The 49,356-nt window shown below is 68.7% G+C and carries 48 protein-coding genes and 4 pseudogenes; 39 read left to right on the top strand and 13 right to left on the bottom strand.

Annotated elements, in window-relative coordinates; all coding sequences use genetic code 11:
- Window positions 1–91 precede the first annotated feature (91 nt).
- Complete coding sequence (locus ACZ44S_RS36905) at window positions 92–940, bottom strand: IS630 family transposase (protein WP_466937365.1); 849 nt, start codon at window positions 938–940, stop codon at window positions 92–94.
- 37 nt (window positions 941–977) lie between these two features.
- Window positions 978–1,022, bottom strand: a pseudogene (locus ACZ44S_RS36900) (hypothetical protein); the annotation flags it as partial.
- A gap of 257 nt (window positions 1,023–1,279) precedes the next feature.
- On the opposite strand from ACZ44S_RS36900, the pseudogene ACZ44S_RS36895 reads away from it, so the two are divergent.
- Window positions 1,280–1,489: pseudogene (locus tag ACZ44S_RS36895) on the top strand (transposase); the annotation flags it as partial.
- Window positions 1,490–1,693: 204 nt separating this feature from the next.
- Here the strand turns inward: ACZ44S_RS36895 and ACZ44S_RS36890 are convergent.
- Both ACZ44S_RS36890 and ACZ44S_RS36885 read right to left on the bottom strand, forming a co-directional pair.
- Window positions 1,694–2,266 (bottom strand): hypothetical protein, encoded by a 573-nt coding sequence (locus ACZ44S_RS36890; protein WP_466937363.1) that lies wholly within the window; start codon window positions 2,264–2,266, stop codon window positions 1,694–1,696.
- Window positions 2,266–4,827: a DnaB-like helicase C-terminal domain-containing protein gene (locus ACZ44S_RS36885; protein ID WP_466937361.1), complete on the bottom strand. Its 2,562-nt coding sequence runs from the start codon at window positions 4,825–4,827 to the stop codon at window positions 2,266–2,268. Before ACZ44S_RS36885 ends, ACZ44S_RS36890 begins: the two co-directional genes overlap by 1 nt.
- Window positions 4,828–5,212: 385 nt before the next feature.
- Between ACZ44S_RS36885 and ACZ44S_RS36880 the strand changes: the two genes are divergently transcribed.
- The 4 genes from ACZ44S_RS36880 to ACZ44S_RS36865 all read left to right on the top strand — a co-directional run bounded on the left by ACZ44S_RS36880 (window position 5,213) and on the right by ACZ44S_RS36865 (window position 7,182).
- The gene (locus tag ACZ44S_RS36880) at window positions 5,213–5,431 is read left to right on the top strand and encodes a hypothetical protein (protein WP_466937358.1); all 219 of its coding nucleotides are present in this window, start codon (window positions 5,213–5,215) and stop codon (window positions 5,429–5,431) included.
- Complete coding sequence (locus ACZ44S_RS36875) at window positions 5,428–6,153, top strand: hypothetical protein (protein WP_466937354.1); 726 nt, start codon at window positions 5,428–5,430, stop codon at window positions 6,151–6,153. Before ACZ44S_RS36880 ends, ACZ44S_RS36875 begins: the two co-directional genes overlap by 4 nt.
- A gap of 405 nt (window positions 6,154–6,558) precedes the next feature.
- Entirely contained in the window at window positions 6,559–6,798 is a 240-nt protein-coding gene (locus tag ACZ44S_RS36870) for an antitoxin MazE7 (protein WP_388731907.1), read from the top strand.
- Between the two features lie 3 nt (window positions 6,799–6,801).
- Entirely contained in the window at window positions 6,802–7,182 is a 381-nt protein-coding gene (locus ACZ44S_RS36865) for a toxin Doc (protein ID WP_466937351.1), read from the top strand.
- Window position 7,183: 1 nt separating this feature from the next.
- On the opposite strand, the gene ACZ44S_RS36860 is transcribed toward ACZ44S_RS36865, so the two are convergent.
- Complete coding sequence (locus ACZ44S_RS36860) at window positions 7,184–7,816, bottom strand: HAD-IA family hydrolase (RefSeq protein ID WP_466937348.1); 633 nt, start codon at window positions 7,814–7,816, stop codon at window positions 7,184–7,186.
- Between the two features lie 189 nt (window positions 7,817–8,005).
- Between ACZ44S_RS36860 and ACZ44S_RS36855 the strand changes: the two genes are divergently transcribed.
- The 13 genes from ACZ44S_RS36855 to ACZ44S_RS36795 all read left to right on the top strand — a co-directional run bounded on the left by ACZ44S_RS36855 (window position 8,006) and on the right by ACZ44S_RS36795 (window position 16,733).
- The gene (locus ACZ44S_RS36855; protein ID WP_466937346.1) at window positions 8,006–9,211 is read left to right on the top strand and encodes a helix-turn-helix transcriptional regulator; all 1,206 of its coding nucleotides are present in this window, start codon (window positions 8,006–8,008) and stop codon (window positions 9,209–9,211) included.
- Between the two features lie 90 nt (window positions 9,212–9,301).
- On the top strand, window positions 9,302–9,568 hold the full coding sequence (locus ACZ44S_RS36850) for a hypothetical protein (RefSeq protein ID WP_466937343.1): 267 nt from the start codon (window positions 9,302–9,304) through the stop codon (window positions 9,566–9,568).
- Window positions 9,569–9,740: 172 nt separating this feature from the next.
- Window positions 9,741–10,283, top strand: coding sequence for a hypothetical protein (locus tag ACZ44S_RS36845; RefSeq protein ID WP_466937341.1), 543 nt, complete (start codon window positions 9,741–9,743; stop codon window positions 10,281–10,283).
- Window positions 10,284–10,315: 32 nt separating this feature from the next.
- Window positions 10,316–10,786, top strand: coding sequence for a DUF6415 family natural product biosynthesis protein (locus ACZ44S_RS36840; protein WP_466937339.1), 471 nt, complete (start codon window positions 10,316–10,318; stop codon window positions 10,784–10,786).
- Window positions 10,774–11,145, top strand: a complete 372-nt coding sequence (locus ACZ44S_RS36835) for a DUF6302 family protein (protein ID WP_466937337.1) — start codon at window positions 10,774–10,776, stop codon at window positions 11,143–11,145. Before ACZ44S_RS36840 ends, ACZ44S_RS36835 begins: the two co-directional genes overlap by 13 nt.
- Window positions 11,146–11,269: 124 nt before the next feature.
- Window positions 11,270–11,467, top strand: a complete 198-nt coding sequence (locus tag ACZ44S_RS36830; protein WP_466937335.1) for a DUF5999 family protein — start codon at window positions 11,270–11,272, stop codon at window positions 11,465–11,467.
- On the top strand, window positions 11,464–12,126 hold the full coding sequence (locus tag ACZ44S_RS36825; protein WP_466937333.1) for a hypothetical protein: 663 nt from the start codon (window positions 11,464–11,466) through the stop codon (window positions 12,124–12,126). Before ACZ44S_RS36830 ends, ACZ44S_RS36825 begins: the two co-directional genes overlap by 4 nt.
- A gap of 83 nt (window positions 12,127–12,209) precedes the next feature.
- Window positions 12,210–12,674: a DUF6082 family protein gene (locus tag ACZ44S_RS36820; protein ID WP_466937331.1), complete on the top strand. Its 465-nt coding sequence runs from the start codon at window positions 12,210–12,212 to the stop codon at window positions 12,672–12,674.
- 89 nt (window positions 12,675–12,763) lie between these two features.
- Complete coding sequence (locus tag ACZ44S_RS36815; RefSeq protein WP_466937329.1) at window positions 12,764–13,786, top strand: thymidylate synthase; 1,023 nt, start codon at window positions 12,764–12,766, stop codon at window positions 13,784–13,786.
- A complete protein-coding gene (locus tag ACZ44S_RS36810; RefSeq protein ID WP_466937327.1) occupies window positions 13,783–14,937 on the top strand; it encodes a nucleoside-diphosphate kinase in 1,155 nt (384 codons plus the stop codon). Before ACZ44S_RS36815 ends, ACZ44S_RS36810 begins: the two co-directional genes overlap by 4 nt.
- Window positions 14,849–15,328, top strand: a complete 480-nt coding sequence (locus ACZ44S_RS36805) for a lanthionine synthetase LanC family protein (protein ID WP_466937370.1) — start codon at window positions 14,849–14,851, stop codon at window positions 15,326–15,328. Before ACZ44S_RS36810 ends, ACZ44S_RS36805 begins: the two co-directional genes overlap by 89 nt.
- Window positions 15,214–15,633, top strand: a complete 420-nt coding sequence (locus ACZ44S_RS36800; RefSeq protein WP_466937325.1) for a hypothetical protein — start codon at window positions 15,214–15,216, stop codon at window positions 15,631–15,633. Before ACZ44S_RS36805 ends, ACZ44S_RS36800 begins: the two co-directional genes overlap by 115 nt.
- Before the next feature lie 938 nt (window positions 15,634–16,571).
- A complete protein-coding gene (locus ACZ44S_RS36795) occupies window positions 16,572–16,733 on the top strand; it encodes a hypothetical protein (RefSeq protein WP_466937323.1) in 162 nt (53 codons plus the stop codon).
- 136 nt (window positions 16,734–16,869) lie between these two features.
- On the opposite strand, the gene ACZ44S_RS36790 is transcribed toward ACZ44S_RS36795, so the two are convergent.
- On the bottom strand, window positions 16,870–18,336 hold the full coding sequence (locus tag ACZ44S_RS36790) for a peptide deformylase (protein ID WP_466937321.1): 1,467 nt from the start codon (window positions 18,334–18,336) through the stop codon (window positions 16,870–16,872).
- A 528-nt stretch (window positions 18,337–18,864) separates the two neighbouring features.
- Here ACZ44S_RS36790 and ACZ44S_RS36785 point away from each other — a divergent pair.
- From ACZ44S_RS36785 to ACZ44S_RS36695, 19 genes are all read left to right on the top strand, one after another.
- Entirely contained in the window at window positions 18,865–20,034 is a 1,170-nt protein-coding gene (locus tag ACZ44S_RS36785; protein WP_466937319.1) for a hypothetical protein, read from the top strand.
- Between the two features lie 96 nt (window positions 20,035–20,130).
- On the top strand, window positions 20,131–20,820 hold the full coding sequence (locus ACZ44S_RS36780) for an HAD family hydrolase (protein WP_466937317.1): 690 nt from the start codon (window positions 20,131–20,133) through the stop codon (window positions 20,818–20,820).
- A gap of 372 nt (window positions 20,821–21,192) precedes the next feature.
- A complete protein-coding gene (locus ACZ44S_RS36775) occupies window positions 21,193–21,777 on the top strand; it encodes an HAD-IA family hydrolase (RefSeq protein ID WP_466937315.1) in 585 nt (194 codons plus the stop codon).
- Complete coding sequence (locus ACZ44S_RS36770; RefSeq protein WP_466937313.1) at window positions 21,774–22,757, top strand: glycosyltransferase family 2 protein; 984 nt, start codon at window positions 21,774–21,776, stop codon at window positions 22,755–22,757. The genes ACZ44S_RS36775 and ACZ44S_RS36770 overlap by 4 nt, the downstream gene beginning before the upstream one ends.
- Before the next feature lie 76 nt (window positions 22,758–22,833).
- Window positions 22,834–23,991: a hypothetical protein gene (locus ACZ44S_RS36765; RefSeq protein ID WP_466937311.1), complete on the top strand. Its 1,158-nt coding sequence runs from the start codon at window positions 22,834–22,836 to the stop codon at window positions 23,989–23,991.
- Between the two features lie 22 nt (window positions 23,992–24,013).
- The gene (locus ACZ44S_RS36760) at window positions 24,014–25,006 is read left to right on the top strand and encodes a phosphotransferase enzyme family protein (protein ID WP_466937309.1); all 993 of its coding nucleotides are present in this window, start codon (window positions 24,014–24,016) and stop codon (window positions 25,004–25,006) included.
- Window positions 25,007–25,128: 122 nt separating this feature from the next.
- Complete coding sequence (locus ACZ44S_RS36755) at window positions 25,129–26,118, top strand: Gfo/Idh/MocA family protein (protein WP_466937307.1); 990 nt, start codon at window positions 25,129–25,131, stop codon at window positions 26,116–26,118.
- Window positions 26,106–27,179, top strand: a complete 1,074-nt coding sequence (locus ACZ44S_RS36750) for a DegT/DnrJ/EryC1/StrS family aminotransferase (RefSeq protein WP_466937305.1) — start codon at window positions 26,106–26,108, stop codon at window positions 27,177–27,179. Before ACZ44S_RS36755 ends, ACZ44S_RS36750 begins: the two co-directional genes overlap by 13 nt.
- 1 nt (window position 27,180) lies before the next feature.
- Window positions 27,181–27,960, top strand: coding sequence for a Rossmann-fold NAD(P)-binding domain-containing protein (locus tag ACZ44S_RS36745; protein ID WP_466937303.1), 780 nt, complete (start codon window positions 27,181–27,183; stop codon window positions 27,958–27,960).
- Window positions 27,961–28,015: 55 nt separating this feature from the next.
- Window positions 28,016–29,923, top strand: a complete 1,908-nt coding sequence (locus tag ACZ44S_RS36740) for a polysaccharide deacetylase family protein (protein WP_466937301.1) — start codon at window positions 28,016–28,018, stop codon at window positions 29,921–29,923.
- 11 nt (window positions 29,924–29,934) lie between these two features.
- Window positions 29,935–31,458 (top strand): AMP-binding protein, encoded by a 1,524-nt coding sequence (locus ACZ44S_RS36735; RefSeq protein WP_466937299.1) that lies wholly within the window; start codon window positions 29,935–29,937, stop codon window positions 31,456–31,458.
- On the top strand, window positions 31,455–32,609 hold the full coding sequence (locus ACZ44S_RS36730; protein WP_466937297.1) for an aminotransferase class I/II-fold pyridoxal phosphate-dependent enzyme: 1,155 nt from the start codon (window positions 31,455–31,457) through the stop codon (window positions 32,607–32,609). Before ACZ44S_RS36735 ends, ACZ44S_RS36730 begins: the two co-directional genes overlap by 4 nt.
- 73 nt (window positions 32,610–32,682) lie before the next feature.
- Window positions 32,683–33,888 carry an asparagine synthase C-terminal domain-containing protein gene (locus tag ACZ44S_RS36725; RefSeq protein WP_466937295.1) on the top strand — a complete coding sequence of 402 codons (1,206 nt, stop codon included), beginning with the start codon at window positions 32,683–32,685 and terminating at the stop codon, window positions 33,886–33,888.
- Window positions 33,889–33,931: 43 nt separating this feature from the next.
- Window positions 33,932–34,168 (top strand): acyl carrier protein, encoded by a 237-nt coding sequence (locus ACZ44S_RS36720; RefSeq protein ID WP_466937293.1) that lies wholly within the window; start codon window positions 33,932–33,934, stop codon window positions 34,166–34,168.
- 359 nt (window positions 34,169–34,527) lie between these two features.
- Window positions 34,528–35,706 carry a protein-L-isoaspartate O-methyltransferase family protein gene (locus ACZ44S_RS36715; RefSeq protein WP_466937291.1) on the top strand — a complete coding sequence of 393 codons (1,179 nt, stop codon included), beginning with the start codon at window positions 34,528–34,530 and terminating at the stop codon, window positions 35,704–35,706.
- 202 nt (window positions 35,707–35,908) lie between these two features.
- Window positions 35,909–36,994: an NUDIX hydrolase gene (locus tag ACZ44S_RS36710; RefSeq protein ID WP_466937290.1), complete on the top strand. Its 1,086-nt coding sequence runs from the start codon at window positions 35,909–35,911 to the stop codon at window positions 36,992–36,994.
- 63 nt (window positions 36,995–37,057) lie between these two features.
- Window positions 37,058–37,474, top strand: a complete 417-nt coding sequence (locus ACZ44S_RS36705; protein ID WP_466937288.1) for a GNAT family N-acetyltransferase — start codon at window positions 37,058–37,060, stop codon at window positions 37,472–37,474.
- Between the two features lie 65 nt (window positions 37,475–37,539).
- Window positions 37,540–39,897 (top strand): methyltransferase, FxLD system, encoded by a 2,358-nt coding sequence (fxlM, locus tag ACZ44S_RS36700; RefSeq protein WP_466937286.1) that lies wholly within the window; start codon window positions 37,540–37,542, stop codon window positions 39,895–39,897.
- A 152-nt stretch (window positions 39,898–40,049) separates the two neighbouring features.
- Window positions 40,050–40,412, top strand: a complete 363-nt coding sequence (locus tag ACZ44S_RS36695) for a MazG-like family protein (RefSeq protein WP_466937284.1) — start codon at window positions 40,050–40,052, stop codon at window positions 40,410–40,412.
- Between the two features lie 308 nt (window positions 40,413–40,720).
- Here the strand turns inward: ACZ44S_RS36695 and ACZ44S_RS36690 are convergent.
- From ACZ44S_RS36690 to ACZ44S_RS36680, 3 genes and pseudogenes are all read right to left on the bottom strand, one after another.
- A pseudogene (locus ACZ44S_RS36690) lies at window positions 40,721–41,792 on the bottom strand (IS30 family transposase); the annotation flags it as partial.
- Window positions 41,770–42,549, bottom strand: a complete 780-nt coding sequence (locus tag ACZ44S_RS36685) for an IS3 family transposase (RefSeq protein ID WP_466937282.1) — start codon at window positions 42,547–42,549, stop codon at window positions 41,770–41,772. The gene ACZ44S_RS36685 and the pseudogene ACZ44S_RS36690, both read right to left, overlap by 23 nt.
- 5 nt (window positions 42,550–42,554) lie before the next feature.
- On the bottom strand, window positions 42,555–42,860 hold the full coding sequence (locus ACZ44S_RS36680) for a transposase (protein ID WP_361497581.1): 306 nt from the start codon (window positions 42,858–42,860) through the stop codon (window positions 42,555–42,557).
- Window positions 42,861–42,936: 76 nt separating this feature from the next.
- On the opposite strand from ACZ44S_RS36680, the pseudogene ACZ44S_RS36675 reads away from it, so the two are divergent.
- Window positions 42,937–43,136, top strand: a pseudogene (locus tag ACZ44S_RS36675) (SpoIIE family protein phosphatase); the annotation flags it as partial.
- 9 nt (window positions 43,137–43,145) lie between these two features.
- On the opposite strand, the gene afsR reads toward ACZ44S_RS36675, so the two are convergent.
- The 3 genes from afsR to ACZ44S_RS36660 all read right to left on the bottom strand — a co-directional run bounded on the left by afsR (window position 43,146) and on the right by ACZ44S_RS36660 (window position 48,225).
- Window positions 43,146–46,112, bottom strand: a complete 2,967-nt coding sequence (gene afsR / locus ACZ44S_RS36670) for an SARP-family global regulator AfsR (RefSeq protein WP_466937367.1) — start codon at window positions 46,110–46,112, stop codon at window positions 43,146–43,148.
- A 983-nt stretch (window positions 46,113–47,095) separates the two neighbouring features.
- Window positions 47,096–47,917: a S1 family peptidase gene (locus tag ACZ44S_RS36665; RefSeq protein WP_466937279.1), complete on the bottom strand. Its 822-nt coding sequence runs from the start codon at window positions 47,915–47,917 to the stop codon at window positions 47,096–47,098.
- The gene (locus ACZ44S_RS36660) at window positions 47,914–48,225 is read right to left on the bottom strand and encodes a CU044_2847 family protein (RefSeq protein WP_466937277.1); all 312 of its coding nucleotides are present in this window, start codon (window positions 48,223–48,225) and stop codon (window positions 47,914–47,916) included. The genes ACZ44S_RS36665 and ACZ44S_RS36660 overlap by 4 nt, the downstream gene beginning before the upstream one ends.
- 101 nt (window positions 48,226–48,326) lie before the next feature.
- On the opposite strand from ACZ44S_RS36660, the gene ACZ44S_RS36655 reads away from it, so the two are divergent.
- Window positions 48,327–48,569: a hypothetical protein gene (locus ACZ44S_RS36655; protein ID WP_466937275.1), complete on the top strand. Its 243-nt coding sequence runs from the start codon at window positions 48,327–48,329 to the stop codon at window positions 48,567–48,569.
- Window positions 48,570–48,690: 121 nt separating this feature from the next.
- On the opposite strand, the gene ACZ44S_RS36650 is transcribed toward ACZ44S_RS36655, so the two are convergent.
- Entirely contained in the window at window positions 48,691–48,969 is a 279-nt protein-coding gene (locus tag ACZ44S_RS36650) for a class I SAM-dependent methyltransferase (RefSeq protein ID WP_466937273.1), read from the bottom strand.
- Window positions 48,970–49,356 lie beyond the last annotated feature (387 nt).

The raw sequence follows: 49,356 nt of genomic DNA, 5'->3' as shown, positions 1-49,356 counted from the left end.
ACCAGCTCGGCCTTCGGCCGTCCCGTCCTCGCCACCCGGCCATCATGCCGAACCAGCACTGACTTACGAAGCGAATTCCCGACTCAGGACACTAGTCTTCCGAGTCAAAAATTCTATTCAGATAGCCGGCGAGGCGTTCAAGGATCTCGTCTGCGGTCTTCGTCCAGACGTAAGGCTTGGGGTCGGTGTTCCATGCGGCGATCCAGGCGCGGATGTCCTTCTCCAGCGCCTGGACGCTCTTGTGGACCCCGCGTCGTATCTGCTTGCTCGTCAGCTCTGCAAACCAGCGTTCCACCAGATTGAGCCAGGACGATCCGGTGGGCGTGAAGTGCAGGTAGAAGCGGGGATGAGCTACCAGCCAGGTCTTGATCGCCGGGGTCTTGTGGGTGGCGTAGTTGTCCAGCACCAGGTGCACGTCCAGGTCTGCCGGTATCTCCTGGTCGAGTTTGATCAGGAACTTCTTGAACTCCTCGGCCCGGTGCCGGCGGTGCAAGGAGCCGATCACCTTGCCGGTGGTCACCTCGAGAGCGGCGAACAGCGTGGTGGTGCCCGCGCGCACGTAGTCGTAGGTGAGGCGCTGCGGGACGCCGGGCATCATCGGCAGCACCGGCTGGGAGCGGTCCAGAGCCTGGATCTGCGACTTTTCGTCGACGCAGAACACCAGAGCGCGTTCGGGCGGGTCCAGATACAGGCCGACGACGTCGTGGACCTCGTCGACGAAGTAAGGGTCCGTGGACAGCTTGAAGGTCTCTGTGCGGTGCGGCTGCAGGCCGAAGGCCCGCCAGATCCGTGACACGGTCGACTGCGACAGGCCCATCTCCTGGGCCATGGCCCGCGTCGACCAGTGCGTGGGGTTCTTCGGCGTCGACTCCAGCGTCCGCTTCACCACCGCAGCGACCTGCTCGTCGGTGACCATCCGGGGGCCGCCCGGGCGCGTCACCCAGGCCGGCGATCCGGTGCTCGACGAACCGCTTCCGCCAGCGGTCCACCGCATGCGGCGTGGAGCCCAACTGCGCGGCCACGTCTTTGTTCGACGCGCCTGTAACGCAGGCCAGGATGATCCGACACCGCAAAGCCCACGCCTGCGGGGTGGAACGGCGCCGCACCCATCCCGCCAGCGCAGCCCGTTCCGCATCCGACAGGATCAACTCGGCCTTCGGCTGCCCAGTACGTGCCACCAGGCAACCCTACACATCTGAACAGGATTCCTGACTCAGAAGACTAGTAGGACTCCGATAGGTCTTCGGGTTCGGCCTGTTCCTGGGCATGTTGGGGGGGGATGGACGCACATGAAGTGAACCGTGCCCGGGCGAAGTTGGCGTTGTACGTGGCGGATGTGTTCGCGTCGGTGCCGCGCAAGGACCAGCGGGCCAAGGGTGACTGTTACCTGCGGGGCTTAATGCTGGACGGCCGCCGCAAGTCGATCCAGGCCATGGCCTCGAGGCTGCCGGACGGCAACGAGCAGAACCTGCAGCAGTTCGTGAACCAGCGCGGGCCTGGATGGCCACGATGAGGGTGTGTACCTCAGCCGGGCTCGTGCCCGCGGCGCCGAGAAGCTCGGTCACACGCTGCTCGGCGTTCGCGGCCGTCTCTGGGTACACGGCGATCAGCGGTGAGTTCCGCCATTGAGGAGGTGGTTCATTCTGTGGATTCCCGCGCTGCGACGGCTGGTTCGACTGCTGCGTGCCTGCTACTACCGGACTTCGACGGAGTACGACGCGCCGGGGAACTCCCATCCGTCGGTGCCTTCGCCGATGTCCTCGACGATGACGTCGTCGATGAAGTGGTACTCGAACTCGTCGTCGGTGAGTTCGCCAGCGAGCCAGAGTTCGTCGATCGCGTCCCAGTTGCCCCGGCTGCCGTCGATACGCAGAGGCGCGGCGTTCGGGGTGCCGCGCGTACGTTCGTCGTCCCCGGTTTTGACGATGCCGCTGATAGCGTACTGGCCGTCCGTGATGTGGTCGGGGATCGGTTCGGCGGGAACGATGGCGGCGTTCTCGTACGCGGTGTGGATGATGTCCAGGTAGCTGCGGCGGACGTTGTACTCGGAGTCGGACAGCCAGTTGACCAGAGTCTTGGTCGTCACGTGGAGACCGGCGTCCTCCAGGACCTGCTGCCCGCGGTGGGTCGCGGTGAGCTGGCTGAGCTGGGCGTGCCAGTGCTTGGCGTTGTACGACGACAGCCGGTGGTGGGGGGTGGCTTGGGAGCGCAGGAGGTCGTTGAGGGCTGCGCCCAGAGAGTCGCCGCGTCCGGTGGGGCCAGCCATCAGTCGTCACCTTCGGGGATGATCTCGCCGGGCTGGACGAACTTGGCCTTCACTTCGCCGAAGCCGGTCCCGATCCGGTAGGTGGCGGGCGCGGTGCCGTCGGAAGCCCAGAAGACGGCCGCGTCGACGTTGCGAAGCGCGAGGAGCTGGTGGCCTTCCTGGACAGCCCTGAAGGCCACGCTCCAGTGCCGGACGGATGCCTCGGCGACCATGCTCATGCGCCAGTCCGGCCGCCAGAACGGGGACCTCTGTGCGGGACGCTTGGGCCACAGCAGGCGCAGCGCGATGGACAGCCGGGTCTTGTACGCCTTGTAGGGGGCGCCGCCGACCTGGACGAGCTCGGTGCGTGCCTTGCGGGTGGCCTCGTAGAAGGGCTTGAAGAGAGACTCATTGGCCTTCCCGGTCCAAGAGTCGTGAATCGTCGGCATGGCGGCGAGGTGGCCCGCCCGGACGAGTTTCTCCAGCTGCTTGATGTGGGGGGTGGTGACCCAGACGCGGCCGTTCTCGTCGGGTCGGTCGATGATCCGCCCCAGGGGGTGCGGCATGTCGGTGCGGTTCCACTCCGGGATGTCGATGAGGTAGATGCCGGCTCCGGCTTTGTCGTACGCGTCGAGCGAGCCGGTGTGCAGGAGCTTGTTCGGGGCAAGGGGGACGGCCGAACAGGCGGAGGGGAAGCTGCCGTTGCGGTCGATCAGGCACAGCACGCCGTCTCCGAAGGAGTCGGGCACGTCGAGTTGGTCGCGCCGGGCGCGCTTTCCGCTCGCCCGGATGTGGGGAACACGGGTGGCGGTGACGTCGGGGTGAACCCAGCGGGGCTCTCCGTCCATGTGCTCACTGATCAGAGTCCACGGGGCGCTGTCGCGGGCCTCGGTGCGGATGACGGGGATCGGGTGCATCTTCGAGCGGCCGACCGAGTCTTTGAGGATCTTCAAGGCGGGGAAGACGTGGCCCTCGGGCTCGTCCTCCTCGTCCCCCGGCGCCAGACCGTCCTCGCCGTCTTCCGTTACGTCATCCTGTCCCTGGCCGCTGTCTGCCGGAGCGTGCACAGGGGCACCGGCAGCAGTGGCCTGACCGGCGCTTCCGGCAGTGTCGGCGGACATGGGCGTGGTGAAGAGCCGCAGTGCGGCGGCGAGGCGGTGCCCTTCGTGAGTATCCGGCATCTCCGATACCGCTGTGGCGGCCTGGAGCAGCGACGGCAGGATCTCCTTGAGGGCGTCCTGGTCGCCGACTGCGACTGCCGTGCGCCATGCCGCCAGCTCGTGGGTGAGGGCGGCGGGGATCCCCTGGTGTCCGCCGGATGTGTAGGGAAGGGCGGCTTCTGCCAGTTCCAGCGCCGCGGTTCCCGTTCCGCCGGTGCCGGGCGCGAGACCTGGGCCTGCCGGGCTGTGGGCGCGGTCGGTGGGTCCGGTTCCTGCGTCGAGGAAGCGGGCGTGGAGCAGGTCGGGCTGCAGGTATGCCGAGCCGATCGTACCGAAGTCGCGTTCAATGACCGTCACTTGGACCTTGCCCAGGTCGGCGGCCGCGGTAAGCGTCAAGACGACGTCGGCGTCCAGGAGTGCCAGGATCGCGGGGTCGTCGCTGTCCACGACGGCGATGACCGGTACATGCAGGGTGCGTGCGAGGCCGGTCAGGACCTGGGAGGCATCGGGGAGACGCTCTCCGGACAGCGGGAGGCGGGCGCTGTGGGCGGCCTGGAGGCGGTCCACGATCACGAGGGCCAGGCCCTCCATATGCGGCGCGGTTTCCGCGATGTCCTCGGCGCTCAGGTTGGTGCCGTCATCGATCATCAGCAGATCGCCCGCCTGGACCAACTGCCGGGCGACCTGCTGCTCCTGCTCGGTGAGGCGGCCCTGCTTCAGGCGCGGGTAGTCGCCGCCGGTCTCGGCGGAGATGATCCGGCGGAAGATGTCGTCCCTGTTGGGTCCGGACGCCGCGTAAAGGACCGTATGGCGGTCGACGAGCGCGGTCTGCCGTGCGGCGGCAAGGCCCAGCAGGCTCCCGCCGACGTTCGGGGCGGCCGCCACGAGCGTCAGCCGGCCCGGCTGCAGACCGCCCGTCGCGGCGTCCAGGCCGGGCAGCCCGAACCGGGCTCCGCCGACCGGGCCGTCGGTGAGTACGGAACCGATGGCGTCGCCCAGCGTGGCGAGCCTGCGCGGCGCCCTGCTGCGGTCTTGGTTGCCTTGGCTGTTCACCGCACCTCCTGCGGTCGCCGCGCCGGGGTGCGCGGCCGTGTCGGATGAGAGGGCACCTGAAGCAGGGTCGGCGGGGAGCAGCACCGCAACCGGCGTGGTGTTGCGAAGGAGGACCTGCGGTTTGCCCTGCGCTGCCAGCGTCACGAGGTCACCGAGGTCTTTCTGTGCCGAGCTCAGCACGTGGGCCGGGAAGACATCGGCCTTCCGGGCTGCCGGGAACCGGTCCAGCGGAGCAAGCAGAGCGCGCACCTTGTGCTTGGTGATCACCGTGGCGCGCCCCTCCTCTTCGACGAGCTTGACCAGCGAGTACAGGCTGTTCCGCGCTGCGGTCGCGCTGATCGCCCGCTCTCCCTGCGGCGACTGACTCACTCACCCTCCCAAAACACACACCTCCCCAGCATGATATCAGGAATCCATCATTTAGTCGGCAAAAGTCACTATGTTCTTCGAAAACATCACTCATTATTTGGCGGCCTTGTGGGTGTGAGTTAACTGGCCGGGTTGCCGCAGGGGCAATCGGCAGCCGACAGCACGGAGGCCGGGACCCGGGACCCGGCTTCCGCTCCACACCGTCCGCAGACGATCGCACCCGCCGAACCGGCGGGCCTTGTACGCAAGGTCAGCGAGTTACTTGCTCCCCGGTGTCCGAGCTAGGACTACAGGGCCGATCCGGAAGGCGCCAGGCGACAGCTCGGGCTCGATGGCGCATGACACCGGGTAGTTACCCTCGGACACCAAACAGGAGCAGGCGGGCGTGACGACAGCGACGGAAGCGACCGACCCGGACGACGTCATCTACGACGCCGAGATCGTCGACGACGGCGAACGGCTCCTGCCCGCGGCCCCGGCCAGCACCCCGGTCGCCTACCGCATCACCCGGCACACGATTCTCGCAGGGGGGGAGGCACCTCCGCGCGCCGACGAGGAACCGCCTTTCACCGAGAAGGACTTTTCACCGTCCCGCCACGCGTGAAGAAGCGGATCGCCGAACGTGGCGCCCGCAACACCCGGGTCAACCGCGACTCCACGCGCACACGCTTCGAGCAGTGGTGCGTGAAGGAAGGACGGATCGCCCAGCCCACAATCACCACGGCGAACGTCGCCACCTACTTCGGCTACCTCATGGAGACGGGGAAGCCGGACGGCAGCAAGTACAGCCCAGAGAGTCTGCTCGCCTGCTGCTCCCGGATCGTCTCCTGGTACGCGAAGAGACCGGCCACACGTCTCCCTCGTCCGCGAGATGATCGAGGACTACCCCCTGGAGGACTTCATCCCGGCCGGAGGAGAGAAGGAGCAGTCCGCCGGCCTCACCTTGAAGTACCTGGTCAAGATGCCGCCAAGATCGACGAGAGCACCCGGATCGGGCGCCGCGACGCCGCCACGCTCGTCCTGCAATACGGGATGCTCTACCGCTACATCGAGGTCACGAACCTGCTGATCAAGCAGATCCGCGTGGACACCGACGGCGTATGGGTGTGGACCGCGAAGAGCAAGACCAGGCGCAAGGGAAAGGGCCGGTGGCGCTTCATCCGCGACCGGGCCGACCTGCAGATCGTTGCCCGCGTCCGGGCCTGGCTCGCTGATCTTCGCGAGCTGCGCGAGCCCACCGAGCACGGCCAGAATCCCGTCGACGGCGAGTCCGCTACCTGCCAGCCAAGCCGCTCTTCCGGGCCCTGGCCACCACCGGCAACCTGAAGCAGAGGAAGAACGCGACCGTGCGGGGCCTCTTCCTCACCGGCCCGGCCGTCAACGAGATGGTCAAGGCCCGCGCCGAGATCGTCGGCGTCGCGCTGATCAATGGCCTCAAGGTCACCTCCCACAGCTTGCGCGCGGGCCCGAACACCGACATGGCCGAGGCCCTGGTCCCGCTCGCCGACCGCACACCGCCGGCGCCTGGACCGCGGACTCCACCCTCGCCGACGACGTATACAACCGGCCCGACGGCACCATCGACACCAGCAAGGACGACCCACTGGACGCCGTGCCGCTCTGGGGCGCTTTCGAGGACCAGGCCGCGTTGGATAAACCATAAACGCGCAGGTCAGCGCCATATTTTCAGGTCGCTGGCCCTAGTGCGGTCTCAGGCGGCATACTCGATGCATGGCTGGCATCGAGATCGACGACACCACTGTGGCCACACTGCAGGCTCTGGCGGACGACGCTGGGCTCCCCCTGGAGACCTACCTCACCCGGGTAGCCGAGGAGAAGCAGCGCGAGCGCGCGCTGGCCAAGGGCGCCGAAGCATTCCGCCGGGTGATCTCCGACCCGGAGACCGTCGCCGCGTTCGACGCCGAGTACGGCGGTCCCGCGCAGGTCGCGCACACCCCCCGGGCGGCCTGACCTGTGCCTGCCGAGTACTACGTCGACTACCGGTGGTTCCTGGAGCGTCAAGAAGAACTGCTGGATGACCTCGCGGTCAACGACTACTCCGTGTTCGTCGGCTTGGCGGCCCGCCACAAGGTCGACCCGCCCCGACACGACCAGCACCGCCCTGACGCGTTCTGGCGGGCGGCGGTGATGCTGGAGGAGTGCGTGATGCTGCGGCCGCTGCCGACCCGCAACGAGCTGTACGGGTACACCGTGGCTCTCGCCTACCTGTCCATGCACGACGAGCAGGTGAACACGAAGTTCGAAGTGTGGCGCGAGCTGATCGCCGACATCCGCGCGCTGCGCCTCGACTCGTACGGCATCGCCGAGCGGCTGCGCTCCCTGCGGCTGTCGTAGATCAGGCGGCCGCCGCGCGCTCCAGCAGCGCGTCGAGCTGCGCGGCCGTCCCTTCGGGGTCCGTCGTGTGGTGGATGGTCCGGATTCCCAGCGCTTCGGCCGGCGGCAAATTCTCGGCGTGGTCATCGACGAACACACACTCCGGCCCCTCCAGCCCCAGCGCATCGAGCGCCCGCTGGTAGATGAACGCTGACGGTTTCCGGACACCTTCCCGCTCGGACAGGATCACCGCGTCGAACGCGTCCTCCCACATCCCCAGCGCCTCGTACGGGTTGTAGGGCTCCAGGCCGAAGCTGTTGGAGAGCATCGCCACCTTGATCCCGGCAGCGCGAGCGCGGTCCGCAGCCGCCACGATGGCCGGCTCAGGGCGGAGGTTGGCCAGCGCCCTGCGCATCAGGTCGGTGGGGTCGACACCGAGGATGCCGCCGATCACCTGGTTCCAGTCCTCCTGTGTGGCCTCGCCGACTTCCAGCTTCGAGTACACGGCCACGCCTTCGGGGTTCTCGTTAAGGGCGTGGAAGTAGGCGCCAGGCTCAAGCCCCTCAGACCGTTCGAAGGCCTGGCCGTTCAGCCGCATACGTGTGGTGAGGACTCCGCCGAAGTCGAGGATCAGGCCGCGGTAGGAGGAGGACAAGAGGGGCTCCTTGCGAGACGCGCGTCGTAAGGGCGGTCCCCCGCCGATTCCAGCAGAAGACCTTTGAGGGCCCTCCCGCAGGGGGAGAGACAACCAGTATCCCCCCTCTGGAGGGTCAACCGGCCTACGCTGGTTTCGAGCGCCCTACCCCTGCGGAGAACAGGCTAAATGATGTTAAATGCACGGGATTTGTTCACTATCGGCCAACGGGTCAAGTACTACCGTGAGCGGCGCGGACTGGCCCAAAAGGGTCTGGGTGAGCTGATCGGTCGTTCGGAGAACTGGGTCTACAAGGTAGAGCACGAGCAAATCCCGATCGACAAGCTGTCCCTGCTCTTCGACCTGGCAAGGGTCCTGCGCTGCTCCCTCGAAGACCTCACGGGCGGGTTCCTGTCCGGGGTTGGTACCGGCCTGGACACGGAGCACGAGCACGTCCCCGAGATCCGCAGTGCACTGTCGATGCCCTCGTCGCTGCTGCCCACCGCTGTCGGTTCAGTCGCCGTCGACGACTTCAAGAAGGATGTCTCCGACGCGTGGAAGGTGTACGAGACCCAGTCCAAGGGCCGGTACCAAGACGTGGGAGCCCGCCTCCCCGTACTCCTCCGTCAGGGGCATGCGGCCCTGCGTGACGCATCAGGTCCCGACGAGCACGTGGCGCTGCGCCAGCTCGTCAGCCTGTACGGGCTCCATCAGATTTGGCTTCGCCGCGTGGGGGAACCAATCCTCGCCCGCATCGCCGCCGACCGAGGCCTGTCGCTCGCCGACAACTCCGGCGACCCCGCCCTCATCGCGGCCGCCGCCTGGAACCTGTCCTGCGTCCTCACCTCCGCCGGCGAAGTCCACGACAGCGTCGAACTCGCGCGGGCGACGATCGCCAACTGCGCCCCCAACGACGACTCGCACACAGCGCACTGGTCCGCGTACGGGGCACTGCATCTGCAGGCAGCCGTCGCCGCGGTGCGTGCCACAAAGGGGCCTGCCGCCTGGGATCTCTACCGGGGGGCGAATTCCGCAGCCGAACGCGTCGGCTCGGACCGCAACGACTGGCATACCTGCTTCGGCCCCACCAACGTGGCCATGCACGAGGTGCACTTGACCGCTGAAGAGGGCAACGCGAGCGAGGCTCTGCGCTTGGCGGACACGGTGGAGATCAATCCCGAGCTGCCGTTGGAGCGTCGTACGCGATACCTGATCGAGGTCATGAACTGCAACCGCATCCAGCGTGACGACTACGCCACCGTGCACGTGCTCACCAAGCTGATGGAGCAGTCGCCCGAGGAGATCGTCTTCTCGCCGCTGGTCAGGGAGGCCGTGACCGACCTGCTCAAGCGGGAGCGCCCCCTGTTCCGCGACGACCTACGCAAAGTGGCCACCCACATGGGCATCGCGGCCTGACCCTGAACAAGCCGTTCCGACCCTGAACCCCAGTCAGCCCTGAATTGGATTCAGGGTTGAGCTGGGTAAATGGCCCTAAGTTGTTGAGCCATGACGAAAGGTCACCCCGCGGATGAGGCCCCCGCCGCGTCCTTACCCGCCCTGCGGGTAGAGCGCGCGGAGGGCACTCCGCTCCACCACACCCAGGCCGGCCGAATCGCCGTCCCGCTCAGCCTGATGCGGGGAACGCAGCGAGTCGAAGACCTGGAGCTCGTCCTCACCGCCGATCAGATGGAAGCCTTTTACGAGGAGATCGGCGCGATCCTCTATCCGCGCCGCGTGGCCGACCCGGCCCCGGCGGCGGAGGCCGCGTCATGACCGGCCCGCGCCGTACGGCCAGCGACCGCTTCCGGCGTCTTGCCTTGGCCGATGCGGCTGCGGCCCCCGGGTTCCCGGAGGCTCCGCCTCTGCATTGCCTCCCCCTGCAGCGGAGTCGTCGCGGGCAGCTCTTCGCCTCCATCAGCGAGCCGGAGGCCGGGAGGCAACGCAGATGACTGCCCCCACCCAAACTCTCGCCGAGCGGATTACCGCCTTCCTGGACGACATCCCCTCCCCCCACTGGCCGGCCCTCGCAGACAGCCGCCTCAACGACTCCTGGTGGGACTTCACCAAACCGCCGCAGACCCCGGCGAACCGACAGACGCGCCTCGTTCAGCTCTGCCGCTCGACGCTCGACGCCGCCATCGCGCTCCCGGAGGCTCCCTACAAGGTCCTCCTGTACGCCAACACGGCGGTGGACGAACCGGCCCGCGCCCTCGCCGCTGCGGAGACATACGCACACGACCGTGGGTGGCGCGTGGTCGGTCGCTTCGTCGACGCCACCACGGACACGCAGCCGTGGACACGCGAGGAGTGGCCGAAGGTCCTCGGCCAGCTCCGCGGAGGCTTCGCCCAGGGCGTCGTGACCGACGGCCGGTCCGCAGTGTCGGCCGCGGATGAGCCGTACGAACAGACCTTGCGCTGGCTCTCCGACCACTTCAGTTTCATCGCGCACGCCAGGATCTCCCCACTCGCTTCGGCGGTAGCGCGATGACCACTTCCCCGCCCCTCGAAGGAACTGTCCTCATGCCGCCTGCCGCGACAACCACAGAGTGCATCGCCATCCGCGAACCTGGCACGAGCTGGCGCCGACCGTCCTGGACGCAGCGAGAGGAGGTCCTACAGCGCATTGCCGCGCTGCTCCGCGCAGGCCTCCCCATCGACCGAGCGTTCGACGACGTCGCGACCGTCGTCGGGGACGGCTCCACCCTCGACGAGGAGACGATCCCGGCCCTCATCGAACGTTTCCGGGGCTCTGCCACCTCGCCTGGCCACCTCGCCATCTTGCTCGACGCGGTCGAAAGGGAGCAGTCCGGTAACGACCACCGCGAGCGAGAACGGCTCATCTCCCGAGCGCGACAGGTCAGGGCTCAGCCAGTGTCCGACATCGCCGGAGCTTCGCTTGGGTACCTCCGACGCCTGGCTTCCGCCGCCGAGGACCTGCTGGAAATCCTCCTGCCCGACGACGAGGCGGAGGCGGCCACGTGTCCCTCGTGACAACGGTGACGGAGCCGACTATCACCGTGATGCCGCCGGCCGAGGCCTATGACTACGACTACTTCCGGGCCCGCGTCGACGCCGAGCTGCTTTCGGCCAGCATCGCCATCCGCGTGTTCCGCATACCGCTCCTCGCCGTGCCGGCGGGCCGAACCCGGCGCGGCGGATGGTTCGGCGTTGACAACCTTGCCATCGCGCTCGCTGTCTGGGACATCCTGGCGCCCCTCTGCGGGTTCCCCGACCTGCGCATCACCTGGCATGAGACGCCCCGCAAGTCGTACGTCGTCGAGTGGGGTGACCGCCCACCCACCACATGGCAAGACGAAACCGCGCGCTTGGCCTTCTACGGCCTGACGTAGCACAGCCCCGGCCGCCACCACACTCCCTCTTCGGCTGGCGCCAACCGTTCCCCCACGGCTCCGTAAGTCGACCGAAGAGGCCCCCCCCCCAGTCCTGTCCTGCACACCCGGAAGGAAGACGTCCATGTGTCGGCACCAACACCCCTGTCCCACCGCGCACGCGGCTGATCGTGATGCGGCCGCCATAGTGGCCCGCCACGACGAACAGGGGTGGGCGCTGCTGTGCAACGGTGTCGTCCGTTTCGACGACACCGGCGAGGTCCTGCCGAACGGCCGCGTTATCGCCCCGCACCGGCCTGTTCCTACGGGCGTGAACGCATGAGCTCCGCCGTCCCGACCCAGTTCACCTGGAGAGGCATACGGGTGCCGTACATCGCGCCATGGACCAGTGAGATCCGGGAACAGCCCCGGCTCGAGAGACGCCCGCTCAACAGGGGCGGCGGCATAGCCTACGTCGACGAGCACCGACTGTACGACCGACACGCCGACATTCTGTGGCTGCGGATGGGTGCCGTGCGAGGCGTCGGCACGCCGATCCTCGCCGGGGTCAACTCGCAGCGCCAGCGCCAGGCCATGGACCGCCAGCTCTGCCAGGTCTGCGGAACAACGACCTACGGCCGCGCGGACGGGACCCACCTCTACCTCCTGGCCGAACGGGAAGGCAGGCCCATCACCGAAGGCGAACAGACCTCTTCCCCGCCCATCCATGAGGACTGTGCCGCGGAGGCCCTGCGGGACTGCCCGCACCTGCGCGAAGGTGCTGTCGCCGCCCGCGTGGAACGCCCGGAGCCATGGGGCATTGCCGGGATGCTGCACGACCCGGTAACCCTCGCGCCCCGCCCGTCCGCCAGGCGCGGAGGACTGACCTTCCTGCCGTACACGTCTCTCAAGCTGCTGTGGACGGTGGCCCACCTCGACGTGGTCTCCCTGCACGGCTGCACGCCCGTGAACCTGGACGAGCTCCTGGCGCTCACGGCATAGACCGCCGGCGGTCCGGCGCCTCCCCCCGTAGCCCGGACCGTCGGCCTACACACCCCCGCCCCCTTCCAGATCAGGAGAGTGCCTTGCCCACAGCTTCAAAGGCTTCGTGCGCCGTTCTCGTCGCCGCGGCGGTCGGGATCGGGGTTGTGCGGATCCTGCAGGCCGAGCGTTACCACCAGCGGAAACTGACGTTGCACGCTGCAGAGATGCACCAGGCGTGGCTGTCAGAGGTCGCGGCGGACGAGACGCTGCGGGCGGCCTGGGCGCCACCGGGCGAGAAGCTATCGTCCGAGGACTACGCATTGCTGGTGCACTGCAACCGGCAAGTCTCCCTGCTGTCCGCCAAGTTCCGCACCGGGCTGCTGGACCGGCACACGTTGCGCGTTCAGGCCCGGTGGCTGATGGAACGCGAGCTGGGCCGCACGTACTGGCGCCAGTTCGGCGCGTTCCGGGAGTCCGAGGCCAAGGACCGTATCGATCGGGCGTTCAACCGCGTTCTGGCGGACGAGTACGTCGCCGTCGCCCCTGCGGACACGGTCGCCGCATGAGACCCGTCGGCAGTCCGGTGCCCTCACGGCCCGGACCGTCGGCGCTCCAACCACCCACCGTCCCACCGTCCCCCGATCAGGAGGGTGTCTTGCTCACCGCACCGGCCTTTCCCAGCGTGGAAGGCGCGTACGTCGCCTTACTGCAGCTCGCCACGAAGGAACCCGAGCACCAGATCGACGCGCGCGGCAACGCCGCCCGCGAGGTACTCGGCGTCAGTTTCCGTCTGCCCGACCCCCGGCAGCGGCTGCCGTACCTGGCTCAGCGCAAGACCAACCCGGTCTTCCAGTTCGCCGAAGCACTCTGGTACCTCGCGGGGCGCCGGGACCTGGAGATGATCGGCTACTACGCGCCGTCCATGCGCGCGAGCAGCGCGGACGGCGTCCACCTCGGCGGATCCGCGTACGGCTACACCCTCTTCCACCCGGCCGACAGGGATCAGTCTCCCTTTGACCTCGTCGCCGAGCTGCTGCTGAACGAGCCGGACAGCAAGCGCGGCTACCTGCCCGTGTTCTCGGCGTCCGAGCTCGCCGACCGAGCCAACCCGGACGTCGCCTGCCTGGCCGGCCTGCACCTGCTGCCGCGCGACGGTCACCTGCACATGCTCTGCAACATGCGGGCGAACGATCTCGACTGCGGCCTGCTGTCCGACGTGTTCTCCTTCACGATGGTCCAGGAGTATGCGGCCATCCGACTCGGCCTGCGTCTGGGCACCTACACCCACACGATCGGCTCCGCCCACGTCAACGACCACAACGCCGACCACGTCCGTCGAGTCCTAGAGGAGGCCGCCGCCGGCCCCGCGGTCAGCTTCGCCTTCCCGGCGATGCCCGAGGACGCCACCGCGGCGACGCTCGAAAGCCTCCTGGTCCACGAAGAGGCGCTGCGCACCAACGAGCTGCGCTACACCGCCTCGCACATCCAGAACCGTCTCGGCCTGCATCCTTACTGGCAGCAGGTCGTGATGCTGTTCGAGCTGTACCGGCAGATCCAGCACGACCAGGTCGCGGCCGTCGACCCGACGCTCCTGCAGGCCCTAAACCCGGGCCTGCGCTGGCTGATTGTCCGCAAGTGGCCGGCCTGCGCCGCAGCAGTCGACGAGGGTACGCAGTGAGCGCGGGCAAGCCCATGAGCGGCGCCGTGGTGGAAGGCGTCGACTTCGACCGGTGGGCCGTCATTCTGTGCAAGCCCGACGCCGTGACGCGCGGGCTGGCCTCACGCATCCTGGAGATGATCTCCTTCGCGGGCTTCACCGTCACAGACCGCATGGATGTCATCGCCCAGCCGTGGCAAGCCCACGTCGCCGACCGGGACATGCTCGCCGACACCGGGCGCCGCGAGGTGCGCGACCTCCCTGCGTACATCGACGCCGCCTACGCCGGGAAACCCGTCACGCTGGCCCTGGCGCACGGTGCGCCGGGCATCCACGCCCGGCTGCGTCAGCTCATCGGCCACACCGACCCCACCCGCGCCGTGCCTGGGGCGATCCGCGGCGACCTGGGCGATGACAGCCTCGCCGTCGCCCGCGAGGAGAACCGGCTCGTGCGGAACCTGGTGCATACCTCCGACGACCCCGAAGGGGCTCGCCGCGAGTACGGCACCTGGTACGGGCCGGGGCGCCGCCTGCAGATCAGCGACTTCGACCGCTGCTCGGTCGTCCTGTGCATGCCCGACGCCGTCACGCCGGGCCTGGTCGACTCGGTGCTGGACCGGATCGCGGCCGCCGGCGCCACAATCGCCAACAGGATTGACGTGACCGTGCAACCGTGGCAGGCCCACGTGCACTACTGGGACCTCTTGGTGTTGGCCGACTGGTTCCCCGACCGGGACATCCCCGCGTGCCTGGACGACGCGTATGCGGGCAAGGAGGTCACCGTCGCCCTCCCGTACGGCGAGCCGGGCATTCACGGCCGGCTGCGGCAGCTCATCGAGCACTTCGCCCCCCGCGCCGCCGCCGGCACCACCGCGGCGATCTCGGCAACGACAGCCTCAAGGCGGCGCTCGAGCAGAAGCGTCTCGTGCACAACCTGGTGCACACCTCCGACGACGCGGACGCGGCCCGCCGCGACTTCAACACCTGGTACGGCACTCGCTTTCGCCCTGCACGCCGCCGCCGACCGCCCCCGGCCGATACGCCCGCGCCCTGGACGCCCTCGACCGGTACGTCACGACAGCGATCCGAGGCCTGCTCGTGGACGCCCACGCACGCATGGACCGCGGCGAGATGCCCGCACTGGCCGAGTTCGACGCGATACGCGGCCTTAGCGGGATGAGCGGGCTCCTATTGCACCACGACGTCCACACCGACGTCCTCCGCGAAATTCTGACCTACCTGGTCCAGCTAACCGAGCCAGTCAAGCACGACGGGGAACTTCTGCCCGGCTGGTGGAGCCACCTCGCCCCCGTCGGCACGACCTCCCCGGAGTATCCGGAAGGGCACGCCAACAACGGCGTCGTCCACGGCATCGGCGGCCACCTCGACGCGATCACCCGCAACCTGGCCTGGCTCGACCACTGGCAGCAGAACGGACCCGCCAGCCCGTGGTGGCCGTACTGGATCACCGCGAGCAGCTACGCTCCGGCACGACCGGCCCCGGCCCTTCCCGGCCGTCCGGGTGCTACGGCACCGCCGGATTCGCCCTTCTGCGCGCCATGACCGACCCCGGCCAACTCGACGCGACCGTGGATGTCTCCCTGCGCCACGGCTTCGGAGGTCTGGCACACACGCAACTCAGCGCCGCAGACACCCTCACGCCCGGCCTCACCGAATGCCTGCCCCGGCTCCTGCTCCCGATCACCGACACCGCGCCGGGCACCCTCGCGGACTCCCTGATCAACCCTCCTAGCGGCGGCGACATCGGGCTCCTCGGAGGTGCCGCAGGCACCGCCCTCACCCTGAACGCCTTCCACACCGGAACGCCATCCGCGTCCGGGTGGGACACCTGCTTCCTGACCATATAGCCGAAGAGAAGAGGAGACATGGCAGCGGACGAATCCACCGCACACCTCACAGAGCCCACGGCCGAAAGACAACTGGCCTTCTTGTGCCCTTCACCCAAAACCACCTAGCGCACAGGGAGCAACGCCCGCCCCATGCTGCCCGACAACCCGGCTATGACCAGACCCAATCGCTACACAGCGCTCCTGCCCCACACACCGCATACAGCAGCCCTCGCCCAGGACTTCATCTCCAGCGTCCTGTCGGTCTGGGAAATCGACGACGCAGACAACGACTGCCACAAAAGCCTGTCCGTGCTCCTGGCCCAGGCCGACCACGCCACACACCCGACGGTGCAAGTGAGCGTCGAACGACAGCCAGATCGCCGCGTACGAATCGAGATCACACACGGGGCGACGCCGATGGGACGCAGAGACCTATTGCCGCCAGGTGCAACGGGTACCGGGTCGCGGTAACGGGCATCGAGGAAGATTGTTGCCAAGCCGAAGTGATGATTTCTCGTGACTGGGTCATGTCGTCGTGGCAGCGGGGCGGCACGTGCCTCGAAGCTCTGGTGGTCGCGTATGGCCGCCGGTCAAGGCAGCAGCGGGAGTGCTGCTGGCCGATGAGTTGGGCTCCGAGCGCGACATGGCCAAGACCGTGACACGTCGCCAGGAGCAGGCGCAGGAAGTGCTCCGATCCTGCCCCGACCAGGCCGTGGCCAGTGACGTAGATGACGAGGGCTTCGTCGTGGTGTTGGGCGGCCAACGTGAGCATCACTGTCAGGCCCGGATGCCGCTCGACGAAGCCGCGGCCTGGGCCGCCCGCCACAGCCCCGAGGGACTAGCCGCCCGCCGCAGACGACTGGACGGCCGAGTGGGACCGAGGGGAGGACAAGAGACTCGGGGCGACCACCGGTGAGCGGCTCGCGACGCTTCCGTACGGGTGGCGGGTCGACGCAGTGCGCCGCATCGCGCTCGGCAAAGACGCGCTCGGCACCGTCGCCGCCGCGGCGCTCAGCATCAACGTGATCTGCGGCTACGGCGTCGACCGCGCTTCGTCCGACACCGGGCCGACCAGCCTGCACCTGTCCTCCGTTCAAGCCGATCCGCAGAAGGCCTAAGGAGAGGGCGACACGGATGATCGTGTGGATCAGTGGTGCGTACGGCGTGGGAAGACGACACTCGCCAATGCTCTCGCCAGTCGCTGGCGCGGCGGTGGCTTACGGAGATGGCCACCATGCGGCAGCGGGTCTCGGCTCAGCCGTACTGCCACTGCTGGCCGGTGCCTCGGTACTCCTCGACGGGGATCGGCAGGACACCGGGGCGCATGCGCTCTCGGTAGAGGACGCCGCAGAGGTGGTCGAGTTCGTGGGCGACGAGGCGGGCCATGCCGTGGGTGAAGCGGGACAGCCGGGTGCTGCCGTCAAGGTCGTCGTGCGCGACAACGATGCTGAGCGCCCGGGGAACGCGGCCGCGGACGTCAAAGAAGCTGAGGCAGCCCTCGAACTGCACGTCCTGGTCGACGGAGCTCTCCTCGATCGTGGCATTCAGCAACACGAGCGGCTTGGCGGCCAGACCCGGGGGGATGACCACGGCGGCGGAGCGGTCGAGGCCGAGCTGGGGGGCCGCGATTCCCATCCCCTTGCCGAAGGTGTGAAGTTCCCGGACTCGGTCGATGGCATCAAGGAGTTCACCGACGATGCGCTCGGCGTCCTCTGCTTCGGCCGGCAGGTCGAACGGGCGCGCTGGGGTGATGAGGACGGGAGCGCCTTCCTGGACGATGCCAGCGTTCGCCATGGCCTGGCTCGTGGAGACAGTGCTCACAGAGGCGTTCTCTTTCGTGTCGGGTGCCGCCTTGAGGCGCCACTCCATGCGGTACCGGGCATGCAGGGGTGGATCCATCGTCGCCCAGCTGAAGACGGTCCGGTCTTCTCTCATGGTGCGTTGTGGCTGGGTGCGCAGTGGCGCGAGGTCCGCGCTCATGGACGTCTCGGTTCCCCAGACAACCGGCTCGGTTGCGGAGGGGAAGGCGAGTTCCACGGTGAGGCGACGCGTCGGCAGCCGGACGGCTCGTTGGAACCAAGGGCCCCATTTGTCGGCACTCACGTTGTAGGCGTAGGTGATCTCCGCTTCCTGCCCCGGGTAGAGGGGGAAGCGGCGGGATGGGCTCTGGAATGTCAACCAGAGTTCCTTGACGGCGTCCCGGTCGTGTTTGACGGTCCACTCCATGGGCTCGTCGCCACAGTTGGCCTGGAAGCCGAGTTCGTCCCAGGTCAGAGGGTTGCTGCGGTACAGGGCGTTGGAGCGGTCCGGTTCGGCGGGGTAGCGGTCCACGGCGATGCGTACGAGGTAGCGCGTGACGGGTTCGGTGCCGTCGTTGCGCAGCAGCCGGCGCATCCGCAGGTGGAAGGTGCTGCCGTCGAGGTCCAGTGCCGCATCGTCCTCCAGGACCAGCAGGCCCGTGCTGGCTGTGGAGTCGCTCTGTTCGGCCGCCGACGGCGAGGAGTCGGTGCCCTGCCATGCCGTCCACAGGGCGCCGCCGGCGTCAAGTTCCGTGTCTGCCCGGCGGGCGAGGGCGGGACTGCCGCGCTCGCGGCCGGCCTCAAGATGGCTGATGTACGAGCGGTCGACGTTGAGCCGGTCCGCCAACGCCTTCTTGGACAGCCCGCGATCGGTGCGCCAACGCGTGAGTTCCGCGGCAAACACTCCGCGCTTGCTCTCCAACGCCTGTTCCCCCTCATGGAGTTGAACTCGATCGTGAGTGAGTGTTCCTCACCCTTACCTCATCCTGCCCGGCGGGAGCTCAATGGTGCCAGGCGGCGGTCATGGTCGCGATCGTCACCGCGGCCGCCGCCCATTACCTGTTGTGCGGTGAACGTCAGGCTGCCGGCCTTTCGAGTTAAGCGGGCTCGACTCACCGTTCGAGCGCCTATTGGTCGGGAGGATCTACGGCGAGCGCATGGACCGGCCATGACGTCCCGTTGGTGGTCCGCGACGCTCGAGCCACCACATTGATTGGCGAGTCTGGGCGGTCGGCGAGTCACGGGCGTATCCGGAGCGAACGGTTTAAATTCAGATAGCTGTCTATTTTTCGGCAAGGTCTCACCCTCTCGGGAGGACTCGCTGTGGCCAACTGCGCGATTCTGGAACGCTATGAGTGAGCGCTCGACGTCTGTTCGTCGAAATGAAAGATTGTGGTGGTGGATTCACCGAACCGGCTTGAGTTACGCCGCATTAGCACGCGAATTATGGATGACTGCGGAGTTGAATGGGCGTTCCGACCTCCGGCCGGATCGGACACGCATAGGCCACTGGGTCAACGACGGACAGACGCCGCAGCATCCGATGCCGGACTATCTCGCGCAGACACTTTCGCGCCTGTCCGGCTGCACCGTGACCTTGGCCGACCTAGGGCTCTCACACGGCCCGCAGCCTGGAGCCGAGCACCTCGGAGTCGTCGATGTGGCGACTGCCTTCTCACGAAGCGTCGTCTCCACGGACCTGTCGCCCTTGGAGATCGACGAGCTTGAGTCGGGCATCGACGAGTTGGCCATCGCCTACCCGACTCGTAGGCCGGAGGAGCTGTGGGATGAGGCGATGGGACACCGTCAGCACGCCCACGCATTACTGCATCATCGGCGGCACACCCTCCGGGAGGGCCGTGAGATCGCCCGGTGTGCGGGAATGCTGTCCGTCATCCTCGCCTGGCTGTCTCACGACGGGGGCCACCAGCAGGCCGTGGAGGCATGGGCGGTGGACGCTACCGCGCACGGACAACAGGCCGATGCTCCTGAGGTGATCGCGTGGGCCGAGGACGTTCTCGCCACCGACGCGTTGTACGGCAACCGGCCTCTGGACGCGCTGACCGCGGCGACTCGCGGGCTGGCCGTGGCCCCACGTTCGGGTGACGCCTCCATCCGCCTCACCGCGCAGGTGGCCCGTGCGCAGGCCTGCTTAGGGAACGCTGAAGGCTTCGCCGATGCTGCCCGACGCACCGAGGCTCTCTGCTCAAATCTCACAGCGTGTTGGAGCGGTCTCTTCAGAGCCGATAAGGCCCAAATCGGCTCCTTCAGTGCCTCGTCATATCTCTGGCTGGACCGCCCCCGCGAAGCGCAGTCCGCAGCTTTGGACTCCATAAGCCACTACCGCTCGCTGGAGGCGCCCGCAGTCGCGCCCACGCGCCTGGCGGTGGCCGAACTCGACCTCGCGCTGGCGCAGACAGCTCTGGGAGAGCCGGACGAGGCTGTACGGGTCGGTCTGTCCGCGCTCGGCGGCGAGCGTCTTGTCCATGCCATCGTCGGTCGGGCCGAGTACCTTGGCCGCGAATTGCGCCGTCGCCATCCGGCCCGGACGAGCGTCAGAGAATTCCTGGAACGGGTGCACGGCTTGCGGAACACGCTGGAAAGCACCCCGGTTCGGTGACCGAGAACGCGCCTGTCAGCATTCACTGTTTGCGGATACGGCCGCAATTCCGTCCGGTGTTCCATCCGTTTGATGGCATGGGAAGCAGGGACATAGTTGATAAAGCACGCCGCTCAGCGGACCACACCCGGGCCAGGGGCCGCCGTCGTCTTCGATTGTGACGGCTTGCTGATCACAACCGAGGTGGCCTGGGATCTCGCTTACGATGCGATCTTTGCTCAGCATGGTGCCGCGATCGACGAAGCCGACAGGAACCGTCTGAGGGGCCTTGACCTCACCGCGGTCGGACTATTCCTGGCTGAACGGCTACGTCAGCCCGCCCCGTCCTCGGCTCTGGCCGCTCAGGCCCTCGACCTGATGCGCAGCCACGTAGACAGGGTCATCGCGCCCATGCCGGGGGCCACCGAGCTGGTTGCCGAGTTGGCCGGCACCCGTCCCGTTGCCGTGGCGTCCAACGCGCCGACCGACGTCGTCGAGGCTAATCTTCGCAGGTTCTTCGACCTCTCGGGCGTCGTCATCGTCGGAGGCGACATGGTCGCCGCGCCCAAGCCGCAGCCGGACATTTACCTGGCCGCTTGCGCGGCTCTCGCCTCAGATCCGGCGGATACGTGGGCACTTGAAGACTCTGCCACGGGCGCTGCAGCAGCCCTGGCTGCAGGCCTGTGCGTCATAGGGGTGCCGCACACGGAAGGCTCGGTGTTCCCCTGTCACATGCGGGTCGGTTCGCTCGACGACCCTCATCTTCGGCAGGTCCTCCTCGGCGAGACCACCTCCGGTACACGCTGAGCCCGGCACCGGGTCCCGACGGCGATTGGCGCTCCTTCAGACGCCGCTCCCGCGACAGCCCCAACTGGCCGGCCGACGTACACCGTGAGCGGCCCACTCCCCGCGCGACGAGGAATCGTGTCGGTTGTTCCGCTGCGCGCCACAGCGCGCCACAACGGGCCACGGAGCCTCTCCAAACCGCCACAGCGCGCGCCCTACCCAGGCCACAGTTTCCTGAGGTCTCCTACTGGCAGTAAGCAGCTCAGTCGGGACAGGCCGCCCAGTCAGGGCAGGCCACGGACCGCCAATGGCTGTTCACCCGTACCGATGACCCGAGCGTGCCGGGCGGCAGCCCGGCCGAAGGGAGGGCTCGACTCCGTGAAACCGGGTGCCTTGGACACCGTCGTCTGCGACGTGGGCGGCGTGATCATCAGATTCGATACCGGCGTCGCACAGCAGATCGAAGAGCGGCACGGTCTGGACAGCGGGTCGCTCCTGGCCGCTGCCTTGAAGTCTCCTCCTGGCCGACAGGCCATGGCCGGCGAGTTGACCCACGAGGACTGGAAGCAGGCCATGACCGGCCTCGTGGGAGAGTCCGCAATCGACGAGTGGCTCGCCTACCACGGCGAGCTGGACCCGGAAGTGGTGGCGCTGCTGAAGAAATGCAGGGGCGCCGGGAACCGTGTCGTGCTCCTCTCCAACGCGACCGCCCGGCTGCACGACGACTTGGCATTTCACGGACTGTCGGACCTGGCGGATCGGGTCCTCTGCTCGGCCGAGATGGGGCTGGTCAAGCCGGACCCACGTTGCTTTCGTGAGGCCGCGCAGCTAGCGGGGTTCGCTCTGGAGCGGGCGCTGTACGCCGACGACACCGCCTGCTGGGTGGCAGCCGGAGCCCGTCTCGGTATGACCGGCCACGTCTTCAGCACGGCCAAGGCGCTGCGGGACTGTCTGGAGTCGACGGGATTGGTGTCATGACCACGCACCAGTCCCAACCGCCGGAGATCCTGATTAGTGTCATCGTGGCGACAGCCCGCGATAACGGGTGCCGACGTCTTGTACAGGCCGTGCGGCAGCAGTTCGCGGCGGCGGCATGCTTGTACGAGATCGTCCTCGTCCTCGACGGCTGCCCGCGCTACGGCTGGCTCACCGACCATGATCCAGACCTCCGTGTCATCGTCCTCCCCGAGCGGCAGGGCATCGCCCGTGCCCGCAATACGGGGATCGCCGCCAGCCAGGGCCAGCTGCTGGCCTTCCTTGACGACGACTGCGTGCCGGCATCGACCTGGCTGGGTGAGCTGCTGCGCATGAGCAGCGAACATCCCGAGAAGGCGGCGTTCGGCGGACGGGTGATCGGGACCGACCCGTCGAACCTGTACAGCCAGCTGCGGGACGGCATCTACTACTACGAAACGTTCGGCCCCTGGTACACAGACAGCTCCGCGGCCGCGGACGTGATCGGCGCCCCGTACGTGAACGGCGGGAACTGCGCCTACCGGCGTGAGGCGCTCCTGGCCAGCAAGGGGTTCGACGCTCTGCTGCCCGCCTACAGCGACGTGGAGCTCGGCCGGCGCCTGCTGCTGCGGCAGCGGGCGGTGCTCAGCCCGGGCATGGCCATTCACCATGATCATCCCACTGACTTTCGGCAGTACATGCTGCGGTGCTGGCGCAGCGGGCGGGCCCGGGCCTTGTTGTGGTGGCACCGCCAGTATCGGGAGGACTCGCCCTCGGCCATCGGCGTCGCGGTCGCGGCGAATCTCATGTGGCACAACGCCGTCCACCGGCGGCGCCGGATCACTGACTCCCCCTCCCGGGTGGTGGCAGTGCTGACCTGTCAGGAGATTGTTCATGGCATCGGATACGCGTGCGCGCTCTTCGCGAGTCTCGTGGATGGTCGGCGTGCTGGCGGCTTCCCTCGTCACGCGGAGGGTGCTGGAGTCGCGTCAGGTACGCCGTAGCCTGCGTGCCGGCTGCCCCGGAGGGCGCTCCGGGACGGGGTCGGCTCTCTCGGGCGGCGCCCGGGTGGTAGCGGTCGTGCCGATGTACGAGGAGACCGCACTCGCCGAGGACACCGTCCGGTTCTGGCGCCATGCCCTGCGGGCGAAGACCGTCGACGCGGTGGTGCTCGTGACGACCGCCAAGGAAACGGAATCCGGCGGGGCGAGCACGCACACGCTGCTCCGGGAGGTCCTCGCCGCCGGCGGCGAGGACCACGAGGACCTGGTGCTCCTGCACTGCCAGGAGGTCTGCCCCTACCGTGCCGCGCAACTGGACATGGCCGTCGCGTGGGCGCGGGATCGGTTCGCGTCCGCTGACGAGGCGAACGGGCTGTGGATCGGCGTCTACAACGCCGACTCCCGGCCGCACCTGGACACCTTCGACGAGCTGCGCTCTGCGATCGGCGCCGATCCCGGGGTGCGTGTCTTCCAGCAGCTGGTCGACTACGTCGTCCCGGACCGCGAAGGCGCCGGTGCAGTAGCGGCGGGCAATTCGGTGCTCCAGACCTGGTGGACTTTGTCACACTACGTCGCCCGAAACGAGCGAGGGCGCCGCGGCAACTCGCTGTGGTCGCGGACCTCACCGTTCTCGACGTTCGGACACGGAGAGTTCATCCGCGCGGACTTCCTCCAGATGATCGGCGGGTTCCCGCGGTACGCCTACGCCGACGGGCTCCTGCTCGGCTGGGTGGCCCGCCTGGCGCGGGAGCCGATCGGTCTGCTGGTCAACCGCGACGTGGCCGAGGTCCCCCGCACGGGGCGTGACCTCGTCCTGCAGCAGACCGCCTGGTTACGGGGCCTGCTGAACTTCGGCGTCACGGTGGCGTGGTGCCGTGAACAGAACCTGCTGCGACTTCCGGCCAGCGAGGTCCGCCTGCTCAAAGCCCGCCACCTGGCCATTCCCGTGGCGTGGGGGCTGAGTACCGCGGCGGTGGCCACAGGGATTGTGGCCGAAGTGCACCGGGTGATTCACAAGCGAAGCTCTGCGGCCGATCTTGCCGCGATGGCAGCATTGGCCGCCTACCCGGTGATCCCCGGCCTGGTGGCCACGACGCAACAGCAGCGCGCCATGGGCCGTGGTCGGCGGGCCGCCGGAGTGCTGGCATCCTGGCCCATGGAAGGGCTGGCGTTCTGGCCGGCCCTGTACGGACACCTTCGGCACGGCCAGCAGGCCCCGGCCAAGACGCCCCGGTAGGCGGTAGGAGGGATGAACGGCTGTGTCGGCCGAGGAGAGCGAGCGGCTGCTGAGCGACGCCCTGGCGTGCGCGAGGCAGACGTGGCAGCCGTCGGGCTACGGCTTCGAACCGGTGGCCGGCGGCACGATGGCCGCGGTGTGGCGAGGCGTCTCGCCGTCGCCAGCGCTGCCGGATGTCGCCGTGCGGCTGACTCCGAAGCCGGAGGCGCTCACCAGGAGGATTGCCGCACTGGTCGACGGTGTCACGAGCGTCGAATCCCCTCGGACCTTGGCGGTCGGCACGATCACGACCGCGGACGGACCGCGGACCGTGCACGTGTGCACGTGGATCGGCAAGGGCGGCGCGGACCGCAGCAACCCCTACGGGCTTGGCCAGGACCTCGCCCGGCTGCACACCGACCTGGCACGACCCGGCGCCGGCGACTTCACCGACCGCCGCCTGTCCTTCGAGCGCGGCCCGATCCCCGCCTCCGACCAGGACCTGCCGCCCTGGTACGTGGCCCGGCACCTGTGGCGGGACCGGATCCTGCCACAGTTGGCCCAGGACCAGGCGTCCCTGCGGCCCCAGCCCATCCACGGGGACATGCACTGGGACAACGTCGTAGCCGGCAGCAGCGGCGGCGGGTTCGGCTTCATCGACTTCGACAAGGTCATGTGCGCCCCTCCGGTCTTCGATCTCGCCAAACTCCTGGCGACCGGCTTCTTCGTGCACCGCGACGGCCGGGCCCACTACCGGCAGTCGCGGGCCGCGGACCTCCTGGCCGGCTATCGCACCATCCGGCCGCTGAGGCCCGCCGAGGTCGCCGCCATCGAGGGCTTCGCCGTGATCTTGAACGAGGAGATCGCACGCCTCGGCCACGCCTACGGCGTGGACGCCTACCGCCGCCAGGCCGATGCCGTCGGATCCTGGTGGACCTCCCGCCGGCGCCAGCGCCCCCTGGACCCGCTCGGTCTTCGCGAACAGGCAGCCGAGCCCACCGTGCAGCAGCTGTTCCTCCCTGGCATCGACAGCTAGACCCGAGCACCCCACCGGGCGGTACGAGCGCCCCCAGACACGCCCGCCCGCGCCCGGGTGACCGTTCCTTCACACCCCACGCACCCTGTCATGCCCATGCACATCCTCGCGTACGGAGTGTCATGCGATCACTACTCGTAGGAGTCGGCAGTCATGGCGGCGACACGCTGCTGCCTGCTGCCTGCTCCGCCGGAATCCCCTTGTCCGCCCTGGTCGACCGGGACGCCCCGCGCGCCAGCCAGCTCGCCGCGCAATGGATGATCCCCCAGGTCTACGCGACGGCCGACCAGGTCGACAACGGCACCTTCGACACCGCCCTCATCGCGCTTCCCGTCACCGAGCAGGCCGCACACACGGCCTGGGCCCTGAAGGCGGGGCTCCAGACCTTCGTGGAGAAGCCGCCGGCCCCGGACCTACGCGGCTTGCGCTCCTTGATCGAACTGGCGCAGCAGTCCGACGCCGTCTGCTGCGTGGGCATGAACTTCCGCTGGGCCGAGGGCATCCGCAAGCTCATCGAGGCCCTCGAATCCGGGACCTACGGCACCGTCAGCTGCGTACGGGTCGAGCACGTCGCCCGCAAGCCGGTGACGAGCTTCAGTCCGGAACTGTCCCTGGAAGCCAGCCTCTTCGCCGCGCAGGGCATCCACGCCATCGACCTGGCCCAGATACTGATGCCGGGAACCACCGGCACCACCGGCCAGATGATCTCGGTGGACCGCGGGCGCCTGTGCACCATGAGCGCCACAAACCCCCAGGCGGGAACGCGGCTGGAGGTGCTGTTCGGCAGCTGCGCTGCCGCCTTCTACCACTCCGTCCACGTCACCACCTCGCGCGGCGACATGTTCCACCTGCGGGACCTGTCCGAGCTCCAGCTGCGGCCCAGCGGAGACGACCCGCAGGTCGCGGAATACCCGGGCGTGCGCGTCCTGTGGCGCCGCTCCCCCAGCTCGGACGGCTACACCCATGCCGGCTACGGGCCTGAACTGGCCGCCTTCCGGGACCTGTTGAACGGCGAGGCGCCACACCGCCTGGCCCGTCTCGAGGACCTGCTGCCCGTCTACGAGGCGTTCGACGCCCTGCTGACCTCGGAGGGCCTGGGATGGACGGCATAACCGAGAAGTACCTCCACGGCGCCATCGCCGACGGAGGCACCGGCAACGCGGACGTTGTCCGCGCTCTCGAAGCCCGGCTCGGCGCCCTCATCGGCGCCCCGTACACGCTGTGCGTCTCCAGCGGCACCGCAGCCCTGATCAGCGCCCTGTACGCGGTGGGCGTCCGCCCCAGTGCCCGGGTGGCTGTCTCGGCCCTGGGCCCGTCGATGACCGGACTGGCCGTGACGGCCCTCGGGGCAGAGCCGGTGTTCATCGACTGCCGCCCCGGCTCCTTCGGCCTGGCCCCGCAGTCCCTGAGCGAGGCGGCCAAGGCGGGACCGCTCGCCGCCGTGGTCCCGGTTCCGATGTGGGGCTACTGGGACGAGGACCCCCAGGTGCTCGCCGACCTCCGCCAGCGCGGAATCCCGGTGATCGTCGACGCCGCGCAAGCGCCGTTGTTGCGGCTCGAGCCGCAGGCGCTGGCCGACGCAGCCGACGTGATCTGCCTGAGCCTGCACGGCCGCAAGCCGATCAAGGCCGGCGAGGGCGGCGCCTGCCTCACCCGCAGCACGGAACTCGCCGAAAAGATCCTCGCGGTGCGCAACTTCGGCCAGGCTGCGCACTTCTCCGGCACACGGGTGGATCCCACGGGCCCCTTCGGGGACCGACTCGGCACCAACTTCAAGATCAACGGTGTCGGGGCGGCCTGGTGCCTGGGCCAGCTGGAAGAGCCCGGTGCACTGCGCGCCCGCCACGCACAGCTGAGGGTGGCCGCGCGCGCTGTGTTCGACGGCACCGGCATCGCCTGGCACGAGGCCCCGCACGGCAGCGACGTCGTCGAGCACGGCGGGTACGGCCTGGTCGCCCTCTGCGGCGACCCCGAGGACGCGGCCCGCATGGCCCACCGCCTCACGGCTGGCGGCGTGGAGGTCGACACCCTCCGCTACGCCTACGCGCCCATGCACACCAGTGCGTGCTTCACCGCCGACGACGTCCGCACGCCCGCCGCGCACGACCTGACGTCGATCGCGGTGGCCTGCCGCCTCGAAGCGTTCCTCGCCCCATCTGCCGTCGGAGGTTGACATGAAGGTTGGCATCATCGGCATGGGCCACGTGGGGGCCTCCATGCACACCCTCTTCGCGCGCCACGCCGACCTGGTCACCTACGACCAGAAGGACGGCGACGCCTACCCGCAACAGGCCCTGCAGGCATGCGACTTCGCCGTGGTGTGCGTGAACACCCCGGCCGGTCCGGGCGGGGAGTGCGACGTCTCCCACGTCTTCGACGCCGTCAAGCGCGTTCCCACACAGCGGGTGATGCTGAAGTCCACCGTCCCGCCCGGCACCACCGCGCAGCTGGCCGAAGCCACGGGCAAGGAGATCTGCTTCAGCCCCGAGTACGTCGGGGAGAGCACCTACTTCAACCCGGTCTGCGACGACCCGCTGACCATGCCGTTCGTCATTCTCGGCGGCGAGCAGGCGATCCGCAGCTACTTCCTCGACGCGCTCGTGCCCATCCTGGGACCGACGAAGGCCTACTTCCAGTGCACCGCGGCCGAGGCCGAGGTCATCAAGTACATGGAGAACGCGTTCTTCGCCACCAAGGTCACGTTCGTCAACGAGTTCCGAGAGATCGCCGAGGCCTTCGGCGCCGACTGGCACACCGTGCGCGAAGGGTGGCTGCTGGACCCGCGCGTCGAGCCGTCCCACACAGCGGTGTTCGCCAACACCCCCGGATTCGGCGGCAAGTGCCTTCCCAAGGACATGACCGCCATCATCGCCGCGGCGCGCGCGGTCGGTGCGAGCCCCGATCTGCTCAGCCAGGTCGTGCGCAGTAACGAACGGCTCCGCGCCACCCTCTAGCCGCCCCGCTGCCCGGCCGGTCCCGGCCGGGCAGCTGCACCCATAGGAGCCGACCATGCCCGCGCCCGTCATCATCGGCGTCAACTATCACCGGATCGGCGACGTGGATCCCGCCAACCCCTACCACCGACTCCACACCGTGCCGCACGAGGCCTTCGCCCGCCAGCTCGACTGGATGCGTGCTCGCGGCGCGATCGTCTCCCCGGATCAGGCCCGCGCCGCCGACCTACCGGCCGACGTCAACTTCGTGCTGTGCTTCGACGACGTCCCGCACTCCGCACTCACCGGCATCGGACTACTGCGCTCGCAGGGCCTGCCCGTGACGCTCTCGCCCGCCGGGGTGCTTGCCGACGACGGCCTGGGATGGCGCGACAAGGTCTACGCGATCGAGAAGTACGCCGATCCCGAGCACATCGCCCAGCACGTCGCCGACCACCTTCCGGAAGCCGCCCGCCTGGAGAGCACCTTCTACCATCTCACCAAGAGTGCCGACCTCGATCCCGACCAGGTGCGCACCCGCCTGATCGACCCGCTGTACGCGACCGTTCAGGACCGCGCGGCACCGTTCTTCGCCGAACGCGGATACCTCACCTGGCCCCAGCTGCGGGAGCTCGCGCGCGATCCGAAGGTCACGGTGGCCAATCACACTTACCAGCACGACAACCTCGCCGCCCTCGGCCGTGACGCCGTGCGCGCCGAGGTCGAGCGCGCCCACACCCACTTCACCCGCCAGATGGGAGAGCGCGCCCGGTACTTCACCGTGCCCTTCGGCCGCCTGACGCAGCACCTTGCCCTGGACCTGCTCGATCCACTCGTCTTACTGGGCTATGAGGGCATCCTCTGGGTCGGCTCCGGCGGAGTGAGCGTCCACGGCCCCTACAAGCACCAGGTCCTGCACCTGATCCGGGTGCACGCGGCCGAGACCGCGGACGGGTTCGCCGATCAGGTGGAGGCCGCGGTCCGCGGCGCGACCCGCGCGGCCATCTGGCAGGTTCCCGAAGTAGCGCACCACCGGCCGGTACAGATCCTCGAAGGAAGCAGCGCCCGCCGCGCGGGGGTGCTCGAGATGGTGCTGCGCCAGGGCAAGGACCACGCCAGCGACCCGGCTTACTTCCACCACCAGTTCACGGCCAACCCCTACCGCGGCAGCCGCGCCGACTACTGCACCGTCGAAGCCGACGGCTATCCCGAAGCCATCGCGTACCACTTCCACACCCCCTACGCCGTGGACGGACAGCAAGTGCCGGGCATCTACCTGTCCGGCTGGCGCAAACTCCCCCACGCGCACGCAACGGCCGCAGGCCGGCTACTGCGCGCGCTTCTTGACCACGAGCCCGCGGTCGGCGTCTACCGGCCCAACCCGGAGATCCACACCGCCTTCCGGGACTGGCACCGCATCCGCGTCACTCAGCTCGACCTTCCCGCCTCGGCCCACAGCCGCCCGACCGGCCCGTCCGCGTTCAGCGCCACGGAGAGCAGTGCGTTCCCGGCAGACTGCGAAGACCTGTGCGCGGCATCCGTCCAGCGTGCGGGCTTCACAGTGGCCCGCGACGGCTCCTACCACCACTGGCGGCACGCGACCTATCCCGCGGCCCCGGCCACCTTCCTCTCCGTCCGCAGCGCGGGCCGGCCCACCGGCATCGCGGTCACGCTCCATCTGCGCAAGGTCACCCACGTCGTCGACTTCCACCTCGCAGCCGACGAGGACGCGGACCACCTGCTCTCCGCGGTCCGGACGCACGCCGCCGACCACGGCTGCCCGGCCGTCCGCTGGGAAACCACCAACGCCCCGCTCATCCACACCGCCGTCGAGCACTACGGAGCGACCACCACCACCTACGACAACTTCTACCGCTTCAACTCCTCACGGCTCGCCTCCCACGGCGTCGCGCTACCCGGCGAGCGCTGGAGCGACCTGCAACTGCATGAGACCGCCACCACCAGCGACGTCCTACCTCGGTGAGGAGGCTCCCTATGTACACCGTCGCAGATCTCGTCTTGGCCAACGCCCGCACCCGGCCGGACAAGGCAGCCGTCATCGACGGCACCGACACGATCAGCTACGGCCAACTCGCCGACCGTGCCAAGCACTTGGCCAGGCGCCTGCAGGGCCTTCTGACCGCGGGTTCCCGCGTCGTGCTGCTCCTGCCGCGCTCGGCCGACACGCTCGCCGCGTACTTCGCGGCGCACCTGGCCGGCCTCGTCCCGGTGATCGCCCACGAACAGCTCCGTACCCGCCAGCTCGCGCACATCGTCGATCACGCCGAAGCGGGCCTCGCCCTCACCACCGACCGCCTCGCCGGACGGCTGAACACCTGTCTGCCGCCGAACCGCATCCTGACGGTGCCAGACCTCGCTGCCTCGCCACCGGCAGCACAGCCGGTCCGCCCGCGCGTCATCGGCCGGGATCTCGCCGGTCTGATCTACACGTCCGGCTCCACCGGCAGCGCCAAGGGCGTCATGCTCAGCCATGACAACCTCCTCGCCGGTGCCGAGATCGTCGCCGACTACCTCGAGCTGACACCGAAGGACCGAACGCTTGCCCTAATGCCGCTCTCCTTCGACTACGGGCTGAACCAGGTCCTGGCCACGTTCCACGCGGGCGGCACCGTCGTGATCCAGCGCTCCGCGTTCGCCCCGGACATCTGCCAGACGCTCGTTGCCCACGAGGTAACCGGCCTGGCCGGGGTGCCCACCCTGTGGAGCGACCTGCTGCGAGCCAGCTCCCCTTTCGTCACCGCCCGCTACCCCGCACTGCGCTATCTCACCAACACGGGCGGCGCCTTGACGCCCGCCGCCGTCCAGGCGATCCGCTCCGCCCAGCCCCAGCTGGCGGTCTTCGCGATGTACGGACTCACCGAAGCCTTCCGCAGCACCTACATCGACCCGCACCGGCTCAAAGAGAAGCCGACCTCCGTGGGCCGTGCCATCCCCGACTGCCAGGTCGACGTCGTGGACGAAGAAGGCCGGCCCTGTCCCCCGGGCGAGGTCGGCGAGGTGGTGCACCGCGGTCCGACGGTCGCACTGGGCTACTGGCGCGACCCCGAAGCCACCGCCCGCGTCTTCCGACCTCGCCCCGGGTTGCGGCCCCCGCGGCAGGAGACCGTCGTGTACTCCGGCGACCTCGGCTACACCGACGCCGAAGGCGACCTGTACATCACGGGCCGCCGCGACGAACTGACCAAGATCCACGGAATTCGCGTCACCCCCACGGAAGTCGAGACGGAGGTATCGGCTGCCGGTCTGACCGCCGCCGCGATCGCGGTGTTCGTCGCCGATCCCAGTGGCGCCTCGGAGCCGTGCCTCTTCCTCGCCGTTCAGCCCCGGGATGCCTCCTTCAGCATCGACGCCCTGCAGGCGTACTGCGCCGCCGAGCTGCCGCCGCACATGCGTCCCCGGCGTATCGAGGTCCTCGACGAACTCCCGCGCACGCCACATGGAAAGCCCGACCGCCAGCGCATCCTTGCTCTCCTGACGAGCGCGGGAGCCGACCGATGAGACCAACCTCAAGCGAACTCCTCACGCCCCTGGAGGAGTTCACCCAGCTTCACTGGGCCACCGTGCGCCGCTTCGGGCGACGCGCGGTCGATCTGTCCTTCCCCAACCCGCAGTTCCTGGCCGACCCCCGCCCCTATGAGGTGCTCGCCTCCCTCGCCGCCCAGGCGGGCCCGCTCGATCTGCGCTACAGCCCCTTCGGCGGGTTCACTCCCGTGCGCCGCCTACTGGCCGGCGCCCTCGCCAGGGAACACTCGCTGCCCTACACCTGGAGCGACATCATCATGACGCCGGGCGCCACGGCCGCCCTCCGCGTCGCCCTCCACACGCTCTTTGCCACTGGCGACCACATCATCCTGATCAGCCCGTGCTGGATGGACTACCCCCTGTACCTCACGGACCTCGGCCTCTCCTACACCCTGGTCCCCAGCACGCACGACAAGCACCTCAACCCGGACGCCATCGCACAGGCCTGGACGCCCAGCACCCGCGGCGTGATCATCTCCCAGCCGGCCAGTCCTACCGGGGTGATCCACGACCACACCGAACTGCAGCAGCTGGCCGCCGTCCTGGAGCGGCACGCACCAGCGAGACCGCCGCTGCTCGTTGCTGACGAGGCGCACGCTCACCAGGTCTGGGACAACACGCCATGCCCGGCTCCGGCCGCGTACTACGCCCACACCCTCACCGTGCGGTCGTTCGGCAAGGCCTGGGAGATGCAGGGACAGCGCACCGGCTGCCTCGCCGTCTCACCCCGTCTCGAGCCGCGGAGCGAGACCACCGCGGCGCTCCTGCGGCAGATGCGGATCGGCGGGCACTGCGCGCCGACCGCTCTGACCCAGCAGCTCGCAGCGGCCCTGTGCGAGACCGCCCCTGACCTGAAAGGCCTCGCTGATCTGCAGCGTCACGCACGTCAGCAGCTGCACGCCGCTGGCATCACCGTCCTCGACACCCACGCCACGCGATTCCTCTACGCACGCTGTCCCCTCTCCGACGATCGGGTCTTCGTCTCTCAACTGGCCGACCGCGGGGTCCTCGTGATGCCGTCGTCGCTCTTTCACGAGCGCGGCTGGTTCCGCATCGCCCTCAACCTTGGCGCGCCGCACCTCGACCGTGCCCTGGCGACCATCGGCGAGGAGTTCGCCCATGCTTGAAACACACCTACCCGTCACGAACGCATGCTGGACACCAGCTGAGGGAGCACATTCCGGGACTGTGACGCCGGACATGGCGCACGTGCTCCTCGGGCGCTTCGCCGACGTCCGCCAGGACGAAGGCCAGGTGATCGCGCTGCGTGATCCCCTCGGCCTCAACAAGCTGTACGCCGCCTTCCACCCCGACGTCGGCGTCATCGCGGCGAACTACCTGATCGATCTCATCAGGGCCGGCACCAGCTTCACCGACGTCTACGCCATCCCCCCGGGCAGCGTGGTCACGCTCGACCCGCAGCACCGTACGGGTACGGTGCGCCGCTTCTCCGCGCTGCCCGGCCGTGCCGGATCCGATCGCACGGCGGGCGAGCTGGCTGCGGAGATCATCGCGCTCCTCGACCAGGGCATGCAGCACCTCGCTGCCGCGCACCCCAGCCTCCCCGTGGCGGTCTGCCTGTCCGGCGGTGCGGACAGCTCCGTCATCGCCTCCTACACGCGCCGGTATTTTCCCCACGCCGTCGCGTACTCCTACTGCCTCGACGCCGAGCCGCTCAGCGAGGATGCCACCGCAGCCCGGGCCGTCGCCGACCACCTCGGCCTACCGTTCCGTCTGGTGCGCGCCGACCGCCAGGCCCTGCTCGATACGGTTCCTGCCGCCCTGCTCCACGGCCAGGACTGGCGCGACTTCAATGTCCACGCCGCCGTGGTCAACGAGGTCCTGGCCGCGGCCATCGCGACCGACCACCCGGCCGGAGCACTGGTCCTCACCGGCGATCTGATGAACGAGTTCCTCGCCGACTATGCCCCCGTGACCCACGGAGGCATCGACTATTACCGGCTGCCGCGCCTTTCACCGGACCGACTGCGTATCCACCTCGCGCGGGGTCTGCAGACGGGTGACCGCGAGGTCGGAGCGTTCGCCGCGCACGGGCTGACCGTCGTGCAACCCTACGGCTGGGCCGTCTCCCCGCTTCTCGGCCTGCCGGAGCCCGTCAGCAAGCCACAGCTCATGACGGCGCTCGCGCGGGGCACGCTGCCGGCAGAGGTACTTCAGCGGCCCAAACTCCGTGCGCAGATCGGGGATCGCAACGCCGAGACCGGTGTCCTGCCCCAGCTGCTCCGCGCCGGCATCGACCAGCAGAGCCTCGAAGACCACTTCCGGCGGGCACTGGGCATCCGATCGCCGCTGGAGCTGCGCACCACCGTTCGAGGCGGCGTTCACCAGCCTGTCCCCGCACCCCGTATCCCCGCGGAAGGCCCTCATGAGTCCCTCACCAGCTGATACCGCTGCCAGCATCGAAGCGTTCATCCGGCGCGAAGCCGCGGTGGCCGACGACGACCCCTGCTTTGGCCGGCAGGTGAACCTGTTCGACGCCGGATACCTCGACTCCCTGACGGTGGTGGCCCTGACCGTCCACATCGAAGAGGCACTCGGGACGCCGATCAGCGACACCGATCTCTTCGATCCCCGATTCGCCACGATCGACGGCATGGCCGAACTCGTTGCCGAGCGCGCCGGCCGGGCCTCGGACGCAGCGCCCGGCATCACGGCCGACTCGTGATGCCGACCGGAAGCTCGCCCTCCGGCCCGGGCCCCCGAGGGGACTCGGCGTTTCGGCCAAGATCGTTCTCGTCTGGGGCCAGTCCGGGCAAGGGTCGTTGTATCCCCCACGTCCGGCCGCCCCCGCACTTTGGCGGAAGTGAGCGCGTCTTAAAAACGTGCGTTCGAAGAGCTCTCCGCCTCGTTGAGCCAGACGCACTCGAACTATCACGCGACAGGCAGGAGGAGCCGTTGGCCCCGGCACAGGACAGCACACCGGAACCTGTCAGGGGTCCGGCCGATCCCGCCTCGCCCGAAGCAACGGCCCCAGCACTCCCGTCGCAGCGCATCGTCCAGGACCCGGGCACAGCGCGGGAGGCTATGGTCGCCCGGCTGGAGGAGGCTGGCGTTCTGCGGCCCGGCCCGGTGCGCAACGCCCTCCTCGCGATCCGGCGCGAGGTGCTGATTCCCCAGGCCTATGTGCGGCGCAGCCAGCCAGGCGAGGAGCCGCCACGGTGGGAACTGCTGGACTGGGCGGAGCCGGCCCACCGCGACGAGCTGCTCACTGTGCTGTACGGCGGGGAGAGCGTGCTCGTCCAGCACGCCGGCGAACGGCTCCTCGGTCGTGTCCCGGGTCCGAGGTCCGGGGGAGCGATCGCTTCGATGTCGAGTGTGGTGGGCATGACGGCCGGGCTCCTACAGAGCCTGGACCTCCAGCCGGGGCAGCGGGTGCTGGATATCGGCACCGGCGCGGCCGTGACGGCGGCAGCCGCTTGTTGGATCTGCAGCGATCGGACCGTGGTCACGCTGGATCGCGATGTACATCTCACCGAGGCAGCGCAGGCGCGCCTGGCCGGTCTCGGTTACCGGCCGAGGGCGGTGACCGGAGACGGGGCGGACGGCTGGCCAGCCGGCGGACCGTACGAGCGGATCTTCGTCTCGTACGCCGTCCCCAGGGTGCCGCCGGCCTGGGTGGACCAACTCCCCCCGGGCGGACAGGCGATGGCGACCCTCAGCGGCACGTCGCCGTCGTGGCCCGGCCTGGCGATCATCACCGCCACGTCCGGCGGCCGCGTACGAGGGGAACTACGTCCGGTGGAGTTCGGGCATCGGCCCGGTCATGGATTCGAGCGGCTATGCATTTCGCGGGAGTTCCTCGACCGGATCGAGGCCGGGGACGGGAGCCGTGTCGTCCACACCAACACGGCGCCTCCGCCGGACGGGGCCCGCGGATTTTGGCTTGCTCTCGATCACTTGCGGCCCGGGCTGGTCCGCAACTGGTCTGCCGGCCACCTGGTCATCGGGGCCCCGGCCTGTGGTTCATGGCTCACCGCCCGGGCTACTGGAGCCGACCGCTGGAGTCTGACGGCCTGTGGGCCTCGGGACATCTGGGGAGAAATCCAGGACGTCGCCGGTCTCTGGAGGGCCGCCGGCGAGCCGTCCACCTACCGGCTGCACCTCGAGGACACCCAGCAGTGGGTCACCGCTGGCGCTGGCACCGCAGAACTCTCCTGGTTGCTTCCCAACACAGACATCACGGGCGCCGAGGAGGAGCAATGACCGCTCGCGGTACCCGGGCTCCTACTGCCCTGGTTCAGCAGCGAGCTACTGCTCGCGGTCCGGACGACGATCACCACAACTCGGGACCGTGCCCCCGCAGCTACCAGGCCCGTGTGCTCCGAGGACCTCCCGAGTGATCCGAGACGCGAGTTCGTACACCGCGCCCGCCCGTATCCGTTCCCGACCTGCGAGAGGTGCTGACATGCCGCCCGCCCGATCCGACATCAGCGCTCTCGTGCAGATGTACCTAGCGCGCCATCCCTCCGAACACGGCACGGTGGACCCGTTGTTGACGCTGCTCGAAGGGGCGCAGGAACCGACGAGCCGCGCAACGATGCCAGCGCACATCACGTGCAGTGCCGTGGTGATCGACCGGGATCGGCGTGTGCTGCACATCCTTCACAGGGCGAGCGCTCTGGTCCTCGTCCCCGGCGGTCATCCCGAGCCGGAGGATCGCACGTTGCGCGCCGCGGCGGTGCGCGAGGTGGGCGAGGAGACCGGGATCAAGGCAGGCGATCTGTGCCTCACCCCGCTTCTCGGAATCCCGATCGACATTGAATTTCACGACATCGAGGCCCGCCCGGACAAGGGAGAACCGCCGCACCGGCACTACGACGTCCGGTTCGCCTTCTACCTGGTCGGGGAGCATCCCGAGCTCGTTCTGCAGGATGCGGAGGTCGCAGGAGCCGAGTGGCGCCACTTCGACGCGGTCAGCTCCCCGACACTGCGCGCCAAGCTGCTGGATTCGGGGCTCGACGGCCGGCCGGAGGCGGTGAACGCCTCGGCGCTGATCTTCGACGACGCCGGCCGCTATCTGCTTCATCTGCGCGACGACCTGCCGGAAATTTGGGAGCCAGGGTCATTTGCCTTGCTCGGCGGCGGCAGCGAGCCGAAGGACGTGACGCTCGAAGACACAGTCCGCCGCGAACTCCGTGAGGAGGTCCCGGATCTTGTCATCCCGGACCTGGAGCCCTTCGCCGTGGAGAGGACCACCGGCAGCGACGGACTACGCGTGCTGATCCAAGTGTTCGCCGGCCGCTGGAACGGCAACCCCGACCGTCTGCGCCTCACCGAGGGCGTCTTGCTGCGCTGGTTCGCGCCCGAGATGCTGCACCGGCTGCGTCTGAGCCCGGCAACACGCGCCCTGCTGCTCCGGCACGCGGCACAGCGCTGCGCCCTCCTCGGCCAAGACCCCCGCTACGAGCGGCGCAACGACTCCGAGCAAGGCCCTCTCGTCACCGACCACGCGCCCGTGGATGCCACTGTTCCGGGTCCGCGCACGGGGTGAGTTCCGCGTCTGGCAGTTCCGGCCGATGCGGGCGAGATCGCCCGTCTGCGGTCCGAACTCATCTTGTCCGAGCCGCTGGACTGGGACTGGCTGTCCATCTGCCGCGATCATCTCCGCGCGCGCCTTGTCCCGGGCGGGGACGCCCGGGCCTACGTCGTCGACGCCCCGGAGGGCAGGCTTGCCTCCTGTGCTCTCGCCCTTGTCGATGCCGTGCTCCCCGCCCCCCGGTACCCCAAGGGGCTGGCCGCGCGGATCCAAGCCGTCGCCACCGTTCCCGACCACCGCCGCCGCGGCTACGCCAAGGCCGCGCTGACCGCCCTGCTCGCGCACCTGGAAGGGGACGGCGTGACGCTCTACGAACTGCACGCCTCCGACGAGTCCGTCCCGCTGTACGCCGCCCTCGGTTTCACCAGGGACCCGGCCCTGATGCGGATGACCCGGATCCCGTCCTCAGCTCACGCAGCCGCGCACGGGATCTGACCGGCACCGAATCCGAGTACCACAGCGACAGCCGATCACCGCACCACACGACGAGGAGCAGCTACGTGGCTTATGTCCGCCGGGACCAATGGGACCAGCACTATGCGCAGGACCGGGGCTTTCGCCGGGTCGGTCAGGCCGAGAGGGATCTGCTGGCCGAGCACGTTCCCGCGCCGACGGGCGGCCGGGCGCTGGACGCGGGTTGTGGAACCGGGGAATTGGCCGCCTACCTGGGCGAACTCGGCTACCTCGTCGATGCCGTCGACTTCGCCGACAGCGCTCTGGCCCGGGCCCGGGCCGAGCGGGCCGGCGCGGTCGGCGTGCGCTGGCTGTGTCTGGACGTCGCCCACAACGACCCGGCCGAGCTGAGCGAGGACGGATACGACCTGATCACCCTGCGCCTGGTGTATCCCTTCTTCGGCGACCGGCAGCGGGTCATGCACGCACTCGCCGGGCGGCTGCGCCCGGGCGGCGCGATCGTGGTGATCACTCCCCTGGCTGCCAGCAGCCCGGCCGACCGGCGCGACATCGCGCTGGACGAGCACGAGATCCGGGTGCTGACCGAGAGGTGGCAGACCGTAGAGCGGTTCAACGCCGACGGCCTGGCGGTGATCGTGCTGCGCGACGGTCTACGGGAGTTCACCGCGGTGGAGAAGGAGGGGGCGCCATCGGCGCAGGCGGTCGCCGGCGCGTGCATGGTGGTCACCGAACCCTTCGGACGGGTGCTGCTCGGGCGCTCATGCGACGGTATGTGGGAGCTCCCCGGAGGCGGCGTGGAGCCGGGCGAGTCCCTCCCCACGGCGGCCGTGCGCGAGCTGGCCGAGGAGGCCGGGCTGAGCTGCCGTGCCGAGGACGCCCATCTGGTGGCGGTCCTCCCGGACGACCGGGGCCTCCTGCGGCGGCTGTCCGGTGTGGTGCGCGCCGTCGCCTGGTCCGGTGAACCGGCCGTCGCCGACCAGGAGTGCCACCGGTTCGAGCGGTGGGAGTGGCACGATCTGCGCGCACTGGCCGCTCTCGGCCCGATCTTCTCGCCGTCCGCCCTGGCGCTGAATCTCGTGTGGCCGGGCGTGCTGCCCGGTCTGCCGCCCGTGCATGCCTACCCGGTGGCCAGCCGGCGGCCGCCGGTCGACGGCGAACCGCCGCAGGCTGCGCGGTTGCGGCACGCGATGACCGAACAGATCCTCAGGCGCGGGTACAGCCTGTCGGCACCGGTCCTCGAAGCGCTGCGGAGCGTGCCTCGCCACCGGTACGCGCCCGAGGTCTCCTTGGAGACGGCGTACGACGACGACCTCGCCGTCGTCACCCTCAGGAACGAGGAGGGGCGGGCCGTCAGTAGTGTCTCCGCCTCATGGTTGCAGGGCATCATGATCGACGGTCTGCGGCCGCAGCCCGGGATGACGATGCTGGAGGTCGGCGCGGGCGGCTTCAACGCCGAGCTCCTCGCCCACGTCGTCGGCCGGCGCGGGAGCGTGGTCACGGTCGACCTCGACCCGTACGTGGTGCACCGCACCCAGCAGTTGACAGCCGAGGCCGGCAGCGGCCGCGTCACCGCGATCCTCGGCGACGGGGCCCTCGGCGCACCGGACCACGTCCCCGCGGACGGCTTCGACGGCATTGTGGTCACCTACAACGTGTGGGATGTCTCACCTGCGTGGCGCGAGCAGCTCGCCGAGGACGGCTACCTCGTCCTGCCGCTGGAAATGCACGGCTACACCCGTGCGATCGCCCTGCGAAAGCGAGGGAGCGTGCTGGAGGCGGGCCCCGGCGATTGGACGTTCTGCGGGTTCATCCGCGACCGGGGATCCGCCGCCCGCACCACCCCCACCGTCGATCTGCCCGGCGGGCTCCACCTGCGATTCGAGGACGGGCTCCCCGCAGACACCGCCGGCCTGGACCAGTCGATGCGGGGGCCTCGCTACGAACTCGGCACGGGCGTTTGTGTGTCCGGCGGCGAGTCGTTCGAGACCCTGCAACTGCTCCTGGCCACCACGCTGGACGGGTTCTGCCGACTCGCGGCGGACGGCGAGCACGACGGCGGCCTGGCGTCCGTGCCGCGCGGCGCGGACGCGGCCGCCCTGGTGAGTGAGGAATCTCTGGCGTACCTGACCCACGTCCTGATCAAGGACGGTGACACCCCTGCCGAGCGGCGCAGCGAGTTCATCGTCCACGCCTTCGGCCCCGCTGGCGAGGGCCTCGCCCAGCAGATGGCCGCTCGGGTCCGCGATTGGGACAGCACCGTCCGTGCCGCGGGCTACCCCCACCTGACCGTGCACCCAGCCGGCACGGCGGACCAGGAGCTGCCCGAGGGCCATGTGCTGGACAAGGCGGATTCCCGGCTGGTCTTCCGCTGGCCCGCCCTGGACAGCAGTGCCCCGGTCACTACAACAGCGGGGAACCTGGCGGGCGCCGCAGACTGCCGGTGATCGTGTGGATCACCCTCATGGCGGTCACGCACTGCCTCCACGCCAACGGCCACGCCATCAGCACCACCGACCTCCCCCGCGAACAGCCCCTCGCTGCCGTACGCGACCGATTCGGCGCCCCGACCCGAACTCCCTAAAGGAGACACCACACCGTGCACGGCACCGTCTGGGACACCATCCACCGACTCGCCCACCGCTTCAACGAACACGACACCGCGCTCGGCCTGAACCAAGACGAGCAATGGAGCCTGCAAGTCCTCAAGATCGCAGAGGAGACAGGGGAAGCCTCCCAGGCGGTCATCGGCGCCCGCGGCACCAACCCCCGCAAAGGGACCGCTCCATGGGAGAACGCTCACGCGGAAGTCGCGGATGTGGCCATCACGGCCCTGGTCTCCCTGGCCCGCATGCGCCCCGACGACGCCGAGGAGTACCTCGAGCGGCATCTGGCCGCCAAGTCGGCGAAGTTCCTTCTCTCCGATCCCGCGTCAGTCCCGGCCCCAGCGGAGCCGGCATGAGCAACTCCCGTTCGACGCCGCAGCCAGGACCGCCGGGCCACGCACGAGTGCTGAACCTGCTGGATGAGGTCGAAGGAGGCTGTGCGTGACGGCGTCCGATGAACCGCTCCCCCATACCGCCGCATCCTCGGCGCCGGTGGCCGCCAAGGACACGGTCCACCGGGACCTCATGCTGTTCAACAACGGGCTGGCGGTCGGGGTGCTGGGCGGCGCGGTCACGTCCGTCGCGCTGCCGAGCCTCGCCCTGATCACGCTGAGGGCGACGCCGCTGGAGATGAGCGTGCTCTACGCCGCCCAGCGGTTCCGCCGGAGAGTTCCTTGCCCCGGTCCCAGGTCAGGGTCTTGCGCAGCTGCTCGGGCAGCAGTGCCATCGATGTGGTGAGCGCCGCGTTCATCGCGATCGCGCCGTAGCCCCCGAGTGAGGTGCCGTTCTTCACCGGCGGATTCTCGCCCCAGCCTTCGAGCCGGGGCAGGTGCACCAGGAGTGTGGAGCGGCTGCTGCGCTCGACGAGCGTGCCGATCGCGGAGCGGCCGGTCCCGATGATCAGATCGCCTTCCCAGTGTCCGGGGACCGCGCGGTCCGCGGCCTCGGCGGGGCGTTGGCTGAGGACGACGTCCTCGGTGACATGACCCTTGCGGCCTGTTCTGCGACCGTGCGCGGGGAGTACGCAACGCCCGGCCGGTCCGCAGACACGCGACCAGCTCCCGTTTGAGCGCACCGCGGCCCTCGATGAACGGCGCCTGGTAGATCGCTTCGTAGCTGATGTGCATGGACTCATCATCGGGGAAATCGACGCGAAGCCGCCGCGAGATCTGTTCCGGGCTCCATGCCATCGCCCATCTTCTGTCCTGCCGGTGCGGCTTGTTCAGCCCCTTCCACGCGGGCGTCTTCGGACCGGTGACGATCGAGCCGTCGGGACGACGGACACTGCCGGCGAGCCGTTCCTGCACGTATTCACGCAACCTGTCGTTGCCCGCGAGCTTGGCCGCCTTCGGGCGCTTCGCGGCCTGCTGCGCCTTCCACTGAGCGACCGTGGCCCGATACTCCTGCTTCCCGCTGCGGGTGGCGGCGTTGCGGCGCAACTCGCGCGAGATCGTCCCCGGATCACGTCCGATCGCGCGGGCGATCTCTCGCACGCCCTTGTCCTGGGCACGCAGAATCGCGATCTCCTCGCGCTCCTCGAAGGACAGGTAGCGGCCGGTGGGCTCGGCCAGAGAGATCGGCGGCATGCCGCCAGCGTGACGGAACCACCGAGAGCCGACCGGCACCGAAACCCCAACCGCCAGCGATGCCTCAGCCGTCGTGATGCCCGTGGCGATCAGCCGCCAGAACTGCCGCTGCACCACCCGCGACGGATCAGGCCGGCCACGCGAGCGCATCGCCGGCCTCAGCGCCCGACCAGCACGCCACTGCCACCGAAGCTCCTCGGGCACATCGCCGGTCTTCCGGCTCCAGTCCTCCGTAGCGATCTTGAACACCTCCGAAATCAAGGTGTTGCGACGACCGGTTGAATCCGCCCTCGCTGCCGCGATCCGTATGCATGACGCAACCCTGCTCCAGGCCGCCACGCCCGGCCGCCATCCGCAAGGCGGCGACCGGCAGCTCGGCGCGGTGGTGGTCGGCCATCGCCCAGCCGACCACCTCCCGCGTCGCGAGATCGATACAGGTCGCCAGATACAACTTCCCTTCCAGCGTGCTGAGTTCAGTCATTTCGCCGACGAGCCGCATCCCGGGCCGGGGCGCGGTGAAGTCCCGGCCGATCAGGTCGAGCGCGAACACCGCCCGCTTCGCCTGCCGGGTCAGGCCCCGCCGCCGGCGGCGGGTGATCCCGACGATCCGGTGCTTGCGCATCAGCCGCTCGACCCTCTTGGAGTTCACCACCCGCCCGGCCCGCCGCAGGGCAGCGTGGACCCGCGGAACCCCGTAGGCGCCGCGAGATCCGGCGTGAAGCACCCGGATCTCGCCCACCAGCACCTCCTCGGCCCGCTCCCGCATCATCCGGGCCGGCTCCGAGGCCCTGTGCGCGTAGTAGGTGGAACGGGGCACTCCCAGCACACGGCACAGAAACGCAACGCTGTGACCTGCAGGATTACTCTCCGACGCCTTCTCCGCATCGATGAAACGACACCGTGCCACGGTGTCTACCTCATCTTGTCCTGAGCGAAGAAGGCGGTCGCCTTTCCCAGCACCTCGATCGTGGCCTCCTGCTCGCGAACCTTCCGCCGCAGCCGGACCAGCTCCTCACGCTCCGCAGTGGTCAAAGCCCCGGCGGGTCCCTCACCGCGGTCGACCTTCGCCTGCTTCACCCACCCGCGCAGCCCTTCCGGACTCACACCCAGATCCCTCGCGACCTCGGTGACTGTCTTCTCCGAGGACAACGCCAAGGCGACCGCGTCCCGCTTGAACTCGGCCGTGTACCGCTTACTCATGTTGCTCTTGCCACTCACTACCTGTGACTGCTTCCTCCGGGACCATCCGTCCCAGTATCAAGCTGTCCGGTCGGCAGGGGGAACCTCACCCTAGGGAGCCACCCTCGTGCTGTACACCGACGGGCTGATCGAACGCCGTCACGAGGACATCGATTCCGGCCTGGCCCGGCTTGCCGACTCCCTGACCGTCACCAGGGGACCGACCCCGAAACACTCGCCGATGCCCTCCTGGCCGACCTGATCCCACCCGCCGGGTCCAGCGACGACACCGCCCTGGTCGTTCTTCGACTGTAAAGACCTGGATCAGGCAGCGGCGTACATCACCTCCAGAGACGCAACCCGCAGCGCACTTGCTTCTGGCACCCCCGAGAGCTCATACAGGGACAAAGCGTCACGCCAGCAGGCGCGTGCGCGGCTCGTCTCGCTGAGCTGGTCCAAGACACGCCCTAAGAGTGTTAGGACGTTGCCTCGCATCCGGTCACCGCCGATGCATCCGAACGCGAGGGCTTGTTCGGCGTGGTGGGCGGCTTGTACGGGGCGGCCGGCGGCCAGGTATGTTTCGGCTATGCGGAAGTGAGTGGTTCCTTCCCAGAGGCGTTGCCGGTGGTCACTGAAGAGGCTCAAGGCTTCGGAAAACTGACTAAGAGCCTCAGTGTGTCGGCCAGCCGTATTCAAGGCGATGCCGAGGGCGTAGTGACTGTTGGCGAGGCGTACCGTTCGTCCAAATTCGGCGTGTGCTGCGACGCCGAGCTGGGCGATCTCAACGGCCTGCGTCACGTTACCCATGCCCAGGTGAGCGCGAGAGAGGTTACACAGGCCGGTTGCTTCGAGAACTCGGTCGTCGGTGGCCCGGTGACCCTCGAGCGCCTGTTCAAAGAAGGTCCTACTCTCCGCATACCGGCCTTGAAGCAGGCAGATGAGTCCTCGGTTGTTGGCGGCCCAGCGGATGGCGGTCGTGTCCTCTGCGGACGCCGCCCGTTCCATGGCGAGCCGCGCCTGCTGCGCCGCGTGCTCAATACGGCCGGAGACCAGGTGGACATCGGTGAGGACCATGCGTGCCCTGCCCTCTGCCCGAACGTCCCCCGCCGCCTGTGTCGCTTCGCATATCGCCCTGGCCGTCGTCTCGTACTGGTGCAAGTTGGCGCCCAACTCGGTCAGGTCCTTGGCCGCCCACAGCAAATCCACCGCCCGCCTCAACCTGTCCGTACCCGCCGACTGCCATACGCAGGACAGCAGCGAAGCCGCCTCCGTGTCCAGCCACTCCAAGGCCGTCGACCCGTCGGTGAATGTCAGCCCCCGGTACTCCGTCGGCTCCAAGTCGTCCACCAGCCGGTCCCCCGGCCGCTCAATCGCGTACACACCCGCCGCCGTGGCCAGGTAGAAGTCCAGCAACCGCGACATCGCCGCATCCCGCTCGCCCGGCGGCCGCTCATCCCTCTCCGCGCACACACACGCATAGGGTCGAACCAAGTTGTGATACCTGTAGCGCCCGGGCGCCGCGGACTCCAGCAGGGACGTATCGACGAGCGACTCCAGCAGGGCCTCGGTCTCATCCACCGGCAAGTCCAGTGCGGCCGCGGCCGCCGCCAGCGAGATGTCCGGGCCATCGGCCAGGCCCAGCAGACGGAAGGCACGGGCCTGGGCCGGCTCCAGCTGTCCGTACCCCAGCTCGAAGGTCGCCTTCACGGCCAGGTCCCCGGCCTGGAGCTCGTCTAGGCGGCGCCGCTCGTCCGCGAGCTTCTCCGCCAGTACCGAGACCGTCCACGTACGACGGGCCGCCAGACGAGAGGCGGCCATCCTGATCGCCAACGGCAGGAAGCCGCACTCCGCCACCACGTCCAGCGCCGCCTCCCGCTCCGAGGCCACCCGCTCCTCGCCCACGATCTTCGTGAACAGCTGAAGCGCCTCCTCCGGCGACATCACGTCCAGGTCCACCAGATGCGCCCCGGCCAGGTCAACCATCCGCACCCGCGACGTCACCAGCGCCGCGCACCCCGCCCTTCCCGGCAGCAACGGCCGTACCTGCGCCGCGTCCCGTGCGTTGTCGAGCAGGACCAAGACCCGGCGGCCGTCCAGCACCGAGCGGTACAGCGCGGCCCGCTCCTCCAACGAGTCCGGGATGGCCGCGTCGGCCGTGCCCAGCGCCCGCAGGAAGGCGCCCAGCACCGTCTCCGGGTCCGCCACCCGCGGCCCGGCGCCCTGCAGGTCCACGTACAGCTGCCCGTCCGGGAAGGCCCCCAGTGCCTGGTGCGCCACGTGCACCGCGAGCGTCGTCTTGCCCACGCCGCCGATGTCCGCCAGCGCCGACACCGCCATCACCCGGCCCTCGGCCGCCGACGCAGACGACAGGACCCCGCTCAGCTCGGCCACGATGGCTGCCCTTCCTGTGAAGTCAGCGACAGGAGCTGGGAGTTGAGCCGGGTGCACCGGCGCGGCGGCGGTATCCGGGGCGAGCGGCGCCGACGGTTCCGCCAGGCTCGGATCTGCCTGGAGGATCCGCTGCTGGAGTTCCCTCAGGCCCGGGCGCGGGTCCACGCCCAGTTCCTCCGCCAGCAGACGCCGCGTGTCCGCGTACACGGCGAGTGCCTCCGCCTGCCGACCGCTGCGGTACAGCGCCAGCATCAGTAGCTCACGCAAGCGCTCCCGCAGAGGATGCGCCGCCGTCAAGGCCGTGAGCTCCGAGACCGCCTCCGCGTGGCAGCCCTGTTCCAGGTCCATGTCAAGCCGGGACTCGACCAGCTGGAGCCGCCACTCCTCCAGCCGCGTCCGTTGAGTCTCCGCGTACGGCCCGGGAACGCTCGCCAGGGCCTCCCCCTCCCACAGGCCCAGTGCCTCGTTAAGCACGGCGCGAGCATGAAACAAGTCGCCGCGGTTCTTAGCGCGTTCTGCCTCTGCCGCCAACGTTTGGGCCACTCCGAGGTCGAGCGCGCCCTCCTGCGGTGTGCCGATCGCGTACCCGCCCGACTCGCTGACCAGCACCCCGGGTGGCAGGACCTTTCGCAGCCGGGACGCGTACGTGCGTACGGCGGCCAGGGCCTGGGACGGCGGCTCGTCACCCCACAGCGCGTCGATCAGCTCGCCCGCCGTAGCTACACGGCCCTCGCGGAGCAGCAACGCAGCCAGCAGGGCACGCTGCTGCGGCGAACCTGTGGGCAGAGGCTCCGCCCCGCGCCAGGCGCGCACTGGGCCGAGCACGCTGAAGCGCAACGCCTCCGACTCTTCGCGGCCCTGAAGCTCAGGTACTCGCGGTGCACTCGCCCGGCCTCGCATCGGCGGGGCGGATGATCGGGCTCCCGGTGATGTTGGGCCATGGAAAGCCAAGGTTGGGTGAAGAGATCGCGGTGCCCACTTCTGCCGCACAGCGGCACGCTGCACGGCAGCCGCAACAAGTGCGCTGGCGCTCTGGAAGCGCCGTTGATCAACGAAGGCTCGTGCGGTCTCGTACTCCACGGCCGCCAGAGTCCGCAGCGCAGAGATTGATCGAGGGTGGTGGGTCCCCAAGGTCGCGGACATCCGCTGTACTGCGATGGCCATGACGTCCGCCGCGCGTTTCATGCGCTCTCGCTCATCTACTGCCCGGGCCGACTGAAACTCAGCTGAAGCCAGCGTGACCAGGGCCGAGAAGGATTTGGGATGGTCACCGCCAAGGAGGCGGAGAAGGCGCCGGGCAAACCCGGTGAACTCCTCCAGTAACTGGTCCGCCTCCTCGTACCGTTCGCCCCTGCGGGCAGTCTCGACGAGGATCGCGGTTGTCAGCAGCTGGATGTCCAACTGCTCCTCTATATCGTCGTCACTCTCGACCGAACCCGCCATTTGGCGGGCTTGGGACGCGAGGTCGGCGGCCCGGGCGACATCGTCCCGCCGTAGCATTACGGATGCCAGGTTCGCCAGTGTCGTGGCAGATCTGGAGCCATGGTCTGAGCCGGCGAGGAGCGTCGCAGCGGTCTCGAGATGTCCCCGATCAGCTAAAATCACAGCCAGTTGATTACGTACGGCTTCGTCCACGTCCCGCGTCCGAGGATCCTGGACGAAGCGTGACGACAGATGCTCCAGCAGTCCTTGGGATACGTCATAAAGACCGAGAGCGTCTAGCAACGAAACAAGGTAGGCAACATTCTTGCCCGCCGACGGGCGACCTAGCAGCAACTGATCGGCGCAGACAGCCTCTACCGAGCGCGTCACCCGCGAACGGGCCGCGTCCTCACCGCGCAACGCGTGCTCGGCAAGGGTGATCGCTTCCTGCAAGGTGTCACTCATACTCCGCCCTCGCCCGGGTCTTCTTCGATGATGCGCTTCAAGGCGAGGTACCTGAGTTCAGCTACGTGCATCGGGTCCATGACGCCCTGCTCGGACAACTGTTGGAAAGCGTGGATCACGCTCTCTACACGGTCCGTCTGCGTGCGAAGTGACAGACCGTCCGCGGATTCCTGTTGCGGGATACGCTCGCGGCGGCCAGGGCGTAGCACGTCCATGAGATGAGCAACGTCGAAGTGGTCGAAACGTCGCATCACCTCCCTGACAGTGGCGGCAAAGAGTACATTGGCATTGCGGCCCGGGTCGGCACGGTCGGGGACCTGTTCCAGGAGAATGCCCACAACCATCGGCTCTCGATCCTGCGCGATGCCTTCGACTGGACCGCCGGAATAGCCGGAATAATCGCCAAGCTGCTGGTCGGCGGTCAGCTGCAGGGCCTCGATCGAAGCACCCCCTTCGCACAGATAGCGCACAGCTCCGCTGTCAATGTGACCGCTGAGCTCTACCTCGTTCTCGGCGGGCCGATATGGGCCCCGCCATCGGTCGCCGTCCTGGGCAACTCCAGCCGCGGGTACAGGCTGGGTGATATCGAAGAGGGGAGAAATCTCGATCAGCGCCAGGTCAGCATCCTTGTCCTGACGGCAGACCTGCCCCTCCACACGGGTGCCGTCAGCCAGCACGATATCCATCTGGGCATCAAAGGCGGTGAGGCCACGCAGACAGTGGAGCGCAGTCAGTACAAACCGGCGCGTCACGAGGAAGCCTCCCCCAAGACGCTGTTGGGCCTGGTACAGATCGACCCAGTACCCCGCACCAGTCATGGCCTACCCGAGGCCCGCTCCACAGTGAGCGTCACCTCAAACGAGGCTTCTGCGGACGCTTTGGAGAGGATGACACCCGCCTCCGCAGCCAGAGTCAGCCCGAACGTGACGTCCATGCTGGTCACCTGCCAGCCGTCCCGCTCGGGCACCTGGGCCAGTGATTGCTGGGCAATCGCCGATGCCTGCACGATGGCTTCCTCCACCTCGGAAGCACGGTCGCCAAGCGCCGACGTCGACCGGGTCCGAGCGGCAATCTGACGGCTTCCTGCGGCATCGAGAGCGACCGTCTCGACTCTGACCTCGGCCATGGCTGCGACTCCCCCGTCAACGAACCTGCTGCATCTCTCGGAAGGGTAGCCACGCCACAAGCCGCGTGCGACGGCTTCGTGGAACAAGGGTCTGGGGCATCATGACCGACCACCACGTCTTCGGCACCGGCATCCATTCCATCAGCAAGTTGGTCTGGCCCGTCAATGCCCGTCTCGAGCCGGTCTTCACCGAGCACGGCAACCAGCGGCGCACCGCATTGCCGCCTGCCATGTCAGCGAGGCGCTGCTCATGGCGCAAGACAGCGAGCACGACCGTCGCGATTTTGCCGACCGGGAGCCTACTGGAGCAGGCCCTGGGCGCTGTGCAGCAGTCGAGCGTGTGACTGTGTCAGCTAATACGTCGCCGCCGGGTTCCTCCCTGTGCTTCGCAGGCCGTCAGCTACGCGGCGAGTTCGTACGTACGGCAGTGCACGAGGAGGGTGAGCTCCGCCTCTGCACGAGGTTTCACGCATCCTCGTGGCGGAAGGAGGCGCATGCGGCGAGGCCGTGGCGCCGGGCGTTCTCCTCGGCGTAGCGCAGGGACTCGGTGTCGAGGTCGACGCCGACCAGCCGGACGCCGGTCACGTCTCGGTAGTCCTGTTCGAGGAGGTCGTCCATGACGCCGCAGGGAACGGACGCGAGGGTTGCGCCGTCGGTGATGTGCTCGGCGATCAGTTCCCTGAAGCGGTGGTAGCGCTCGCGGGCCTGGCAGTTGATGTACTCCTCCAAAACCTGTGGTCCCACCAGGTCGAAGGCGTTGTGGCAGAAAGTGTCATGCCCGATGGCGAGTTGGTGGCCGAGCGGTTCATGATCTCGGTTGCGGTGACCCTCCGTGGGCCCAGCACTGGAAGTAATCCGGAATCAGAACCCGGCCGTCGTCGAGAGCCTGCGGCCACCCGCGGAAGCCGGCGTCCACTTGAGTGGGTATGGACCACGCACTCCACAGCCCCCTGCCCCGTTATCTTCTTCGCGGTCCTGCAAGAGGGCCGCTGGCCTCCGGGCCCGGCATGACTGTTGCCCCCTGTCGGTGGGATGACAATGCCGTTGCTTTAGTGGTCGTGCCATCGGTGGTTCAGGCTGACGACGACCGGGGAACGGTGGTGGCTGGCTGGTTCTCCGGGGGCCTTGCTG

It is taken from the genome of Streptomyces malachitofuscus, assembly GCF_055571035.1.
Note: the sequence above shows the minus strand (reverse complement) of the source record. Positions and strands in the feature narration are given on the sequence as shown.

Coding starts and splice junctions, on each gene's coding strand:
- ACZ44S_RS36655 (WP_466937275.1), top strand. CDS start 48,327: ATGACCGACCACCACGTCTTCGGCACCGGCATCCATTCCATCAGCAAG.
- ACZ44S_RS36740 (WP_466937301.1), top strand. CDS start 28,016: ATGCCCGCGCCCGTCATCATCGGCGTCAACTATCACCGGATCGGCGAC.
- ACZ44S_RS36710 (WP_466937290.1), top strand. CDS start 35,909: ATGCCGCCCGCCCGATCCGACATCAGCGCTCTCGTGCAGATGTACCTA.
- ACZ44S_RS36845 (WP_466937341.1), top strand. CDS start 9,741: ATGACTGCCCCCACCCAAACTCTCGCCGAGCGGATTACCGCCTTCCTG.
- ACZ44S_RS36785 (WP_466937319.1), top strand. CDS start 18,865: ATGACTGCGGAGTTGAATGGGCGTTCCGACCTCCGGCCGGATCGGACA.
- ACZ44S_RS36660 (WP_466937277.1), bottom strand. CDS start 48,225: ATGGCCGAGGTCAGAGTCGAGACGGTCGCTCTCGATGCCGCAGGAAGC.
- ACZ44S_RS36890 (WP_466937363.1), bottom strand. CDS start 2,266: ATGGCTGGCCCCACCGGACGCGGCGACTCTCTGGGCGCAGCCCTCAAC.
- afsR (WP_466937367.1), bottom strand. CDS start 46,112: ATGCGAGGCCGGGCGAGTGCACCGCGAGTACCTGAGCTTCAGGGCCGC.
- ACZ44S_RS36730 (WP_466937297.1), top strand. CDS start 31,455: ATGAGACCAACCTCAAGCGAACTCCTCACGCCCCTGGAGGAGTTCACC.
- ACZ44S_RS36735 (WP_466937299.1), top strand. CDS start 29,935: ATGTACACCGTCGCAGATCTCGTCTTGGCCAACGCCCGCACCCGGCCG.
- ACZ44S_RS36770 (WP_466937313.1), top strand. CDS start 21,774: ATGACCACGCACCAGTCCCAACCGCCGGAGATCCTGATTAGTGTCATC.
- ACZ44S_RS36830 (WP_466937335.1), top strand. CDS start 11,270: ATGTGTCGGCACCAACACCCCTGTCCCACCGCGCACGCGGCTGATCGT.
- ACZ44S_RS36850 (WP_466937343.1), top strand. CDS start 9,302: ATGACGAAAGGTCACCCCGCGGATGAGGCCCCCGCCGCGTCCTTACCC.
- ACZ44S_RS36825 (WP_466937333.1), top strand. CDS start 11,464: ATGAGCTCCGCCGTCCCGACCCAGTTCACCTGGAGAGGCATACGGGTG.
- ACZ44S_RS36725 (WP_466937295.1), top strand. CDS start 32,683: ATGGCGCACGTGCTCCTCGGGCGCTTCGCCGACGTCCGCCAGGACGAA.
- ACZ44S_RS36665 (WP_466937279.1), bottom strand. CDS start 47,917: ATGACTGGTGCGGGGTACTGGGTCGATCTGTACCAGGCCCAACAGCGT.
- ACZ44S_RS36750 (WP_466937305.1), top strand. CDS start 26,106: ATGGACGGCATAACCGAGAAGTACCTCCACGGCGCCATCGCCGACGGA.
- ACZ44S_RS36715 (WP_466937291.1), top strand. CDS start 34,528: ATGGTCGCCCGGCTGGAGGAGGCTGGCGTTCTGCGGCCCGGCCCGGTG.
- ACZ44S_RS36745 (WP_466937303.1), top strand. CDS start 27,181: ATGAAGGTTGGCATCATCGGCATGGGCCACGTGGGGGCCTCCATGCAC.
- ACZ44S_RS36840 (WP_466937339.1), top strand. CDS start 10,316: ATGCCGCCTGCCGCGACAACCACAGAGTGCATCGCCATCCGCGAACCT.
- ACZ44S_RS36755 (WP_466937307.1), top strand. CDS start 25,129: ATGCGATCACTACTCGTAGGAGTCGGCAGTCATGGCGGCGACACGCTG.
- ACZ44S_RS36870 (WP_388731907.1), top strand. CDS start 6,559: ATGGCTGGCATCGAGATCGACGACACCACTGTGGCCACACTGCAGGCT.